At 41.6% G+C, this 57,671-nt stretch carries 50 protein-coding genes (1 of these 50 running past the window's edge); 28 read left to right on the forward strand and 22 right to left on the reverse strand.

The genetic code is table 11. The annotated features are described in order from the left end of the window. Positions 1-385 precede the first annotated feature (385 nt). Entirely contained in the window at positions 386-1,348 is a 963-nt protein-coding gene (locus DZ860_RS17535) for a transposase (RefSeq protein ID WP_207890654.1), read from the reverse strand. Positions 1,349-1,742: 394 nt separating this feature from the next. Further along, a complete protein-coding gene (locus DZ860_RS24470; protein ID WP_165862930.1) occupies positions 1,743-1,907 on the reverse strand; it encodes a hypothetical protein in 165 nt (54 codons plus the stop codon). 407 nt (positions 1,908-2,314) lie between these two features. Here DZ860_RS24470 and DZ860_RS17540 point away from each other — a divergent pair, with 407 nt between their 5' ends. Beyond that, positions 2,315-3,073 carry a RecX family transcriptional regulator gene (locus tag DZ860_RS17540; protein ID WP_120034029.1) on the forward strand — a complete coding sequence of 253 codons (759 nt, stop codon included), beginning with the start codon at positions 2,315-2,317 and terminating at the stop codon, positions 3,071-3,073. 97 nt (positions 3,074-3,170) lie between these two features. Here the strand turns inward: DZ860_RS17540 and DZ860_RS17545 are convergent, their stop codons facing one another. The 5 genes from DZ860_RS17545 to mglB all read right to left on the reverse strand — a co-directional run bounded on the left by DZ860_RS17545 (position 3,171) and on the right by mglB (position 10,738). Next, positions 3,171-4,787 carry a sensor domain-containing diguanylate cyclase gene (locus DZ860_RS17545; protein ID WP_120033897.1) on the reverse strand — a complete coding sequence of 539 codons (1,617 nt, stop codon included), beginning with the start codon at positions 4,785-4,787 and terminating at the stop codon, positions 3,171-3,173. Between the two features lie 249 nt (positions 4,788-5,036). Further along, entirely contained in the window at positions 5,037-6,797 is a 1,761-nt protein-coding gene (locus DZ860_RS17550) for a sensor domain-containing diguanylate cyclase (protein ID WP_120033899.1), read from the reverse strand. A 329-nt stretch (positions 6,798-7,126) separates the two neighbouring features. Further along, positions 7,127-8,134, reverse strand: coding sequence for a galactose/methyl galactoside ABC transporter permease MglC (gene mglC / locus DZ860_RS17555; RefSeq protein ID WP_120033901.1), 1,008 nt, complete (start codon positions 8,132-8,134; stop codon positions 7,127-7,129). A 10-nt stretch (positions 8,135-8,144) separates the two neighbouring features. Then, positions 8,145-9,653, reverse strand: coding sequence for a galactose/methyl galactoside ABC transporter ATP-binding protein MglA (gene mglA, locus DZ860_RS17560; protein ID WP_120033903.1), 1,509 nt, complete (start codon positions 9,651-9,653; stop codon positions 8,145-8,147). A gap of 101 nt (positions 9,654-9,754) precedes the next feature. Continuing rightward, a complete protein-coding gene (gene mglB / locus DZ860_RS17565; RefSeq protein ID WP_120033904.1) occupies positions 9,755-10,738 on the reverse strand; it encodes a galactose/glucose ABC transporter substrate-binding protein MglB in 984 nt (327 codons plus the stop codon). Positions 10,739-11,236: 498 nt separating this feature from the next. Between mglB and DZ860_RS17570 the strand changes: the two genes are divergently transcribed. Both DZ860_RS17570 and DZ860_RS17575 read left to right on the forward strand, forming a co-directional pair. Beyond that, positions 11,237-11,707 (forward strand): YehS family protein, encoded by a 471-nt coding sequence (locus tag DZ860_RS17570; protein WP_120033906.1) that lies wholly within the window; start codon positions 11,237-11,239, stop codon positions 11,705-11,707. 82 nt (positions 11,708-11,789) lie between these two features. Further along, complete coding sequence (locus DZ860_RS17575) at positions 11,790-12,140, forward strand: hypothetical protein (protein WP_120033908.1); 351 nt, start codon at positions 11,790-11,792, stop codon at positions 12,138-12,140. Positions 12,141-12,285: 145 nt separating this feature from the next. Here DZ860_RS17575 and DZ860_RS17580 read toward each other — a convergent pair whose 3' ends face one another. After that, on the reverse strand, positions 12,286-13,164 hold the full coding sequence (locus tag DZ860_RS17580; protein WP_120033910.1) for a LysR family transcriptional regulator: 879 nt from the start codon (positions 13,162-13,164) through the stop codon (positions 12,286-12,288). Positions 13,165-13,320: 156 nt separating this feature from the next. Between DZ860_RS17580 and DZ860_RS17585 the strand changes: the two genes are divergently transcribed. From DZ860_RS17585 to DZ860_RS17610, 6 genes are all read left to right on the forward strand, one after another. Next, a complete protein-coding gene (locus DZ860_RS17585) occupies positions 13,321-13,722 on the forward strand; it encodes a RidA family protein (RefSeq protein WP_120033912.1) in 402 nt (133 codons plus the stop codon). Positions 13,723-13,828: 106 nt separating this feature from the next. Next, positions 13,829-15,304, forward strand: coding sequence for an aldehyde dehydrogenase family protein (locus DZ860_RS17590; protein ID WP_120033914.1), 1,476 nt, complete (start codon positions 13,829-13,831; stop codon positions 15,302-15,304). Positions 15,305-15,440: 136 nt separating this feature from the next. Next, a complete protein-coding gene (locus DZ860_RS17595; RefSeq protein ID WP_120033916.1) occupies positions 15,441-16,430 on the forward strand; it encodes a membrane dipeptidase in 990 nt (329 codons plus the stop codon). A 128-nt stretch (positions 16,431-16,558) separates the two neighbouring features. Beyond that, positions 16,559-18,163 (forward strand): BCCT family transporter, encoded by a 1,605-nt coding sequence (locus DZ860_RS17600; RefSeq protein ID WP_120033918.1) that lies wholly within the window; start codon positions 16,559-16,561, stop codon positions 18,161-18,163. Positions 18,164-18,394: 231 nt separating this feature from the next. Further along, positions 18,395-20,140 (forward strand): hypothetical protein, encoded by a 1,746-nt coding sequence (locus DZ860_RS17605; RefSeq protein WP_120033920.1) that lies wholly within the window; start codon positions 18,395-18,397, stop codon positions 20,138-20,140. Continuing rightward, positions 20,137-20,868, forward strand: coding sequence for a DUF3726 domain-containing protein (locus DZ860_RS17610; protein ID WP_120033922.1), 732 nt, complete (start codon positions 20,137-20,139; stop codon positions 20,866-20,868). The genes DZ860_RS17605 and DZ860_RS17610 overlap by 4 nt, the downstream gene beginning before the upstream one ends. A gap of 880 nt (positions 20,869-21,748) precedes the next feature. On the opposite strand, the gene cspE is transcribed toward DZ860_RS17610, so the two are convergent. Beyond that, positions 21,749-21,961, reverse strand: a complete 213-nt coding sequence (gene cspE, locus DZ860_RS17615; protein ID WP_120033924.1) for a transcription antiterminator/RNA stability regulator CspE — start codon at positions 21,959-21,961, stop codon at positions 21,749-21,751. A 405-nt stretch (positions 21,962-22,366) separates the two neighbouring features. On the opposite strand from cspE, the gene DZ860_RS17620 reads away from it, so the two are divergent. Continuing rightward, positions 22,367-22,576 (forward strand): hypothetical protein, encoded by a 210-nt coding sequence (locus tag DZ860_RS17620; protein ID WP_120033926.1) that lies wholly within the window; start codon positions 22,367-22,369, stop codon positions 22,574-22,576. A 64-nt stretch (positions 22,577-22,640) separates the two neighbouring features. Here the strand turns inward: DZ860_RS17620 and DZ860_RS17625 are convergent, their stop codons facing one another. Then, the gene (locus DZ860_RS17625; RefSeq protein ID WP_120033928.1) at positions 22,641-23,543 is read right to left on the reverse strand and encodes a LysR family transcriptional regulator; all 903 of its coding nucleotides are present in this window, start codon (positions 23,541-23,543) and stop codon (positions 22,641-22,643) included. A gap of 249 nt (positions 23,544-23,792) precedes the next feature. Between DZ860_RS17625 and DZ860_RS17630 the strand changes: the two genes are divergently transcribed. After that, the gene (locus tag DZ860_RS17630) at positions 23,793-24,218 is read left to right on the forward strand and encodes a PACE efflux transporter (RefSeq protein ID WP_120033930.1); all 426 of its coding nucleotides are present in this window, start codon (positions 23,793-23,795) and stop codon (positions 24,216-24,218) included. A gap of 213 nt (positions 24,219-24,431) precedes the next feature. Then, a complete protein-coding gene (locus DZ860_RS17635; protein ID WP_120033932.1) occupies positions 24,432-25,526 on the forward strand; it encodes an NADH:flavin oxidoreductase in 1,095 nt (364 codons plus the stop codon). Between the two features lie 87 nt (positions 25,527-25,613). Here the strand turns inward: DZ860_RS17635 and DZ860_RS17640 are convergent, their stop codons facing one another. After that, entirely contained in the window at positions 25,614-26,804 is a 1,191-nt protein-coding gene (locus DZ860_RS17640; RefSeq protein WP_120033933.1) for an amino acid aminotransferase, read from the reverse strand. Positions 26,805-27,305: 501 nt separating this feature from the next. On the opposite strand from DZ860_RS17640, the gene DZ860_RS17645 reads away from it, so the two are divergent. Further along, the gene (locus DZ860_RS17645; RefSeq protein ID WP_120033935.1) at positions 27,306-28,766 is read left to right on the forward strand and encodes a vWA domain-containing protein; all 1,461 of its coding nucleotides are present in this window, start codon (positions 27,306-27,308) and stop codon (positions 28,764-28,766) included. A 130-nt stretch (positions 28,767-28,896) separates the two neighbouring features. Here the strand turns inward: DZ860_RS17645 and DZ860_RS17650 are convergent, their stop codons facing one another. Genes DZ860_RS17650 through malX form a run of 3 tightly spaced genes read right to left on the reverse strand, consistent with a single transcriptional unit; the run spans position 28,897 to position 32,736 of the window. Continuing rightward, entirely contained in the window at positions 28,897-30,036 is a 1,140-nt protein-coding gene (locus tag DZ860_RS17650) for a M20/M25/M40 family metallo-hydrolase (RefSeq protein WP_120033937.1), read from the reverse strand. Further along, a complete protein-coding gene (locus tag DZ860_RS17655) occupies positions 30,029-31,204 on the reverse strand; it encodes a MalY/PatB family protein (protein ID WP_120033939.1) in 1,176 nt (391 codons plus the stop codon). The genes DZ860_RS17650 and DZ860_RS17655 overlap by 8 nt, the downstream gene beginning before the upstream one ends. Continuing rightward, complete coding sequence (gene malX / locus DZ860_RS17660) at positions 31,201-32,736, reverse strand: maltose/glucose-specific PTS transporter subunit IIBC (RefSeq protein ID WP_120033941.1); 1,536 nt, start codon at positions 32,734-32,736, stop codon at positions 31,201-31,203. Before malX ends, DZ860_RS17655 begins: the two co-directional genes overlap by 4 nt. 270 nt (positions 32,737-33,006) lie before the next feature. Between malX and DZ860_RS17665 the strand changes: the two genes are divergently transcribed. Beyond that, positions 33,007-34,800: a helix-turn-helix domain-containing protein gene (locus tag DZ860_RS17665; protein WP_120033943.1), complete on the forward strand. Its 1,794-nt coding sequence runs from the start codon at positions 33,007-33,009 to the stop codon at positions 34,798-34,800. 131 nt (positions 34,801-34,931) lie between these two features. On the opposite strand, the gene DZ860_RS17670 is transcribed toward DZ860_RS17665, so the two are convergent. From DZ860_RS17670 to DZ860_RS17685, 4 genes are all read right to left on the reverse strand, one after another. Continuing rightward, positions 34,932-35,237, reverse strand: a complete 306-nt coding sequence (locus DZ860_RS17670; RefSeq protein WP_120033945.1) for an SMI1/KNR4 family protein — start codon at positions 35,235-35,237, stop codon at positions 34,932-34,934. Between the two features lie 235 nt (positions 35,238-35,472). Next, on the reverse strand, positions 35,473-35,703 hold the full coding sequence (locus DZ860_RS17675; RefSeq protein WP_120033947.1) for a hypothetical protein: 231 nt from the start codon (positions 35,701-35,703) through the stop codon (positions 35,473-35,475). Positions 35,704-35,965: 262 nt separating this feature from the next. After that, complete coding sequence (gene asnS / locus DZ860_RS17680; RefSeq protein WP_120033949.1) at positions 35,966-37,366, reverse strand: asparagine--tRNA ligase; 1,401 nt, start codon at positions 37,364-37,366, stop codon at positions 35,966-35,968. Between the two features lie 183 nt (positions 37,367-37,549). After that, complete coding sequence (locus DZ860_RS17685) at positions 37,550-39,163, reverse strand: methyl-accepting chemotaxis protein (RefSeq protein WP_120033951.1); 1,614 nt, start codon at positions 39,161-39,163, stop codon at positions 37,550-37,552. 308 nt (positions 39,164-39,471) lie between these two features. Here DZ860_RS17685 and queD point away from each other — a divergent pair, with 308 nt between their 5' ends. Together queD and DZ860_RS24895 are read left to right on the forward strand one after the other, a co-directional pair. Further along, entirely contained in the window at positions 39,472-39,831 is a 360-nt protein-coding gene (queD, locus tag DZ860_RS17690) for a 6-carboxytetrahydropterin synthase QueD (RefSeq protein ID WP_120033953.1), read from the forward strand. 166 nt (positions 39,832-39,997) lie between these two features. Continuing rightward, positions 39,998-41,299, forward strand: a complete 1,302-nt coding sequence (locus DZ860_RS24895; protein WP_341537396.1) for a methyl-accepting chemotaxis protein — start codon at positions 39,998-40,000, stop codon at positions 41,297-41,299. Positions 41,300-41,491: 192 nt separating this feature from the next. Here DZ860_RS24895 and DZ860_RS17700 read toward each other — a convergent pair whose 3' ends face one another. The 3 genes from DZ860_RS17700 to DZ860_RS17710 all read right to left on the reverse strand — a co-directional run bounded on the left by DZ860_RS17700 (position 41,492) and on the right by DZ860_RS17710 (position 45,102). Then, positions 41,492-42,853 (reverse strand): L-serine ammonia-lyase, encoded by a 1,362-nt coding sequence (locus DZ860_RS17700; RefSeq protein ID WP_120033955.1) that lies wholly within the window; start codon positions 42,851-42,853, stop codon positions 41,492-41,494. A 94-nt stretch (positions 42,854-42,947) separates the two neighbouring features. After that, positions 42,948-44,201, reverse strand: coding sequence for an aromatic amino acid transport family protein (locus DZ860_RS17705; protein WP_120033957.1), 1,254 nt, complete (start codon positions 44,199-44,201; stop codon positions 42,948-42,950). A gap of 295 nt (positions 44,202-44,496) precedes the next feature. Beyond that, positions 44,497-45,102: a CoA pyrophosphatase gene (locus tag DZ860_RS17710; protein ID WP_120033959.1), complete on the reverse strand. Its 606-nt coding sequence runs from the start codon at positions 45,100-45,102 to the stop codon at positions 44,497-44,499. 84 nt (positions 45,103-45,186) lie between these two features. Here DZ860_RS17710 and DZ860_RS17715 point away from each other — a divergent pair, with 84 nt between their 5' ends. Together DZ860_RS17715 and DZ860_RS17720 are read left to right on the forward strand one after the other, a co-directional pair. After that, the gene (locus DZ860_RS17715; RefSeq protein ID WP_120033961.1) at positions 45,187-45,735 is read left to right on the forward strand and encodes a heme NO-binding domain-containing protein; all 549 of its coding nucleotides are present in this window, start codon (positions 45,187-45,189) and stop codon (positions 45,733-45,735) included. Between the two features lie 2 nt (positions 45,736-45,737). After that, complete coding sequence (locus DZ860_RS17720; RefSeq protein ID WP_120033963.1) at positions 45,738-47,432, forward strand: ATP-binding protein; 1,695 nt, start codon at positions 45,738-45,740, stop codon at positions 47,430-47,432. Between the two features lie 23 nt (positions 47,433-47,455). On the opposite strand, the gene pabB is transcribed toward DZ860_RS17720, so the two are convergent. Further along, on the reverse strand, positions 47,456-48,850 hold the full coding sequence (gene pabB / locus DZ860_RS17725) for an aminodeoxychorismate synthase component I (protein WP_120033965.1): 1,395 nt from the start codon (positions 48,848-48,850) through the stop codon (positions 47,456-47,458). A gap of 199 nt (positions 48,851-49,049) precedes the next feature. Here pabB and DZ860_RS17730 point away from each other — a divergent pair, with 199 nt between their 5' ends. The 10 genes from DZ860_RS17730 to DZ860_RS17775 all read left to right on the forward strand — a co-directional run. Then, positions 49,050-50,573: a fumarate hydratase gene (locus tag DZ860_RS17730; RefSeq protein ID WP_120033967.1), complete on the forward strand. Its 1,524-nt coding sequence runs from the start codon at positions 49,050-49,052 to the stop codon at positions 50,571-50,573. A 140-nt stretch (positions 50,574-50,713) separates the two neighbouring features. Continuing rightward, entirely contained in the window at positions 50,714-50,899 is a 186-nt protein-coding gene (locus DZ860_RS17735; protein WP_120033969.1) for a hypothetical protein, read from the forward strand. A gap of 134 nt (positions 50,900-51,033) precedes the next feature. Beyond that, complete coding sequence (locus tag DZ860_RS17740; RefSeq protein WP_120033971.1) at positions 51,034-52,410, forward strand: YcjX family GTP-binding protein; 1,377 nt, start codon at positions 51,034-51,036, stop codon at positions 52,408-52,410. Continuing rightward, positions 52,407-53,438, forward strand: a complete 1,032-nt coding sequence (locus tag DZ860_RS17745; RefSeq protein WP_120033973.1) for a YcjF family protein — start codon at positions 52,407-52,409, stop codon at positions 53,436-53,438. The genes DZ860_RS17740 and DZ860_RS17745 overlap by 4 nt, the downstream gene beginning before the upstream one ends. Before the next feature lie 102 nt (positions 53,439-53,540). Further along, on the forward strand, positions 53,541-55,085 hold the full coding sequence (gene tyrR / locus DZ860_RS17750; protein WP_120033975.1) for a transcriptional regulator TyrR: 1,545 nt from the start codon (positions 53,541-53,543) through the stop codon (positions 55,083-55,085). Then, positions 55,086-55,664, forward strand: coding sequence for a ribosomal protein S5-alanine N-acetyltransferase (gene rimJ, locus DZ860_RS17755; RefSeq protein WP_120033977.1), 579 nt, complete (start codon positions 55,086-55,088; stop codon positions 55,662-55,664). After that, complete coding sequence (locus tag DZ860_RS17760; protein WP_120034033.1) at positions 55,664-56,266, forward strand: HD domain-containing protein; 603 nt, start codon at positions 55,664-55,666, stop codon at positions 56,264-56,266. Before rimJ ends, DZ860_RS17760 begins: the two co-directional genes overlap by 1 nt. Then, positions 56,266-56,739: a DUF2947 domain-containing protein gene (locus DZ860_RS17765; protein WP_120033979.1), complete on the forward strand. Its 474-nt coding sequence runs from the start codon at positions 56,266-56,268 to the stop codon at positions 56,737-56,739. Before DZ860_RS17760 ends, DZ860_RS17765 begins: the two co-directional genes overlap by 1 nt. Before the next feature lie 240 nt (positions 56,740-56,979). After that, a complete protein-coding gene (locus DZ860_RS17770) occupies positions 56,980-57,159 on the forward strand; it encodes a hypothetical protein (RefSeq protein WP_120033981.1) in 180 nt (59 codons plus the stop codon). A 193-nt stretch (positions 57,160-57,352) separates the two neighbouring features. Next, positions 57,353-57,671: the 5' portion of a GTP cyclohydrolase II gene (locus tag DZ860_RS17775; RefSeq protein WP_120033983.1), read on the forward strand. Its footprint extends 278 nt past the window's final position; the window shows 319 of its 597 coding nt (coding positions 1-319); its start codon is at positions 57,353-57,355; its stop codon lies beyond the right edge, outside the window.

Below are 57,671 nucleotides of genomic sequence, written 5' to 3' on the forward strand. Positions count from 1 at the left end.
TATTATTTGGTCTGCATTCATAGTGTTTACTCATTTTATTGTGGTGATAAAAGTGAGATCACTAAACATCATGAATGTTCTTATCTTTATGAATTATTTTACTATTTTTCTCATATTTGAGGGGATACCTCAGGGACAGGCACTTTAACTCTTAATAGTTTACAACGGACAGGCGTTTTAAAAACTAGGTATACGCTGATTGAGATTGAAGTAAGCACTTTCAAATTAGCTACGTTAATAGCGAATATTCAGTCACATAGAGAAAATTACGACTTTTTAATGTTATCTAGTTAGGAGTGAAGCGCAGATTCTAAAAAATAGTCGCGGAAGTTATTGATCGTATTTCTAAGGGATATGTTGAAGTGGAAAAATAGAGCAGGTTGTTTTATCCATCCAATCTTAATAGATGAATCCGTTTTTTACTTAAAGCATGCTTGGCGATTTCTGCGTTATAGATACAGCCTACAGCGGTACTTCGATGCTTCTCTAATTCAGTACAGCCTTTCAGCCAATTATATTGGTTTATATTGAGTCGTCGTAGTATTGGTGGGATAACGGAATTTAAAGATGCTTTGCCATCCCGATATTGACGTGCAGTCCAGTCAACCAATTCGATATAATCCATCAAGCGAAATGGGATCCCATCTAGCTTTTCGTTGGTTGGGTTACCAATGAATGGATGCAGGCAAGGAGCTGTTTGTTGCTGATTATTTAATGCTTCTAATCTAGCTTGAATAGAGGTGAACTCCGATGTTTCTGGCGTTGTAGCAACACCAGCCCTCAATGGATTTAAGTCGACATAAGCCATGGCAGCAGCTAGTGCCTGTTCATCAAGTAAAGCTTGGCTTTTAAAGCGGCTCTCCCAAAAATGCCCTCGGCACTTATCTTCCCGGTTTGCTTGATAAGCGATGTCAAAGTTGAGCTCCTTCATAAACCAACTTAGATTCCACAAGCGAGAACGCCATGAGTCAATTATCGCTATAGATGCTTCTAATTCTGCGGTACTGGTTAATTGTCCGGCTAACCAACGCATAATGAGAGCAGGAAGCTTATGATCTTGCTGCCAGCGTTCGACCACCTCACGATCAGACAATGCCTGTGCTTTATCTCGGTTAATATGTACAACCAAATGATAGTGATTGCTCATAATTGCATAGGCGCAGATATCAATACAGTAGACCTGAGAAAGCGCATATATTTTCTGCTTTATCCAGTCTCGGCGATGTTCGTAGTTCTGCTCTGTTAGCGGGTCGACTCCACATAAGAAACTGCGTCTTACACAGCGCGAGGCACAATGATAATACGGCGTTACATCGATAGAGATCTGCTGTTTTCTGGCTGTTGTCATCTTTAGCTTCATGTGATTGTTGGTTCAATTAGCATAAAAAGACTAAAAATAACGACAAGGTAGGATGTGTCAACATGCTACAAGGTTATCAACAATTCATACTTTGCTTACTTTATGGTGTGTGTCCTTTTAATATCATTCTTTTAATATTAATCCCTAATATCAACAATAGGATAATAGCGTGTGTCCCGGTAATAATACTTGTGTCCCGGTAATAACGGTAATAGGAAATTTGATGAGGTATTTGTGGCTAACCAAAAATTGCCATAGTGGGTGGCATGTGGTTATAACAAGAAGTAATAGAAGATATTGAGTTAGTGAAAATAATGATTTAGGCGATACTCCGTAAATTATTTACGTGGAGTACCGCGTTTTCAATTCCATGAAAGGCTGGTTACAAAACCCAAGAAAGGCTTAGTAACAAAGCTACTGCTGAAGTTGATAAAAACAACACTGCAAGCGTTGCAATTTCAGCTAGAGTAGAAGTTCCTGCCTGTGCAGTATTTTCTACGTTAGTAGTTTCTTCAGTGTCCAACATTGATAGAAGTGCTGAGTTCATATTCTCGACCTTATGTAGTAATGTTTCAGAAGATGGTGTGAATTTTACTCAATATGTGAGCTTCGTCAAATAAAATATGTAATTTAATTACAAAGAATTTTAATAAGGTGGGATTAGTATTTCTAATTTGTATTTAAATGATGAATATAAGGCAGTGTTATTTTTTATAAAATAGATTAATCGATAAGTGTATTTATATATTTAGGGGCTCGTATTACCTTGTCCTCCATATCCTATATACAATCCGTATATATCATTGCATTGCTTAGTACCTTTCGCTTAGCTAAAGGATCATCCAGAAAACAACGAGATTAGTGTAAACTCCTTAGTGTATTCCCCGACCAAGAGACAGTATTTTGCACCCTGAAGACAATCGAGTGAAAAAAGCAACGCGTATTGAAAGTGTCATGAACTCTGCACTGTGGCATTTAGGACAAAAAGATCTTACGGAAAGTGAGTTGCTCGCTAAGCTTAGAGTCAAAACTGACAATGAAGATTGGATAGCGGATACCTTAGAGAAACTTCGCGGCTTTGGCTACTTAAAGCCTGACAATGAATTTGCGCTAAAATTCGCAGAGCGTGCTTTTTCTAGTGAGTATGGCAGTGGGTACATCTTAGAAAAACTCAAAAAGAAAGGGCTTAGTGATGCGGTGATCAGGGATGCGATTACGAAAGTAAAAGATGAATTACGCATTGATGAGCAATCGATCTTGAATGAGCGTATTAATAGCTATTATCAAGAATTTAATATGAGCAAAGAAAAGCTCATAGCGATGTTGCAAAAGAGAGGCTTTAGTTATTCTCAAGTCAATGAAGCGATAAAACAACACGCCTGCTTTCATCAACTGCAAACTAATCTGGAGATCAAAGCGGAAAAAGCAGATTTAGAAAAAGAAGTCTTGAAATATGCCCGAAAAGGAAAGGGAATGACGGTTATTCGCCAAGAGTTACGTCAACGGAAAATAGACACGACCGATCTTGATGTCTTAGTCGAAAAGTTAATCAACGCTGAGCAAATTGACTTTTATGGGGCCTGCTTAGAACAACTTGAAAAAAAACCTTACGACTTAAGCACACATAAAGAGCGCAGCAAAGCGTATGCTATGCTCAGTCGTAAAGGATTTTCTTCTGAAGAAATTCAGTTTGCTATGAGTGAGTTAAGCTAGTAAAGAGTTGATTTTTGATATGCTTTATACCTAGGAAAATGAAGTAGCAACCGTATTACGGGTTGCCTATATTTAAGTTTCTTGGGTATATCCGGTATTACTCAATAAAAACGCAGCGATTCTTCCCGGCGCGTTTTGCTTGATACATGGCTAAATCAGCCTTATGCATCAGTGATTCTAGATTTGTTTGTTGGCAAGAACAAATACAAGCGCCTACGCTGGCACTGATCCTGAAATCATGTTCTGGCGTTACAGAAATAGGGTAACGTAATCGTTTGAGCAATGACTCGCTAAGTTGTTGTGGATTGCTCATCTGTTTGTCACTGTTGAGCAGTACCGCAAATTCATCCCCACCTAATCTCGCGAGTAAAGCTTCTGAACCGAACACCTTGTTCATGATCATCGCGACATGTTGTAACGCTTTATCACCTGCAGCGTGGCCATAATTATCATTGATGGCTTTAAAGTTATCGAGGTCAATGTAAATCAAACAAACATGACGTTTTGATTCTTGCGCCGCTTTAAGCGTTTCTTCTGCTTGCGATTGAAATGCGCGTCGGTTGACTAGGTTAGTTAAGTCGTCGTTATTCGCTAAGTAATTAATACGTTGAATATCGAGATGCAAGCGCAACTGATATCGCGCCATAAAAAATGACAATACTAGGCTTAGCAACACGCCAAGTCGCATCAGCGAGTGGTGTAGTGCTAGTGAATCTGTAAAATCTAATCGTTTATCAAACGCAGTATAAGAAACCAGTTTCCATGCTGTCGAATCGTTGTCAGTGACGTGGAATTGTTGAAAGCAGTACGGATTAATGCATCCGAGAGCGCCAACGGATTCGATGGTCATGAGCCCTTGGTCGGTTTCAATTTGTCCTGAATTTATGGATTGAATTTGTCCAGCTAATTCTGGAAACTGACTATAGATGGTGTGCGTTGGTTTATCTTTAAACATAAAAGAGAACTCAAGCTCCGGATAGAGGTCGTTAAAGAGAAAATATCCATCTTTGTTTAGTAACATATAGTTGGTGCCACTATTTAAATTGAATAGTTCTAGTCCATCCATGAGATAACTCGCTCGGTAATTTACAACCACAATACCCCGTTTCTTTCCAGCAGAGTCAAAGATAGGAGATGCTAAACGAATCACTGGTTTGAATGGTATTTCGATCCCATCATATTCAATGTTTAAATCGAGTGGTGATATATAAATTTGTTTGCTTGTTAGCGCTATTATTTCAGAAAAATAGTATCGGTCACTCTTATTCTGCAGTTCTGTTGTAGGTACGATTGTAGCGAGGTCCTGCTTGTAATTAATTCGAATAATTTCGTTGCCATTGGTATCAAGATATCGGATTTGATCGTAGATCATTTTTCGTTGGCTAACGATTTTTAAAGCGTGATTAAACTTATCAAGTAGGCGCGCTTTGGTTTGATTATTATCAGGCTCGTGTACCCGGTAAATTTGTTGTTGTGCGAGGATGTCACTTAATAGGACTGTTTCTTTTACAACTGAACCCATGACCCATTCAATGTACTCTTTTTTACCCTCTAACAGAGCAGCTTGTTGCACTTTGACATTACTTTTTTTTGTTTCAACTTCTGAGATTGAGTCGTAGTAAAAAATGACTAAAGAAACGGATACCAATAAGGTGAATGTCAGCATGAAACGAGTGCAGAAAAATTTAAATTCTGAAAGAGTTAACTTGTTCATTAAATAAGAGAAATAGCGTTAATGTGAGAAGGATGGGATTATAGTGACTGAAGTCACAAATTGATAGAGGTGTGCCTGGGTGATTTTTTATCGTAACGATAATTATGCGTGCTAATTTACGACAACTTAAGTTTTGTCATTATACGCTTTGATATCTGACCTAAATAGGCGACAAATGTGCCGCGCCTATTTAGGTCTTGCATGGTGGATTCAATCTCTCAGAGGCCTATGGCCTACGTGTTATGAGTCTTAGTTTGTTTTTGCATTGAAAGGCTCGACATTTTTGATTTCAGAGATTTGAGGTTGGTTACTTTTTTCAATATCAGTAGGCGTATCTTGTTCTTGCTCACTTTTACTTGAATCAAGTTTGGTATGAATGGCTTGGCTACGACCATTGTGTTTCGCTTGATAAAGAGCTGTGTCGGCGGCTTTGATGAGCTCTTGGGTGGTGGCGTTGAGATCAGGGTAAGTAGTTACACCAATCGATACACCAAGTTGTCCTAGAGATAAGCCTTTCATATCAAGGTGCAGTTCACGCACAGATTCGACAATGTGATTCGCCAGAATCATCGATTCTTCAACGTCACAGTTTGGACTCAGCACCGCTAATTCTTCTCCGCCCAAACGACAAGCAACGTGATCTTCACCAATTGATCGCTTGAGTAAGTTGGCCACTTCTTTTAATACATAATCGCCGGCATCGTGACCAAAATTATCGTTGAATCGTTTGAAGTGGTCTAAGTCGAGCATTAGCAGGGACATCGGTACTTGAGTTTGTCCTGACTTAACCCACTCATTTTCAATGACTTCTTCAAAGAAACGACGGTTAAATAGCCCGGTTAACGGGTCGCTTAATGCTTGCGAACGCAGTTTTTCTTGTAAGCTGAGGTTAGCCAACGCGAGCCCTAGATGCTCAGCAATGGTAAACGCAAGCTGTTTGGTTTCGAGGCTTATAGTCGAAGCACTTTGTTCAAAGTAGAGATGAAACATCCCGACTGTATTACCGTGTGCAGTCAAAGGCACACAAAGTGTAAGTCCGTCACCGTCGCATTTTTCCATATGACCACAAGGCAAATTATGATGTTCATCCTGGGATAAGTGATGTTTGCCTTTACGCAATGCCCAGCAATCAAGTGGAGCATAGGTTTTTGCTGCAGGCCATTGCCCGCCCCAGTCCAATTTAATTTCAAGTTGGTTGCGAGATTCTCGCATAATTGAAACACAACCATTGATGTTGCCCAGTAGGCGAGGAACGATATCCGCAACCACGGCTTGTGCTTCTTTAATATTGTTACATGCGGCAAGCATATTGGCTAAACGGTGCAGAAGTTCAATTTCTTGGGTACTTTTTCTTATCCGTTCCTCTTGTTTATCTCTTTCTTTATTGACCACTAGGAGGATTTGGCGGTTGCTAAACCAAGATGAGAAAACGAGTACGAGTAAGGAACTACCCAGTAAGACGACTACGATAAATTCAAGATCCCTCGCCATCGCGTAGAGGGTCGTCATTGGCATTGCTAGACGTAGAATATAAGTTGCATCATGGCCGTGTTCATCTTTTTCTAATTCTAATTTTTTCGCCACATAGAGCAGTTCTTGATTGAGAGTAGGGCTATAGCGTTTCGAAATACCATCGCCACCACCAAGAGCAATAATGACTTCTGGGCGTTGGCTATGATCATCGAGTAACGCAATTTCTCTGCCGCTAAGTTGTGAATCGCCAAGAACTTTGCCAGTACTGTGAATAATGGTAAATCTTCGGCCAAAATTGGCTTGAGGCATTGTGGTGAGGAATCGGTCTATTTCAGCTGCTTCCATATCATAAAGATCAAGTTGGCGTTCTTGCATTTGGTAGCTGACATCATCGATGAGTCCAATCATATATCCGCTGACAATTTTGGTTAACCATTCATCTAGGGTCCGATTGTAAAAATAGCCTCCAACAATCATGGATATGGCTAATGCCACGATGGGAAGATATTGAAATTGGCCAAATGACTTCTTCTTCATTGTTTCTCCATAAACAAATCTATAAAAAAAGTGTCGTAGCATAGTGGGTATTTGAAATGATTCTAAATACTCAAAACCTTATTAATTATAATGATTTAGTGTTCGTGTTTGATTATTGAGTTTAGTTGTATATTGAGAGTAATAGTTTTTAATGGTGTATTTCTGTGCACTAAGTTCATATAGTGGCAAAATTCAAGCAGGTGACAAAAATTAGTCAGTGATTTAGTTCGCAAACTAGCGTTGCATTCAATGTGTTAGAAGTTAGAGATAGAAAAATGCCCCACCAGTTTAGATGAGGCATGATTTAAACTTAATGAAGTTATTTTGCGTTATTTCTTATTCGCGTATTTCATTGAGTCTAGCGCTACAGCGAAGATAATGATGCCGCCTTTAATAATGTATTGCCAGTAAGGGCTAACACCAATGTAAGTCATACCATAGTTGATAACAGTGAAAATCAATACACCAGTAACAACGCCGGCGATACTACCCACGCCACCAGCAAAAGAAACGCCACCAACCACACACGCTGCGATGGCATCAAGTTCGTATAGGAAACCTAGGTTGTTGGTCGCACTACCGATACGTCCAGCTTCTAACATACCACCGAAAGCATAGAATACACCGGAAAGGGCATACACTTTAAGTAGTGTTAGAGGTACGTTTACGCCTGATACTTTTGCTGCTTCTGGGTTACCACCAACGGCGAAGATGTTCTTACCGAACACGGTTTTATTCCATAAAATCCACATGAAAGCGATGGCTATAATGGCGTAGAACGTGATGTAAGAGAACCTAAAATCACCCATCTGGATAAAGCCTTGGGTAAAGGTAGTAAAACGCTCATCAAAGCCCGCGATAGGAGATGCACCGACGGCATCATAGTAGAGAGAGTTAACCCCATATACGATAATCATCGTACCTAACGTCGCAATAAATGGGGTTACTTTTAGGTACGCAATGATAATACCATTTAAAAGACCGACGATTGCACCAACAAGACAGACACTGATAATTACAGCGACGATAGGCACTTCACCAATCGATGGGAATACCTTGTTGACGTTGTCTACAGATTGCAGCAATGTCGCAGATAATACCGCAGCCAAACCAACTTGGCGACCCGCAGAAAGGTCAGTGCCTTGTGTGACGATCAATCCAGCTACACCCAATGCGATGATGACGCGCACAGAAGACTGAGTCAGAATATTACTTAAGTTACGCAGGCTTAAAAAAGAGGGTTCTTGAATGACGATGATGGCCAATAAAATGAACAATACCGCGTAAATTGCACCTTCTTTTAGGTGCTTCAATGCAAATGTTTTAACAGCATCCATAATACATTCCTTAGAGATAGCGCGAGGCCAGTTCTAAAATTTCGTTTTGAGAAGTTTCTTTTGTGTTGACGATACCAGCAGCTCGACCGTTACTCATGACCAATATACGATCGGTAATTCCGAGTAGTTCGGGCATTTCAGAAGAGATAATGATGATCCCTTTGTCTTTTTTCGCCAGCTCGAGGATCAGTTGATAGATTTCAAATTTTGCACCTACATCAATGCCACGAGTTGGTTCATCCAACATCAAAATTTCAGGTTGTGTGAGTAGCCAGCGACCAATGATAACTTTCTGTTGGTTACCACCAGAAAGAGATCCAATGTGAGTCTGATGCGACGGGGTTTTGACTCGCATCGAATCGATTACCCATTGGGTATCGCTTTTCATTTTCTTATTACTCAATAATCCAAACTGAGTTTTGTATTCGTTAACATTGGCAACGAGAGAATTGAACGTAATATCAAGGTTGCCATAGATCCCAGTTGAACGGCGTTCTTCGGTGACTAGGGCAAATCCATTGTGAATCGCTTCGTTTGCATCACGGTTTTTCATCTCTTTATCGTGTAAGAGTATCTGTCCCCCTTGTCGTTCACGAACACCGAATAGAGTTTCAACAATATCGGTACGACGTGACCCAACCAAACCAGCAACGCCCAATATTTCTCCTGCGCGTAAGTCAAATGAAATATCTTGAATCGAGGGTTGATTCAATGCAGTCAGGTTTCTTACGTTGAGAATGATGTCCTTGGGTGTATTGGTTTTTTCTGGGAAACGGTGAGTGAGTTCACGGCCAACCATCATTGCAATGATCTTATCCATGGTCAGCCCTTCTAGAGGGCGGGTATCAACCCACTGACCATCACGTAGAATGGTGATTTCATCGCAGATAGCGAAAATCTCTTCCATTTTGTGTGAGATATAAACGACACCACAGCCTTTGTCTTTGAGTTTATTAATGATAGTAAAAAGGTGATTAACCTCTTTTTCTGTTAACGATGACGTCGGCTCATCCATGATGACAACTTTCGCGTCATAGGAAAATGCTTTAGCTATCTCAAGCATTTGCATTTGAGAAACGGAAAGTGTTGCGACTTTTACACGAGGATCGATATTGATATCAAGTTCTTCAAATATTTCTTTGGTATCACGATACATTTTATCGTGATCGACAAAGAAGCCTTTCTTCGGATAACGACCAAGCCAAATGTTGTCCATGACGGAACATTGTTTCACTTGGTTTAGTTCTTGGTGCACCATAGATACACCAGATTCTAACGCTTCTTTGGAAGATGAAAAATTGATGTGATTACCAAGAAAAACAATATCACCTTCATCTTTTTCATAGATACCGAATAGACATTTCAACAAGGTTGATTTGCCAGCGCCATTTTCCCCCATTAATGCATGAATTGAGTGAGGGCGAACTTTTAAATTCACGTTATCTAATGCCTTCACACCTGGAAATGATTTACTCACACCTGTCATTTCTAACAGGAATTCATGTGTTGTACTAACCATGGCATCTCTTATTGTTCTAGAGTGAATATTGGATTGCGAAAATCAAATGGAATAAAGCTAGGGCAGCTAAAAAGGAGAGGTTTCCCTCTCCTAATAATGTGTTATAGGAACTTTTCTAGAGTAGAGCGTTCAACACCAACATATGGTACACGAACGACTTTGTTGTCGATCTTCCATTGCGTACCTTCCGCAGCAGCTTTACCCTCTGCTAGGTTACGAGAAAGCTCAAACGTTGCTTTCGCTTGGTTGGTCGCGTCGTTTAGAACCGTACCAGCCATGTCACCTGATTTAACCAGTGCTAATGCCTCAGCTAACGCATCAACACCGTAGACAGGAAGTTTGGTGCCAGCGCCACGTAGTGCTTCGACTGCACCCATCGCCATGCCATCGTTATTTGCGATAACGATTTCAATCTTGGTGCCGTTAGGGCCAGAAAGCCATGCGTCGACTTTATCTTTTGCCATCGCGGTATCCCACATGCCGGTATCCATGTGTAGCTCTTCAGTTTTAATACCTTGATCATTAAGGGTTTTAACTGAATAGGTGGTACGTGCTTCAGCATCTGGGTGGCCAGGTTCACCTTTGAGCATCACATATTGTAATACGCCATCGCCGTTCTTATCCCAAGTCGGGTTCGCTTTCCATTGTTTAGCGATCAGTTCACCTTGAATGATGCCAGACTCTTTTGAATCCGTACCAACGTAATAAGCTTGGTCATAGCTTGCCATTGCGTCTTTTGATGGTTCTTTATTGAAAAAGACGATAGGCACGTTATCCATTTTTGCTTTTTGGATAATCGTTGGTGCCGCAGCTGGGTCAACAAGGTTGATAGCTAGCGCCTGCACGCCACGAGCGAGCATCACATCAACTTGGTCATTCTGCATTGATTGACTGTTTTGTGAGTCATTCATTAGTACGCGTGAATCTTTATCCGCATCCGCTTCTTTTTGGATAGCTTGGCGAACAACCGACATAAAGTTGTCATCGTATTTGTAGATGGTGAAGCCCAGAGTAGTATCAGCTAGCGCTTGAGTGCCGAAGCCCATGCCAGCAGTAAGCATCGCGAGTACAGTTAACTTTCTCATAGGATGAGTCCTAATTTTTGTTATAGAAGGTGTAGGGTATAAAGTTTCACGTTATTTGAGATATCTTTTTAGCGACGATATCGCTGTGGAAACGTTTACCCTGAGGAGTATATGCTTTGGAAAAGGAATTAATGTGAAGCACACAATATTTCGTTGTTTATACCCATGATTCAGGCAATATTTACTATAAATATGTGATTGTATTAGGAGTTCTTAAATTTCAATGTAAACGTTAATCAAAAAATGCGCACAAACACCAAGACTATTGCCTAGAAATTTGGTTACGCCACGTATGAGGCATATTTTTTTGATGGAAACCTAAAATTAGGCGCTTATTAAAATTAAAATAATCAATAGTAAATGGGTTTGTGCTTGCAGTACCCGTTGCGAGTCGAGCTGTAGAGTAAAAGATAGGGGAAAGAGGGGAACTCTGTTAATATCCGCGCTCACCAGTAATCGCGTTGATTGTGCTGGGTTTACCTAAGACTAGGATTTATTTTGACCAATAATGATATTTTGCGTCGCGTACGTTATGCCTTTGATTTTAATGACAGCACTATGGTTGCTATCTTCGCTGAAGCAGATTTCAAAGTAACCGAAGAACAAGTCATCGCTTGGTTGAAAAAAGAAGATGAAGCGTTGTTCGTTAAAATGACAGATACAGAGTTAGCATGCTTCTTAAATGGTCTAATTAATACGAAACGTGGTAAACGAGAGGGTGAGCAACCTCAGCCGGAAGATCGTCTGGACAATAATATGATTTTCCAAAAGTTACGTATTGCACTTAACTTAAAAGCGGAAGATATCCTAGAAATCTTACAACTTGCTGATTTCAATCTAAGTAAGCACGAACTGAGCGCTTTCTTCCGTAAACCGGGCAATAAACATTACCGTGAGTGTAACGATCAAGTTCTTAGAAACTTTTTGCAAGGTGTTCAACACCAATTGCGTCCTGGTGCGGCTAAATAACGACATCAGTTAAGAATTTGGAGGGGGCTAAAAATATAGATGATTAGCTCCTTTTTATCTTTTGCTTCAATGGATTACAATTATGGAAATGCTCATTGTTTCATCAGAGCAACAACAACGTCTTATTATGATTTTTAGCGATACAACGACAAAAGTATCGGATAAAGAAATAATTAGAAACCTAGATGCTTATCCTGTGAATTCATCTGCCTATCTTGCTTTTAAAACGGCACAAGATTTGCGCGTAGAGCGAATTTTCTTCCCGTCGGGCGATGACAAAACAGGTTCACTTGCTGGTGGTGATTTCTTATATCGCTATCTATCAAAAGGCTATATTTGCCTTGGTGATTTGGTGGGTAAACCAAAACCAGACTTATCACCTTGGGGTGTAAGATCGGTTCGTAAATTAGCGAGAGTAGGCTTTGGTCTATAAATAGGCCAGCTTAAAAACGCTTGTTGCAGACGGATAATATTTGCGGACGGATAAGGTTCGCGCTGTCTGCAACGTCTCTTCTCTTCTCTTCTCTTCTCTTCTCTTCTCTCCTTATAGGCCTGCTAGAACATCTGGCAATGGCTCATTATTGATAGCTCAAATAAGTTACACATAAATCGTGAAATGCTTGTGCCTGCGGTGAGGTTGTCCGTTCCGTTAAGCGAAATATTCCAATTTGACGTTCAAGGGGAGGATCGATCAGAGGGATCCAAACGAGTCTCGTTTCATTGGTTGGAAAGGCGAGTTTAGGTAAGGTTGTAATGCCGATCCCCAATTCAAGAACGGAAAAGAGTGAAGTAATGTTTTCAACAGAATAGAGCGCCTTTTCGCTTAAAACTCTTGCTGGTGTTGGATCTAGAAGAGTACAGGTGCCGTTACGAATAAAGGGCTGTGTCAGTAACGTTTTCCATTCGATGCCTGCCGGTTGTTTTGCGATTGGGTGGTCGTTTAAGCAGACGACACCAATGGGATCTGAAATCAGCGGGGTAAACTCAATCGCGCTATCATCAATATGTGTGTAATTCCCTAGAGCTAAGTCGACTTCCCCGGAAAGTAGCCGTGTTGCGACGCCGGCAGCGTTATCATCAATCAAACTCACTTCAACTTCTGGATATTGTTCACAGAAAGCTCCAAGTACACTCGGAATCAGTTTCGCCGCGACAGAAGGCACACTAGCAATCCTCACTCGGCCTTGTTGCCCGGCAGCAGCAGCTCGTAAGTCGTTATCTAATGCATTGTAAACATTTAAGAACTGAATAATTTTTGGTAAACATATTTCCCCAAACGGGGTTATCTTCGATTTGTTTCCTGATTCGAAAAGTGGTTGTCCAAGAGATCTTTCGAGCTCTTTTATCGACGTCGAGAGCGCTGCTTGAGAACGATTAGCTCGATTTGATGCGGCACGAAATCCACCTTCTTCTACCACCATCACAAAATACTTCAATTGTTGTAATTTAATACTCACCGTTGAGACTCCTGTCAGCCCTTTATTTACCTTACTTTTCCCATGGTGATAAATAAAACTTATCAAATGTAAAAAATTTACCGTTAGATTTATCGGCTGTCAATGTGCAATATTTAACCATCAAGAAACAATGTGATTACAAAGGTTGAAAGAAACGTGAATAAACAAAATAAAAAGCACCCAGTTAAAACCGCTCTCTTTGCCTCTAAAGCCCCTTTGGAATGGGCGATTGTCAACAATGGTACCTTGTATACTGCACAGATCCCAATTGATGAAACCGGTGCAGTTGTAGCAGGTGGCATTGAAGCTCAAACGCGTCAAACGTTTAACAACCTTGTTCATACTCTAGAGTGTGCTGGTGAATCTTTAGACTCAGTGCTTCAAGTACTGATTTACGTAACCGACCGTGAATATCTAAAGACAGTGAACAGTGTTTATGCTGAATATTTTGAAGCTCCGTATCCAAATCGTGCGGCAATGGTTGTTGCCGGCTTAGCACGAGAAGAAATGTTAGTCGAATTTGTGGTTTACGCTTCAGCTTCTCAACCTGAAGCGTGATGCGGTAGCCCTTTATTAAGCAAGTTTATAAGACAAGTTTACCCCTTAATTTATCGATGAATTACTGGCAGTAGAATTTAAAGCCAGAGTGAACAAGGAAAGCATCATGACCCAACCAAACTTCTCTGCTCTAGGAAATGTTCAAGCTGAAAAATCGCTCTATATTGCGGGTGAGTGGCAATCAGGCGAAAGCACGGTTGCTAACATTAACCCATCTGACATTAGTGAAAATTTAGGTAACTTTGCTCAAGCAAGTGAAGTACAAGTTCAGCAAGCCATCGCGGCGGCAAAACATGCTCAACCAGAATGGGAAAAGACGCCGATTGAACGTAAGCAAGCGGTGCTGCAAGCGATCGGTGATGAACTGATTGCTCGTTGTGATGAGCTTGGTACATTGCTATCTCGTGAAGAGGGTAAGCCATTTGCTGAAGGTCGCGGTGAAATTTACCGTGCAGGTCAGTTCTTTCAATATTTCGCAGCAGAAGTGCTGCGCCAAATTGGGGATAGTGCTGATTCAGTTCGTCCTGGTGTTTCCGTTGAAGTAACGCGAGAAGCTGTAGGGGTGATTGGTATTATTTCGCCTTGGAACTTCCCAACCGCAACGGCGGCTTGGAAGATCGCTCCGGCATTGGCATTTGGTAATAGTGTGATTTGGAAGCCAGCGAATCTGACGCCAGCGAGCGCGGTCGCATTAACCGAAATTATTCATCGTCAAGGTCTGCCCGCTGGAACATTTAACTTGGTGCTAGGTAGCGGTTCACAAGCGGGTAATGCGCTTATTAACTCCAAAGAAGTCAATGGTGTCAGCTTTACTGGTTCAGTTGATACAGGACGTAAAGTTGCAGCCGCGACTGCACCGAACTTTGTGCGCTGCCAGTTAGAAATGGGGAGTAAAAACGCCTTAGTCATTGCTGATGATGCGGATATTCAAATTGCCGTTGAAGCAACTATTGCGGGTTCTTTCTCTGGGGCTGGGCAGAAGTGTACTGCATCGTCTCGTTTAGTGGTTATGGATGGTATTCACGACGCTTATGTTGAAGCGCTAATCAAGCGGATGAGTGAGCTAAAAGTGGGGCACGCATTGCAAGATGGCATTTTCATGGGACCTGTTGTTGATGGGAAACAACTGGATGCGAACTTAACCTGGATTGATAAAGCGAAACAATCGGGTGCAGAACTGGCGTTTGGTGGTGATCGTTTGAACTTGGAACATGACGGTTTTTACATGTCACCAACCTTGTTTGTTAATACGCAAAACAGCTGGGAAGTAAACCAAGAAGAAGTTTTTGCTCCAATGGCGAGCGTGATTCGTGTTTCTGGTTTAGATGAAGCTATCGCAACGGTGAATGATACACGCTTTGGCTTAACGGGCGGCATTATTACTCAAAGCCTTCGCAATAGCGCGATTTTTAAGCAACAAGCACAAACCGGTTGTGTGATGGTTAACTTGCCAACCGCAGGTACGGATTATCACGTTCCATTCGGTGGACGCAAAGAATCGAGTTTTGGTCCTCGTGAACAAGGCCAATATGCAAAAGAGTTTTATACGGTTGTAAAAACTGCTTACCAACGTCCTTACTAGCATACGTTGGTTCTTAAATGGTGGTGAGAGGGGCGAAATGATTCGCCCTTTTTTATCAAAAAATTTATGTGTTGAGAGAGGTTGCCTGAGACGGTATTTATCAACATAAAAGAGATGGCAGAAGTAAGGAGTGGTTATGTATCAGCAAAGGATTGTGATTGATGGGTTGCAGTACTGCAATTGGGATCGCGAATATTTTCAAACCCTAAAAGCCAGTGGTATTACCGCGGTTCATGCGACGGTTGTTTATCACGAAAATGCTCGTGAAACATTGACACGCTTTGCTGAGTGGAACCTGCGCTTTGAACAAAATGCCGATCTTATTATGCCGATTCATTCAATGGCGGATGTCGAACAAGCAAAACAACTGGGCAAGGTCGGCGTCCTGTTAGGGGCGCAGAATTGCTCTCCTATTGATGATGAAATTGGTTTGATTGAAGTGATGCGTCGCCAAGGTTTGTTGATTATGCAATTAACCTATAACAATCAAAGTTTATTGGCGACGGGCTGCTATGAGCAGAACGATACTGGGGTAACTCGTTTCGGCAAGCAAGCTATCGAAGAAATGAATCGAGTAGGAATGATCATTGATATGTCTCACAGTGCTGAGCGTTCAACACTAGAAGCAATCGATCTTTCGTCTCGCCCAATTTGCATCAGCCACGCCAATCCGACTTTTGCACATGATGCTCTACGTAATAAATCGAACCAAGTAATTAAAGCCTTGACCAAACGTGGCGGTTTAATTGGCTTTAGTTTGTACCCATTCCATTTACCTAATGGTAGCCAATGTACCTTAGACGATTTTTGTAAAATGGTTGCAAAAACCGCGGATATGGTTGGTGTAGAGCATTTAGGAATCGGTAGTGACTTATGTCTTAACCAACCACAACAGGTTTTGGAGTGGATGCGTAATGGTCGCTGGTCAAAAGCGATGGATTACGGTGAGGGGTCAGCAAATAACTCAGGTTGGCCAGATGCATTGCCATGGTTTAGTGGCAGCAAAGGAATGGAGAACATTTATAACGGGTTAATACATCACGGATTCAGTGAATCTGAAGCTGGATTAATCGTCGGGGAGAATTGGTTTAACTTCTTACAACAAGGATTAGAGCCTATTTCATAACCGTCCTCTTAACATGGAACCGCCTGCCAACAATACAATAATAGCGCGGGTGTTAAATACACTTCTTGCTGCCAACTAATGCACACCATGTGCATTGAATGCTGCAAAGTAACCTCTGGAGTCAGAGCATGTCCGATATTAGTGAAAGCATGAAAACTTCGACGATGAATAGTTCATCTAAAAAGCACGCAACACAACATAACTCAACGAGTGAAACAAAAAGTTCAATCGACAAACTAGGGTTAAGTAACCCAGCATTCTGGTACAGCGGCGGTTTCATCGCGCTGTTTGTCTCAATAGCACTGTACGATGGTGAGCTTCTCTCTTCATTAGTCAATACAGGGTTTGGCTGGGCGGTAAATGTGTTTGGCCCATACTGGCAATTACTACTTCTTCTCACTTTTCTTATTGGTCTTGGATTGGCCGCAGGGCGAACAGGCAAAGTGATCTTAGGTGGTATTGATAAACCGGAAATGGATGGCTTTCGTTGGATGGCAATCATCTTTTGTACATTGCTCGCTGGTGGAGGGGTATTTTGGGCTGCCGCTGAACCGATCGCTCACTATGTAAATCCGCCACCTTTGTACGGCGCACAAGAGAACCCACAGCAAGCAGCAGTGAATGCTCTATCGCAATCATTTATGCACTGGGGCTTCCTAGCTTGGGCAATCGTGGGCAGCTTGACGTCAATCGTCGTTATGCACCTTCATTACGATAAAGGCCTTCCACTTAAGCCGCGTATTTTACTTTATCCTGTATTGGGCGAAAGAGCGTTAAAAGGACAGACAGGTGCGATTATTGACGCGTGTTGTATCGTCGCGGTTGCTGCAGGAACGATAGGTCCGATTGGCTTTTTAGGCTTGCAAGTTAGCTACGCATTGAATGCACTGTTCGATATTCCTGATGGCTTTACCACTCAACTTATTATCATCCTTTTTGCCATCGTGCTTTATACCGTTTCTGCATTAAGTGGTTTAAACCGTGGAATGCAAATGCTAAGTCGTTACAACGTGATTTTAGCTGTTGCATTAATGGCTTACATACTGCTCTTTGGCCCAACCAACTTCATCTTTAATGGTTATATTCAAGGTGTAGGTAGCATGCTAGACAACTTCATTCCGATGGCAACTTATCGTGGTGATGAGGGGTGGTTAAGCTGGTGGACTGTGTTCTTCTGGGGTTGGTTCCTAGGTTATGGCCCAATGATGGCTATCTTTATTGCTCGTATCTCTCGTGGCCGTAGTATTCGTCAACTCATTACCACGATCAGCATTATTGCTCCGCTTGCGACTTGTTTTTGGTTCACGATTGTTGGTGGTTCTGGTTTAGCGTTTGAAATTATGGAACCAGGCAGTGTGAGTAAGGCATTTGAAGGCTTCAATTTACCGGGAGCACTACTTGCAGTAACGCAACAACTGCCAATGCCAATGGTCGTCTCTATTCTATTTTTGATTCTTACTACGATCTTTATTGTCACAACTGGTGACTCGATGACATATACCATCAGTGTCGTGATCAGTGGCGAAACAGAACCCAATGCCATTATCCGTACTTTCTGGGGTGTCATGATGGGTGTCACGGCCTTGATATTAATATCACTAGGTTCTGGCGGTATATCGGCTCTGCAATCGTTCATTGTGATAACGGCAGTTCCAGTATCCCTGATTTTGTTGCCATCGTTGTGGAATGCTCCACAAATCGCCATCAAGATGGCGAAAGCGCAAGGTCTATAAAAATAAGGTCTATAAATCACAGGGGCCATCAAAGACAAGTCCTAGTAGTGACTGTCTATGAAAGAAAGCCTGTCACTGAAAGGTGGCAGGTGTAGATAAAGAGTTAGCTTGAGTGACCTCAGTAATCACTCAAGTTGATAAACACAAAGACTAGCAATATGTGAAACGTGTGGGTGATTGTCACCCACATCAACCTAACAATACTTATAATGACAATAGGTGGTGAGCAAAATGGATGCACATCGTTCTACTAATACTGAGACAGCAATGCGCAATGCAGAAATTGTGATGGCACCTGAACGTTTAGGCGCTATGCACCAAAACAGAATCAGCTTCGTACGCAGTTTGATTCGGAAAATGGCAAAGCAAGAGTGGCATGTAACTCAACATGAGTGGCAATTGTGTCCCCAAGGATACGGGCATGTCATCTATCGGCTTGAAACCCCGGCGCATGTTTATCATCTCGTGGTTTTTTGTGATGAAATTGCTGATGAAGAACGTAATGACCGTGTTATTGCAGAGAAGTGGGACGTGACGTTTGCTTTAGTTTATGGGGATGTCGATTCTGCACTCCTTGAACAGTTGCGAGCCAATGTTCCACTGCAAGAAGCGGGTCGTAACCCCAATAAAGTCTTAGTATTAGCTCGTGCCAATAAGAGTGTTCGGGTGTTCGAACATATTGTTAGCCACCTGTCTCAAGGTATTCAACCTGATCCTAAAGAGTTGGCCGATGTCGGCTATATTCTCAGAACCACTGCAGTTTATGGTAATGGCAAGTTTGGTATTGCTGACTTTAAACTATTAGAAAATAATCAAGATTTCAGTCAGTCATTCAGTGCTCAAATGTGCGCGGTTTACCTACTAAGAGAATTTAGTTTAGATTGGGTGCACTATTTAGCTAAGCAGTATGGTGGTGATAAAGCGATTTCATTGCATCGTGGCTTACAACGTTATTTAGGCGTAGGTAACGCGACAGGGTTGGGGATGGCACCCTATTTGATCAATCACCCATGTATTGTAGACCAGTGGATGACAACGCGCGAGCGTGCTATTAGTGAAGTGCTTGCTATGCCATGTGAACAAAGCGAATACCTAGCTTTGGATGCGTTACTCAATAAAGGTATTCGCCATTTACAGCAAGTGATCACTATCAATAAACATCAAGCAAATCTCAATATCGTTGCCTTAGAGCACCTGGTGAATTTGAGAAAGCAGTTGAACATGTTGATGTTGCAATCGCCAAACTGGAAAGCCGTTGTTGAACAGTCTCAGGCGATGAGTCTAGAGGCGCAAGAAATACTCATTTCTTGTTTAATGGAGCTTTATCCGGAAGTCGTTGACCCTTTCGAAGAGCAGATGAACTGTGATGAGGCGCTATCTTTGGCCAGTGGTAAAAAAGTCTCGGATCTCATTGCGTTGTTAGAGGCAAAATATCGCTGGGCCATTGATATGGACTTCACTCTACCAGAAAATAACTACTGGTTCTGGTATCGCTCACAAGATAAAGAAGAGCCACGTTTAGGTATTCGAGGTGAAGAGGTCGGTGAAGAACGTGAGCTCCCACTTGATATTGGTCGCCAAGTTTATCGTTTTTACCACGCTTTAAGGACATACACTGAAAGCCGCTCAGATCTAGCTGATGCTTCAATGGCTGAATTTCTGTTACATGAACCTAAACATCGTGCGATTGCACGTCGCGTATGGACGCTCGGTAACAAAGCGATGGGTGATATCCAGATGAACGTGTTACGCCAAGATGCGCTACCAATGCATTTATTGCGTTGCAAGTTGGCCATTTTTGGTGCGACGAAATTCGATCCTCGTTCTGATCGTTGGGTTCGTGTCACTTTTTTCCAAGGTTCCCCTTTACTTGATGAAATTCACGACCAAAATTATCAAGATAATTGGATATTTCCGTTACTACCTAGTGATGAATCGTTAATTCAACAATCAACCTTTGGAGGCGCTACCCAATGATCGTTTCTCACAATGAACTTGTTACCGCAGTGAACAAAGCATTTTTAGGGATGCGTAGAACGTGTGGTGAAGCTGATGTGGTCGCGAATATGGTTGCTGACCTACAAATGGTAGGCTTGCACGGTGTCCATCACTTTAATAATGCGAGCAACTTTTTAAGTAAAGAAGATGATTGTCCGGTGGATATAAAAAATGTCGACAGTGGTCATTTGAATATTGATTTGCATCGATGTAGCTTAGCGTGTCATTTACCTGTGATCATGGATTACGCTATAGAGAAAATGATTGGCCAAAAGCAGATCATGATCACTTTAGAAAACTGTCACAATCGATGGCTTGCTTACAGTGAGTTGGTGAAGTTGGCCGCAAAAGGGATTGCTTGTCGTGCCAAGTGGGAAAATGGGACTGATCCAAAAAGAACATTATATGTGCTCAATCGAGGTTGTGTCGCACCAGAACTCTATTTTTCACAAAGTCTTGAGCTAGATGACGCTGATTTACACAGAATGACGATTGAATTATCCGTGGATGATTTCTGTTTAAAAGAAAGCTCACAAGGGTATACGACTCATATTGATGCAGCAGAGTTACAACAAGCACTCACACTTGCATGGCAAGAGGGGATCTTTGTTGACGATCACCAATGGGCGATACTCAAGCAAACAGCGACAGTGTTTCTTGTTGAAAACAGTGAACGTTCTTTAGAGGGGGCAGGAGGATTAGCTTAGGTCGCTTCTGTAATGACTTGTTGTCGTATTTAAAGGTTGGCTAAGTTAAACGTCAGATCTGCTATTGTCAGGCGAGATGTGTTATTCGTGTTATTGATAGTGTTCGTACTTGCGATGTTATCAAGCATAAATAATGCAGCTCGCTTTTTCGTTATACAGAGCAATATAGCGGATAAACGGTGTTTATTAATATGATGGATGTTTGAATTAAATCGGCTGAATTTGATATAGGTGAATTCAGTGAATTGGAATCGCAGCTATATACAAGTAAATATTGAATTATTAGTAAATATTGAGAAGCACGATTTAACGATGATTTAGATAACTGGGAAATGAAGAGTTGAGTGATATTGCAAAGAGATAACACCGAAAAGTAGGCGGCTTTTCGCGGTGTTGTAACTGCAACGTGTCGATTTGGAATATCACAAACTAGTTGGGTGTCTATTCAATCAGTCGATAGCTGTTCTTGATGCATTAAAGTATGAAGAGGAAAGTATCGTGATTGCTTTATAATTAACACACTGTTAATAAAGAATTTATTGAATTGAATATCTTGCGTTATTTTACAGTGCGGATGTTTTTTTGTCGTGTCGTCTTTTGAAACCAAAAGCGCTTACGACCAACAGAACGAGCCATAAATATCCTTAATTGAGTTTAGAAATCAGTACAGACGAAATTAAATTAAGTCAGATGGATTACTGATAGAAGTATGTAGTAAATTATTTATTTAGGTATAGCGAAGTAAATAGGGAACGTAGCGACATATACAAAAGCAGATGTTGGAAGTGTTAGATATTTTCTAGGATACGGAATAAATGTTTTTACATGGTGTTTAAAGTGGCGTAAATGGTATAAATACCACTTACGCCAACTTCATAAATTATAGCGCGATAACGTTCGCAGCTTGAAGACCTTTTTGGCCTTGCTCTACTTCGAAAGACACTTTTTGGCCTTCGTTAAGAGTTTTGAAACCTTCAGAAGCGATAGCACGGAAGTGAACGAATACGTCAGCACCGCCGTTGTCTTGAGTTAGAAAACCAAAACCTTTCTCTTCGTTAAACCATTTTACGATACCAGTTGTTTTACCAGACATGTGAGTCCCCTTTGATTAAATTTTATAATAAATATTCGCAATAAAATGCGTTGCGCTGAGAGCTTGGAATTATTTAATGTGATTATGAAGCTAAGGGAAACACTGAGGATTACAACAATAACGAAGATATTCTGAGGGTTTTACTATTACTTTATTTTTCATCAATAACTCTGAACAACAGAGCGGCGACATTATTGTTTAGATACACAGTTAAGTAAAGTCTTTTTTCAAATTATTTTAATTGATTGAAATTTATACACTTAATAATGAGGTTTGGTCAGTGTACTAGTGAGATACTACCATTAGTTAAGGATAAGATAGGATTTAACTGTGTTTGTGCCTATCATTGTTGGGTCGAGCCCGAGACTTTCTGAGGGCGACGTATCATTAAATGGATAATGTGAAATGAATTTGATTGGTTTGCAACTGGACGATGAAGCCCAAGTTTTGGTTTCTGAACTACTTGATGGTCTAGAAGAGCAGGATGGTTGGTTTAAAATGGCAGTGCGAATGGCTGCTCAAATCGATACCAAACTGCGTGAATGTCAGTATGCTGGTTGTGTTAAATGGTTTAGCGAATCTGATTTTATCGAAAAAGAGATCGTCTATATTTAAGTCTATGTAAGCCGCGATGATGAAATTGAATGGGTGATCATCACTCATTCAATTCCGAACAAATTTACTTCTGTTGCCAATGATCATTCACAAACCGCAGTCCTTGTAACCGTTCGGTGACTCGAGTGAGCACGGGCCCCCCAACATGACTACGTGACACTAAACATCCTACCGGATTTACCCACCCACCACTTTCATGAGTAACGGGTAACGCGTTGATTCTACCTTGCTTGATTTTTTCCTTTACCAACAACTCAGGCACATTTGCCCAGCCGACATTTTGTTCAACAAGATCAACAAGTGTTTGATGGGTGTTGGCATACCAAATCATGGCGCTGATCCCGTAGGTAAACCATAACTCTTTTTTCTTTGAGCTACGATGAACACATTGACGATAGCGTTTTAAATCTGAGTCTTGAACTTGCGGGAGTTGAGACAAGTCGTGCTCCATCGCAGCAACCGTTAAAAAACGCGCTTGGCCAAGTAAGAAAAAATCCATATCAACTTTGAGTTCGCCATTTGCGTAGATGATTCCAAGGTGGGCTTTACCCGTACGCACTAACTCTTCTATGTCGAAAGTTGGAACGGATAGGATATCAAAATGGGTGATAGGGAACTCATCGGCTAGGGGAACGAGTAGGCTTAGCAACTTACTATCGATAAGGCTTTCATCAACTGCGATGATGAGTTCATGCTCATCTTCTTTGGTTAACGATGTAACTTTTTGGTCAAAATATTTTTGCTGGTGAAGAATGGATTTAGCGATAGGCAGTAATGCTTTACCGTTATCCGTCAACATTGGGATATTTTTGTCTCGACTGAATAGCTCTTGATTAATGCTTATCTCTAAATTCGCGATTGCTTGGCTTACTCCTGATTGAGCGCGTTTTAGCTTACGAGCAGCGGCGGAAAAAGAACCGCTTTCACAGACGGTGACAAAAATTTTTAGTTGTTCAAAGCTATACATTTGAGTTCTTGATATTGAATTTTTGCATTAGATTATCACTGTTCGTGATGGCTGTTAACTTTTCTTATTGTAATTGACTGTCATAATCGCCGCTTCTTGATGTTTTTATAAATATTTAATACCCCAACTAATTGAGGTGACTGGATGCTGACAAACGAAAGTCCTCACGAACCACCACCTCACTACCGGAGCTTGCTGTAGCAGCACTAAGAGGAATGGGTATTGTTTATATGATTGTAGGGGAAGTTGATGGGTGTTATTGAAAGAGTTTTTCACTCGGTTCTATTTGAAGTGTTAGCCATTTCATTATCCATTATTGGATTGGCTACATTTACCGATCATGATATTGGCGCATTATCAGAAACAATGATAGTTATAGCGACAATCGCGATGATTTGGAATTATTGCTTTAATTACGTGTTTGACAAAATTGTGACTGGCGAGAAAACGCAGCGTTCGATATCACTTAGAATTGTCCATGTTATTTTGTTTGAAGCTGGCTTACTTTGCGTCACCGTGCCAGTGATGGCTTACATTCTAGGGGTTTCGATTTGGCAAGCATTTGTTATGGATCTTGGCGTGACAATTTTTATTACGATTTACGCGTTTATCTTTAATCTTGTTTATGATCATGCTCGTGTGTTTTTCCTGAAAAGCCAGAAAGTTGCCATTTAGCCTCAGTATTTCTATGATTTTTAGCGTTGAATCGATGTGAACTTAATCCAGATTAAATCTTTTCGATAGGTTTATCAGTAATATTCATTATTGCTCATCGCTTTGCTCATTCATTGAACAATTAAAAGAACAGTCACACTTTGTGTGGCTGTTCTTTTTTGGTTCTTTACTTATGCGAACGAACAAATGAAATAAATTTTAAGAGGATTGGACTTGAGTATTTTGTTTTCAGAAACCCACATTGGCAGTATGACATTAAAAAACCGCTTCGTTCGAAGTGCAACGTGGGAAAATATGGCAACGGAAGATGGCCATATGACGGATAAGCTTTACGCTATCTATGAAGAACTCGCTCAAGGAGAGGTAGGCCTAATTGTTACTGGCTACGCGAACATTGTAGAAGAAGAAAAACCAAACGCTGGCATGATGGGCATGTACGATGATTCTTTCATTGATGAGTACAAAAAGCTTACCGAATTAGTTCATATTAACGATTCTAAGATCGTGATGCAGCTTGCTTATGGCGGTACCAAAACGACTCATAATGTGGGTGAGCGTATCATCTTTGCCCCTAGCGATGTGTGTGAAAGAGGCACACAGACGCAAGGTAAAGCCATGACTAAAGAAGAGATTGATTATATTGTTCAAGCCTTTGCTCAAGCAAGTCGCCGAGCGCAAGAGTCAGGTTTTGATGGGGTCGAAATCCATGCTGCTCATACCTATTTGATTAACCAGTTTTTAAGTCCTTACTATAACCAGCGTGAGGATGAATATGGCGGCAGTCTTGAAAATCGCATGAGATTCTTATTGGAAATCTATGCGGAAATTCGCAAGTTGGTTGGCCAGCATTATCCTATCTTAGTTAAACTGACCGCTTCTGAATTCTTTGAGGGTGGTTTAACGTTTGATGACACCCGCATCATTTGTAAAAAATTGGAAGCGATAGGTGTCGACGCCATCATTATTTCCGGCAATATTCATGGCAATGCAAGTACCATGGTAGGGCAATCATTTGACGGCTACACACTTGAGGAAGAAGGATATTTTCATCAATATGGCGCAGTGATTAGCCAAGATGTTAATGTCCCGGTGATCACGGTTGGTGGATTGAGCGATATTGGTGCAATTGAGCACATTGCTAATACCACGAACATCCAATATTTTGCTCTTTCACGCCCATTACTGGCTGAACCACATTTGGTTAAACGCTGGAAAGATGGGGATAAAGCTGCAGTTGATTGTGAAAGATGCTCGAAATGTCGAACTAAGCGCGGTAATTTTTGTGTTGTTTACAATAAGAGAAAATAGAATTAAAGAGGCCAGCGGATGCTGGCCTCTTTGTTATTGATATGGGTGACTCATGGCTTCTATGACCATAAGCATTCGTCGCTTCGGTTATAAAACAGCAGCGATCCCTTTGCATAGTGGGCCCATATTAGATTTAGTCATACCCGCAACGCTGATACGACCAGAACCTACGATGTAAATTGCAAATTCATCTTTTAAACGAGTTACTTGCTCTTTGCTTAACCCAGAGAATGAGAACATACCATTTTGACGTTCGATAAAGCTAAAGTCTGCATCCACGCCTTCTGATTTTAGCGTCTCAACAAATAGCTCTCTCATTTCTTGAATGCGATCGCGCATTTCTTTTACTTCAGCTTCCCATTCAGCACGTAGCCCGTCGTCATTTAGAATGTAAGTTACAACAGCACTACCGTGCGCAGGTGGGTTAGAGTAAATCGAGCGAATAATCGCTTTTACTTGAGAGAATGCAGTAGCAGCAACGTCAGCTGATTCTGCTACGAGAGTGAAAGCGCCGACACGCTCGTTGTATAAGCCGAAGTTTTTCGAGAATGAACTCGCAACAAGAATTTCTTTATTGTATTTAGCGAAAATACGTAGGCCAATAGCATCATCTTCGACACCTTTTGCAAAGCCTTGGTATGCAAAATCAAAGAGTGGTAGCAGTTTCTTTTCAGCAATCAGCTGAGCCAATGCTTCCCATTCTTCTGCAGTTGGATCGATACCTGTTGGGTTATGGCAGCAGCCATGCAGTAATACAACATCGCCTTGAGAGGCTTGTTGAAGATCCACAAGCATAGCGTTGAAATCTTTATCTTTGGTTTCAGCGTTGTAGTAGCTGTATTGTGCGGTTTCTAGACCTGCCGCAGCAAATACACCGTTGTGATTTGCCCATGTTGGATTGCTTATCCAAATTTTAGGATTGCTTAATTGGCGCTTAATAAATTCGCCAGCCACACGTAGAGCGCCAGTACCACCTGGTGCTTGTGCGGTTTTTGCTCGAGCTGATGAAATAATTTCAGAGTCGTTGCCAAATAGAAGTTTTTGAACAGCCAGTCCGTATTCAGCGGTTCCTTCGATGGTTAGGTATGACTTAGTTTTCTCGGTTTCAACTAACGCGGCTTCCGCTTTCTTGACGGTAGCAAGAACAGGGGTTTCACCTTGCTCATTTTTGTATATACCAACACCTAAGTTAATTTTTTCAGCGCGTGGATCTTGTTTAAACTCTTCAGTGAGTCCAAGAATCGGGTCTGCGGGCGCTGCAACTACTTTTTCAAACATATTCGTCATCCATGTAAATCGAAGTGGGAAGAAATTATTCGATTATTTATACCTTTCTGACCTAGACGACACAATAGCAATCGTGCAGTAAACCTAAAAAAAATATGATTATTCATTTTTGTTGCATCAAATCGCTATTTTTAGCATTAAACGTAAGCAAAGCTATTGAAGATTAGAGCAAGACGCTTAGTGTTTTAGCGAGACCATATCACGCGGTTTTAGCTCTGGTATCTGCAACAGGCATACTAGGACTTTCATGACTAAAGTACTTCTCCTCTTATTTAGACGATACATCCGCAGTGCACCATTTTAACATTTTGGCTATGTATTGAGTTAAAAGGTATATGCGATAAATGCGACAAAATTACCTGCAATTTAAGAAACAGTAGCACGATTGCTACTGATGAATTGTTTGGCGAATCAAGGATAGTGTTCGCCTCTTTGACGTGGTTACTATGTGAGCAATATGTAAACAATAATGTAACCAAGGAGTTGGCTTCAATGAAAATGTTCAGAGTGCTGCCTATCGTAGCTTCGGTTTCGCTGCTCATCGCGTGTGGTGGAGATGATAGTTCTCAAGACCCCAAAGTAACCTACAGCGGGACTTTGATTGTTCCTCAAGGGCTACAACAAAACTCATTACGAATCTTAGCGGGTGACTTTCTCTCATCGCGCAGTGATGAATGCCCTAACGTTCCTGATGGGTATCTACCTATGGCAAATGCCGCTGTAGTGTTAGAAGACGAAAATGGCTCGGCTTTATCAACTGAGACCTCGACGGATAATTGTGGCGTGTTTACCGTTGAAGTGGCAGGCGAAACTGATGGGTTTAGTAACAGTGTGATTAGTGCAACTCTCGACGGTTATAAACCTTTAAAAGCGAATGCTGAGAACTTTATTTCAAGTGGTGATGGTGCCGCTGTTCCAGTTGCTTCAACAGTTTCGTCGGATGCTAAATATATCATTAGTGCGATACAAAGCCTTGGTGGTGACAAAATCAGCTTTTCTGTTACCGATTCAGCGAGTAATAATGCGGTTATCCAGTTGACGAAAAATGCGTTTGAGGTGTCAGTAAATGATCAGCCTCTGGTTATTTCAGCTCTTAACTCTACTGATCAATTGGGGCTGGCTAGTAGTAACGTGGTGGCATTGGATGCGAGTGGTTCAATGACGTCGTTGGTAACGGGTGAAGATGAACTTGGTCCACAGTCTAACAATGAGGTTTACACACGCCATAGACTGACTGCAAAAGCGGCACATCAATTTGTTTCTGAAAAGGGGGCGGCTGATGAGTTTTCGGTGATCTCGTTCGATAATCAGATTAATACGATAAATAATGCATTTATTGCTAATTATAATCTGCTGGATGAAACCGGAAATAGCGTTAATTTTGATTATCCTGAAACAGGCTTCGTTCAGGATAAAGCTAAACTTCATTTTGCGATAGATATGTACAACCCCAAGTCATCATTATGGCAAGGTGGAAGTGCTGATGATGAAAAGCATCCAGACCGCACTGATACTGTCGCTACTGTGAATGGCTTCTATCCGTGGAGTGGTGGTACCGAGCTCGAGGGAGCGATTAACACCTCGCTAGAACAAGTCAAAGAGCGTACCAATACACTGAAGCGAGTGTTCGTCTTAACTGATGGTCAGAGTTATTTCAACGATCGTGATGGCGTCATCGCGCTAGCCAATGAGAATAGCATTCCAGTCCATGCAATTGCGATTAGTCAAAGTGCGGATGAAGAAAACCTCCAAGAGATTGCGACTCAAACGGGGGGAACATACTACAAGGTGATTGACGAGCAGACGATTACAGGTATCTATTCTTCTTTGCAAACGACCATTAAATATGCGTATGTCGCAGAGTTAAATGCGCCACTTCAGTCGAGTGACACATTGAAATTGACGCTAACGATTAATGGTGAAGAGGTTGAGCGTACGCTAACAATTCAATAATCGTTTGGCTAAGGGCAACAGCGCCTAGTCTTTAATCAATAAAAATGCCCCTAATTTGGGGCGTTTCTATTTTGAGCCTTGAGCTCTGTTACTAACTTAAGTCACTACGGTAAGCCGCAGACACGACGAATTAGTTTGATAGGACGTGGGGATGTAAATTTGTGCCGGATGACGTTAGTAGCGTAAGCACTAAGTCACGGCAGCGAATAATATCTGACTTTCTAATGCACTCATTCACACTGTGTATTTGTGACATGCCAACGCTAATATCCATACAAGGGATGCCATTTTTGTTGAATATATTGGCATCAGATCCGCCCATTCCGTCGTTAAACTGTACTTCGATACCTTGTTGAGCGCAGCAAGAGGCAAATGTGCTTAGCAAGCTTGACTCAGGATCTAAACGGAACCCAGGAGTACCTTGAGCAATGCGGTTTTGATAGGTGATAGGGTAGCTTGCTTGCAGGGTATTGAGCTGTTTAGTCACCTCATCAATAAATGTTTGCACCTTATGCTGCTGACGAGAGCGAACCTCAAAGGTAATATCGACACTTTCCATTATGATGTTGGTGGCATTGCCCCCTTTGATTAAACCAAGATTGCTGGTGGTTTCTTCATCCACACGGCCGATGGGAAGTTGAGCAATCAATTGTGCACCTACTACCATGGCATTGCAGCCAGTTTCAGGTTCACTTGCATGACCGGCGATACCAGTTATTGTTACAATCCCTTTGGCAGAATAGGGCGCTGAAACATACGCGGTACCAATGTCGCCACCTGCATCGATGACATAGGCTAAATCTATCGATGGTAGATCTGCGAAATCGAGGACTTTTGCCCCTTTTAATCCAACTTCTTCACCGATAGTGAAAATAGCGATGACGGTAGGGTGGGGACGGGGATTAGTTGTCAGTTCAATTAATGCGTCTAATATGACCGCAATACCTGCTTTATCATCGCCACCTAAGACACTTTTACCATCAGTCTTAATCCAATCGCCATCTTCAATAATAGTAATGGTGTCGCATGGTGTAACCGTATCCATGTGAGCTGACAGAGCTATGGTGCCGGATAGATCTCCAGGGAGCAGCGCAATGAGGTTTCCACATTGTGCTCCTTCATCTTGATAATGTAGATGCGCGTTATCTTGATAAAAATCGATACCATATTTTGATAGCTGCGCTTGAATATATTCACTCACCAGTGTTTCTTTATAGGATGGAGAGCTTAATGCCGCCATTGCTAGGAAATGCTCAATGACCTTATCCATTTTCACTCCTTAGTGCCTCAATAGCTGTCTGTAAACGGTTTAATCCATCCTCGATCTTTTCTCTAGGACAGGCGACATTGAGTCGTAAATAGTATTTTCCTGCTCCGCCATAAACGTCACCAGTCATAATAGCGACGCCTGCTTTGACCATTTGCTCTTTTAGTTGTTCAGCACTGATTTTTAACGCAGAGAAATCAATCCAAGCAAAGTACAGCCCCTCAGGAAACTGCATTTTTAATTGGGGTAGCTCTTGTCTTAAATAGAGTTGAACAAAGTGTAAGTTGTCTTGTAAATACGTATTGAGTTCATCAATCCAATAGCCACATTGTTGGTAGGCGGTAATGGTTGCCAGTACCCCGAATATTGGCGGCGAAGACAAACCTTGTTGAAACTTCAATACTTGCAAAAAGCGTTGGTATAAATCCTTTTCGGGAATTAATACATAGGAACCGCCAAGTGCCGGGGTATTAAACGATTTCGATGCTGAAGTGCAAATCGCGACCCTGTGCGTGCTCAATGAGGTGATAGGGCAATAAGATAACCCAAAACATATATCCATATGTATATCGTCTGAGATGACAAACACATCATGGCGACGGCAGACATCAAGCAAATAAGCTAGCTCATTTTTTTGCCACACTCTGCCCACAGGGTTATGTGGATTACATAATAACAATACCCGGCAGCGTGCGACTTTAGCTTCAAAATCGGCTTTGTTGATTTCAAAGTAGCCGTCATCATCGAGCAATTCACTTGTCACCATTTCGCGACCGGAATGTTCGAGACAACCAAAGAAACCATCGTAAGCAGGCGTGAAAAGCAATACGCCATCACCCGGCTCACTGGTTAGACTTATCAGCGTCGCAATTGAATAAATAACACTTGGGCTATAGGCTATCCATTTATCTGAAATTTGCGTTGAGAAGCGACTTTCATACCAATGACAAATCGCTTGTTTGTAATCATTATGATTCCAACGGCTGTAACCGTAAACCGGGTGGGCTATACGAGCCTTTAACGTCTCCTGTATCTCAATGGGTGATGCAAAGTCCATATCTGAAATGGTAAAAGGCAAGAGTCCAGGTTGCCCAAAACGGTCTTCTACATAGTCCCACTGGGTACAATAAGTATTGGTTCGGTCGATTACGCCGTTGAAATCTACTCTCATGCCATTGCCAACTCTATCTTCTTGCGCATGGTGTGCACTTGCGGGCCAATAACAACTTGTAAGTTTGTCGCGTCAAGACGTACCACTCCAATGGCACCAGCACTCTTTAGCTGTTTCTCATTGATGATGTCGGTTGAATGCAAAACAAGACGTAGGCGAGTTGCACAGTTGTCGATACTAACAATGTTATCTTTACCACCTAGAGCCTCAAGCATGTGTGCAGCAAGGCCATCTGCACCTAATTTGCTGACAACAGAATCAGTATCATCTTCACGCCCTGGGGTTTTAAGATCTTTCTTAACAATGACGTAGGTGAACACAAAGTAGTATGCAGCAAACCAAACGACACCAAGTACAGGTACAAAGAACCAGTTGGTCTTAAAGCCTTGTAATACGCCGAAGACAAAGAAACCAATCACATCACCGGCAGGGCCAATATTGACGTTAAAGATAGACAAGGTTAGGTAACCTAGACCAGTCATGAACGCATGGAATAGGTATAGCATTGGTGAAATAAACAGGAAGATAAACTCAATCGGTTCCGTGATACCACTGACGATTGCGGTTACCGCACCTGAAATCAACAAACCACGGATCAGTGGGCGGCTTTTCAGTTTTGCAGTGCGATACATTGCAAATGCTGCCGCTGGTAGTCCGAAGAAGAAGCTTAGCATACGGCCTTGAGATAGCAGCGCAGTGGTTTCCATCGGAGTTTCATAGCCAGCTGCAAGGTTGGTGTAAAAAATATTTAATGCACCAATCACTTGTTGACCATCAATGATTGCTTCGCCACCGACAGGAGTGAAACGGATCATCGCGGTTAAAATATGGTGTAAGCCAAGGGGAATAAGCAGACGCTCACTGGCACCAAAAATCATTGGACCAAACACATCGGACTGTTGAATGATGTAACCCAAACCTTTAATTAGTGCATCAAACACTGGCCAGATGTAAGGGATCAACATGCCGAAAACAGACAGAACGACGAGTGATACGATCGGCACTGCGTGCGGGCCACCAAAAAACGCAAATGCGTCAGGTAGTTTGGTATCTTTGTAACGTTCGTGTAGACGAGAGACGATCACACCAGAGAAGATACCACCTAATACACCAGTACCAATGGTTTGCACACCTAAGATCATGGTTTGACCCGCATCACGCATTTCATCTGGGCCAACTAGCATACCCGTATGTTTTAGCGCAAAGTTGGTGCCCATCGTCATGATAAGGTAACCGACGAAACCAGAGAATGCGGCGACACCTTTCTCTTCTTTTGCCAAGCCTAGAGGAATTGCGATAGCAAAAAGAACCGGCATGTTTTTAAAAGTAAATACACCAATCATAGTGATGTATTGGAAGAAAATGTTGACTGGTTCGTAAGAAAGGAAAGGCCATAACTTTTGTAGTTGTGCGCCAGATAGAGAGCTACCTAGTCCGAGAAGAATACCGGATATTCCGAGAAGTGCGATAGGCAGTACAAATGTTTTGCCCAACCCTTGGATAAAGCCCCAAAGCTTTGTTCTATGACTCATATTAGCCACTCCATTAAGATTCACATTATTATATTTGTAGGGAAACAGATTTTGTTTTCAGCGGTACAGTACGAAAGAATCTGTTGAAACAAAATCGAAATGTGTTTCGGTAAAAGTGGAAGGAAATTTTCATGTTATTGAATGGTTTATATAGAAATTAGGCTTATAATCACATCCATCAATAGGCTGGTATAACAAATTAGTATAATCGCACTGTTTTGTGTGATTTAGGCCATATTTTCTATTTAAAACAGGGTTGTTGGGTCAAGCGTGAGTATTAATTCTAATGAAGTAAAGTTGATTGGGATCTTGCTACAAGCTCCAAATGCGCTTTCTAAGCTTGCTGAAGAAATGGAAGTAAGCCGTCGTCACATCAGCAACTACATTGCTAATATCAACTATTACATTGACCAAGCGATCAGTGTCAAAAAAGGTATTGCCACACTTGAAATCACTCGTGAGCAATGGGCGGATAGAATTAAGCTGGTGCCACTGAGTCACTATCGGCCGATGTCATCGGAGCGACAAGACTATTTACTGGATAATTACTTATTCCTTGAACAGGGCAAGTTTTTAGATATTGAGAAACAGTTAGGAATTTCTCGACCAACATTGAAAAAAGATTTAAGTGAGCTTGCGCTGCGGTTACAGTTGTGTGATTTATCGATACAGTACATTGATGGCGGATTCACGATTGGAGGAACTGAGAAAAAAATACGACATTTGATGATGGAGCGTGCGAATAAGCAAGTTAGTCATATTCATCCTGTCATTGAATATTGTACCCCGACGACGCCGCTTCAATGCCATACACAGATTGCCATTTCCCAGCTACTTTCGAGACTGCCGATTAAAGAAACTCAAGTCATTATTAGTAATATTTCAAATGCGATTGGAGGGGACTTTCCAGCTCATTTTACTCAGATGATGTTCCTTTATTTGAGTGTCTCGTTATCTCGAATTAGTAAAAAATTCATCATTTTACAAAAAGATAATGCTGACTATATAAGGCGAACTACTAAGTTCAGCTTGGTATACGATCAATTAAGCTTGCTCATCAATGAGAGCCTTGAATATGAGCACTTGCATTTAACGGAGTACTTCTTTAGTGGCTGTGCGTTAGATAATTTCCATGAAAACCAGCTGCGTGTAGAGATGTGCTCGATGCTATTTCTACGGCAGTTAGGGCAATCAATGTCCTTGTCCCAAGGGCAAATGGCGTTATTGCATACTCAACTGTGCCAATATTTACCATCAGCTATTTATCGAATAAAAAATCATGTTCGATTGCAATCAACGCTCAATAAAGAATTAGAAAGCCTCGATGATTATCAAATGACGATTCAAGCGATGTCGACGTGTCAGAATTGGCTTCCTGAGCCATTAAGAGATGAAGAGTTGCATCAGATTTACTTGTTTATTGAACAAGTAAAGCAAAGTGAGCAAAAAGAGCAGATCTCATTGAGAGATTTACTTGGCACGATACATAAATATGCCAAAGAGATCGATTATGAACCTTTAAAACGTGAGTTAGTGAATCTGTATCCAACCTCATTCTTAGATGATACGGAGCCAGATTACTTGTGTGAAAACTGGTTTAGCAGAACCGATATTCATTGGATAAAGCCACACACTAGTTTAACTCACATTGCTGATTTTGGTGCATTACATTTGGCAGAAAGCCTGGGGGTGCAATATAGTGAAATTCAACAACCTTTATCTAAAGTCTTGACGTCGTTTTTTGATTACCTGCATATGGGGTCGAATGTTTATTTTTACTCAGCACAAGCCGCATCACAGGTTAAGCGATCCTCTCTTCAACTTGTTATACAAGCCGGAGACATGCTTACACAAACCCCGCCAGCGTACTATTTTTTCTTAATACGTAACGACAGTTCGACAGCTCATAATATTCTTTATGCCCTAAACCAGTTTGAACAAGACAAATGGCTATACGAACGAGATAACGAACAAGATGTTTTTTCTGAGTTGAGTCTTACTACTATGGTTAGTCGTTTTGCAAAGCATCTAGTCGCGAGTGAGGTAATCGGGTATAGGAGGTGAGAGGAGACATCGTTTAGTCGAATATGAAAGTGATGACATTAGAAGCAACCAAGACGAGAAATGATAACGTCTTGGTTGAACGTGATACCCAAACGACTTAAAAATGCAGTTAGGTAATGCGAGTCAAATGGTTATTTTTTTAAATTAACTTCAGATTCAACGGCATTGCTTTCAATGTCTGGATTATTCGCCAATTTTTTGGTTGCCCAATCGTTCACATGTTTCAAAATGGCTTTTAGCGCATGCTTTTCACTTGGTTTTTCACCTTGTTCGTGTTCAACCTTAATTTCTTCATGTGGATGAGTACCGGTAGCATCTTCTGCAATATGCAGCCAATCAGGGTGCCAATAGTACGGTTGGCCTGATGGTGATGTCCAAGAATGGACGCCATTAGTTTCACCTTTATATTTGATATCGTTTTCGTTGAATTTGGTCATTTTTTATCTTCTCTCATCGTTCATGAGTTGAGGTATGTCACCTTAACGTTATAAATGTAACAGATACTGATAAAAATAATGTGATGCCAATCGTTTAGCGACAGAATCAAAAAAATTACCAGTGTCTCGATACCTGCTATTCATTTGAAATGACAGCGATGTGAGCGACATTTCTCGTTTCCCTGAGTTTCTATAGCGTGTAATATACTTCGTTAACCCTTAATAATACGCTTGTTTATCGATCGTTTAAGTGGTCAATGATGGCTTGTTTAGCATGTTCTTCATTGGCTGTTTGACCATCTGGCACTTCAAGTGCGCGTTTTGGATGAAGACCCATCGCGTCTTCAGCAATATGTAGCCATTCGGGGTGCCAGTAATAAGGATCATCTCCTTGTGGGGGATTCCAACTATGAACGCCTTGGTGGGCACCATTATAAGAAAGATCATCGAGTGTAAATAGTTTCATGTTGTTCACCTGAATGGTTGTTATCTTGCTGCAAGTATGAATCATAAAATGACACTTTGCTGGTGGACAATCGATAGCGAATAATGGTCTTTTATTTCTCGTTTCTTATTCTGATGAGCCTAAGATGCTGACTAAGGAGGTGGTGAGCAAATTATGGAGCGGGGGAGTTTATTTTCTCAAGAAGCAAAGAGTAAGTAAGTTAGAACTAAAAATGCCTCCGAGACGGAGGCATTTGAAATCACAGTTACGTTAACAACTATGCTTAGAAGTTAGCTGAACGTGGAGTACGTGGGAATGGGATCACGTCACGAACATTGCCCATACCAGTTACGTAAGAGACTAGACGCTCAAAGCCTAGACCGAAGCCAGCATGAGGAACAGTGCCGTAACGACGTAGGTCGCGGTACCAGTTCATATGCTCAGGGTCGATACCCATTTCGCGCATACGTGCATCTAGAACATCAAGACGCTCTTCACGTTGAGAACCGCCGATGATTTCACCAATGCCTGGTGCAAGTACGTCCATTGCTGCTACTGTTTTGCCGTCTTCGTTTTGACGCATGTAGAAAGCTTTGATGTCTTTCGGGTAGTTCTTCACGATTACAGGAGCTTTGAAGTGTTCTTCAGCAAGGTAACGTTCATGCTCAGAAGACATGTCGATGCCCCACTCAACGTCAAACTCAAATTTCTTGCCAGAATCCAATAGGATTTGGATTGCATCAGTGTAATCTACTTGTGCAAAGTCAGAAGAAACAAATTGCTCTAGACGAGAAATGGCTTCTTTGTCGATACGCTGTGCAAAGAACTCTAGGTCATCACGACGCTCAGTTAGTACTGCGTTGAACACATATTTCAGCATGTCTTCAGCCAGTTTTGCAACATCGTTTAGATCAGCAAAGGCAACTTCAGGCTCAACCATCCAGAATTCAGCTAGATGGCGGCTAGTGTTTGAGTTTTCAGCACGGAAAGTTGGGCCGAACGTGTAAACTTTGCTTAGAGCACAAGCATAAGCTTCTGCGTTAAGCTGACCAGATACCGTTAGGAACGTTTCTTTACCGAAGAAATCTTCGTTGTAATCAACTTTGCCTGAGTCTGTACGTGGTAGGTTTTCCATGTCTAGCGTTGATACGCGGAACATTTCACCAGCACCTTCAGCATCAGATGCAGTAATTAGCGGAGCAGAAACCCAGAAGTAACCTTGCTCGTGGTAAAAACGGTGAATCGCTTGAGATAGACAGTTACGAACACGTGCTACTGCACCGATTACGTTTGTACGTGGGCGTAGGTGTGCTACTTCACGTAGGTATTCGATAGAGTGACGAGTTTTTGCCATTGGGTAAGTATCAGCATCTTCAACCCAACCAACAACTTTCACGTCAGTTGCAGCAAGCTCAAATGCTTGACCTGCAGCAGGAGAGTCAACAATCTTACCTGTTACTTCAACAGAGCAGCCAGTAGTTAGCTTTAATACTTCGTCGTTGTAATTATTAAGATTATTTGGGACCACGGCCTGAATCGGGTCGAAACAAGAGCCGTCGTAAATGGCGAGGAAAGAGATTCCAGCTTTGGAATCACGACGTGAGCGGATCCAACCGCGGACAGTCACTTCACTGTCTACCGCTAGTTTGCCGCTTAGTACGTCTGTTACAGGCGCGTAAGTCATGTTTGAATTAATCTCCATTGAGGTCTAAATCAACCCAACATTTGCTTTCGATAAATAATGATTATTTAGCGTCAGTGTTGGGTTGGATAAAATTCTTCTTAGTCAACGGAACATATTACCTTTCAAATCGTCAGCAGCAACCTTTTATTGATGTTTTCACGTGTAAAAAATCAGCATATCCACCTATTTTGAGCGAGAAAGGTTAAAGTGATTCAATAACGTCTCTAATCGTTCAGAAAGTTGTTCGAGATTTATACTGATATCTTTCGCTCGCGCCGCTGATTCCGACGTAGTATTTGCGTGTTCAGTGATGATTTCCACTTTTTGTTGTACCGATTCACTTACGTAAGTCGTTTCTCTGGTCTGTTTACGAATATCTTTCGCATGTTCGAGAGCTTGCTGCATCTCCGCGACCACTTCCGACATAATTGAAGAAAGCGCTTCAACTTCAACGGAACGTTGTTGAGCAGTATCACAAACGACATCTACAGAATTTAGTGACGTTTCACTGTCTTTTTGGAATTGGCAAATAATCGTCGCTATACTCGCAGTCGCTTCAGATGTGCGATTCGCTAACTGACGTACCTCATCGGCAACCACAGCAAAGCCACGTCCTTGTTCACCGGCGCGAGCGGCTTCAATCGCAGCATTGAGCGCGAGCAGGTTGGTTTGGTCGGCGATGCCTTTAATGACTTCAAGGATCGTCGATACTTCACCTGTTTGGGTGTTGAGTTCGACAATATTGTGTTTAACGTGCTCGATATCTGTTACTAGGTTTTTGATGTCGGTGCTTGCGCTGTGAGCTTTATTGGCACTGTCTTCGGCAAGATTCGTGGTATGTTCAATAATAGAAGAAGTATCATTGGTTGCATGTTCAACGTTAAGTTGCTGGGACTGCATTTGGACAATATTAGATTGCACCTCTGAAGTTTCCTGTTGCTGAGTATCCGCCGTAACATCGGTGATTTGGGCAACATTCGTTAGCTCAGTTGCTGAGTTAGCGAGATGATGAGAAGTTTGCTGTACTTTTTGCAAACTATCTCCGACCGTGTCCATGAACGAGTTAATTGCCACAGAAAGTTGACCCACTTCATCTTGTTTATGCGCTTCTAAGCGTTGGGAAAGATCTTTGGTCTCGCTGACACTTTGCATAAAGTTGGATGTGGTTTGAATCGGACGAACAATGAATTTTCGAATCAAAGCAATAGTAATTAAAAATCCGATCAGACCAATGGAAGCCATGATTGCGACAGCAATAATTGTTCGTTGACTGATCATCTGGTTAATATGGGAAAGATTATATTCTAATCTAACGGCGCCAAGTACTTCACCCTCTGGAGCCATATGGCAAGATACACAGTTGGTGCCTCGGTAGTTCTCGCTCGATTTCATTGGTAAAGCAATGACCAGTCCATTCCCCCACTCAGCACTAATAGGCTCAATGACGGTTTCGCCATTTAAGGCTCGTTTATCAATATCATCGATAGGGGCTTGGTTACTTTGCCCTGGACCGTATAACTTACTTACTGCGTCTGCACGTAAAACACGAACTTGTTCAATACCCTCTTGGGCGAGGGCCTTTTGGCGTAGAGTCTCTTTTTGTGCCATGGTGCCAGTTAGCATCATCATATTTAAGCTATCGAAGTAATTACTGGCTTTGTCGTGTAACTGTTCACTAAGTACGGAGTTGATTAAATCTCGTTGTTGAAAATACTGATAGCTAGTCGATGCGGTGAGGACAAGTCCAGACACGCTGACTAAAGTGACTAATAGTTTTGTAGTAATTGTTGAGCTCATAATCAGTCGCAAAAACTTTGTTATTTATTGTAATTGTTACAATTATGCGACAAGTGTGAACTTACCTAAAGTACTTGTAGGTCAGTTTGTGACCATAAACAAAGTGGGGTTAATGTAAATGTGATGTAAGCAATATGTAGGGAATTTTTTTGGTGTTCAATTGCTATCTGACGAGAATAATCACCAATGTTATTGGTTTTTCTTTAGCACTTTTGGAGGGGAAGAAAATAAGAAGGGGTGGCGGCGGTTGTCAGCATGCTTTGAATTCCTTAGTATTGCCGTTCTTTGAAAGAAAGCAGGGTATTAAAATGCGCACAGAGTTGTATAAAGAGTTCATGTTTGAAGCAGCGCACCGTTTGCCTCATGTTCCGGAAGGGCATAAATGTGGTCGTCTACACGGTCATTCATTTTTAGTTCGTCTTTATGTGGAAGGTGACGTCGACCCACATACAGGATGGGTGATTGATTTTTCTGAAATCAAGAGTGCCTTTAAACCCATTTATAATCGCCTCGATCATTACTACCTTAATGATATCGAAGGGTTAGAAAACCCAACTAGTGAAGTATTGGCTCGTTGGATTTGGCAGCAGCTAAAACCAAGTTTACCGCTTTTAAGTAAAGTCGAAATTAAAGAGACCTGCACAGCAGGCTGCATTTATACCGAATAAAAGAAAGAATACAGATTGGGAATATTTATATAAATGGTAGCGATACTATTTTTAATTTCTAATTACCTTTCAATGTCACGGTACGAAATACCATATATTGACCTATTTGTTACAATATGTAACTATTGCTTTTGTTTTGCTCAATAAAAATAGTAAGAGGCTAAGGGTGATTTTTAGTCGGAATCAAAAAAAAGTCGTAGAGCTAACTGAAAAGCTTGAAGCGGCATTAAGTCAGTTAAATGCGATTAACAATTCAGTTCCTACAATTGAATTTACGCCAGATGGCAAGGTCATTACAGCCAATTCGCTCTTTTTAGATGTGATTGGTTATTCACTAGACGAAGTTAGAGATAGACATCATTCTAGTGTCTGCTTTGCTGAATATACACGAACTGCAGAGTACGCTAAATTTTGGCAAGATCTCGCTAAAGGCGTTATGCAATCGGGTCGATTTAAGCGAAAACATAAAACGGGCCGAGAAATTTGGCTTGAAGCTACGTATTTCCCAGTTTTAGTCGATGGTAAAGTGGTTAAGGTGATGAAAATCGCCAGCGATGTGACAGACAAACATGAAGAAAGCGCAGCGCGTTCAGGTGTTTTAGAGGCGTTAGATCGTTCGTTAGCGACGATAGAATTTACACCGACAGGACAAATCATCACCGCCAATGACAACTTCCTTGCAACGGTGGGATATCGCCCAAATGACATTATTGGTAAACATCATCGCATTTTCTGCGAAGATAAATTTTATAGTGAAAACCCGACGTTTTGGGAAAGTTTAGCGAGTGGTCAATTCAAAGCCGGGCAGTTCTTACGTCGAGGAAATGGTGGGCGTGAAGTTTGGTTAGAAGCGACTTATAACCCGATTTTTGACAGCAATGGCGCTGTTATCAAAGTGATTAAATTCGCGACAGATATTACTGCTCAAATGCGTCGAAATGATGCGGTTGCTCATGCTTCTGATGTTGCTCATAGTACCTCAGTTGAAACGGCACAGATTGCAAAACAGGGTTCAGAACTTCTTGCTGATTGCGTGAATGTTTCGCTTTCTATTGACTCTAAAATAGAAGAGGCGGTTGAGCATACTAAAGAGCTGAATAATCGGTCACGTGATATCGGAGAAATCGTTAGTACGATTAAAGGTATTGCTGAACAAACGAACCTGTTGGCACTGAATGCTGCGATTGAAGCTGCTCGTGCGGGAGAAACGGGTAGAGGCTTTGCTGTTGTTGCAGATGAAGTTAGACAACTTGCGGCAAGAACAGCGCAATCGACAAATGAAATTGAAGTCGTGGTGTCTAAAAACCAAACGTTAACGGCTGGAGTTGTACAGTCGATGACACAAGTTTCAGATATTTCGAATCAAGGTACTCAGAAAATCATTGAAGTTTCATCGGTTATGAATGAAATATATGATGGGGCAGAGAACGTTACTCAGATTGTCAGCCAGTTAAATATGGATTTATAAAGACAATAATAAAATAAAAAAGGGCTTAGATAGCCCTTTTTTATTAAGTGTTTTATTCAAAGAGAAAAAGCCCCGCCTAATTATATAATGATTAAGTTATTGAGTTTTCTAATTTCATTTATCTAAATTGAAGACAAAAAAATGACAACCTTAGGTTGCCATTTTTATTTGAAACTTAATAAGAGAACTTTATTAGCAAAGTACTTTAATGGCTAGGCCACCTTGAGAAGTTTCACGGTATTTCGCGTTCATGTCTTTACCGGTTTCTAGCATAGTTTCGATAACTTTATCTAGAGAAACAGTAGGCGCAGATGAACGACGTAGTGCCATGCGAGTTGAGTTGATTGCTTTTACAGCAGCAATACCATTACGCTCGATACATGGTACTTGTACTTGGCCAGCAACTGGGTCACAAGTAAGACCTAGGTTATGTTCCATACCGATTTCTGCAGCCATACATACTTGCTCAGGGCTACCGCCCATAAGCTCAGCAAGACCTGCAGCTGCCATAGAACACGCAACACCAACTTCACCTTGACAACCTACTTCTGCACCAGAAATAGAAGCATTACGTTTGTATAGACCACCGATTGCGCCAGAAGCTGCAAAGTAACGGATGTAGTCTTTTTCAGTAACGGTTTGGATGAATTTGTCGTAGTAAGCAAGAACAGCAGGGATGATGCCACATGCGCCATTAGTTGGTGCTGTAACAACACGGCCACCGGCAGCGTTCTCTTCGTTTACTGCAAAAGCAAACATGTTTACCCAGTCAACCACTGCCATTGGATCGTTAGAGGTTTTCTCTGACGTCAATAGTTGTTGGCGTAGAGCGGCAGCACGACGTGGAACACGTAGTGGTCCAGGTAGAATACCTTCAGTATTCATACCACGCTCCATACCCTCACGCATGGTTTTCCAGATGTTAGCAAAGTAAGTACGAGACTCTTCATCTGAATGCAAAGCAGCTTGGTTTTTCATAACCAAAGCACTGATAGAAAGCCCATGTTCCTTACATTGATCCACTAACTCTTCAGCCGTCGTGAATGGGAAAGGTACTTTGATTGGGTTTTCTTCTTCTTTACCGAAGTTTTCTTCATCGACGATGAAACCACCACCGATTGAGTAATATGTTTTAGAGTATGCGACTTCGTCATCGATCCACGCGTGGATCTGCATACCATTTTCATGTAGAGATAAGTTGGAAGTATGGAAATTCATACCGCCGTCTTTAGGGAACGATACTGTATGACAGTGCATGCCAACAGGAAGGCGTTCAGTTTCTTCTACGCGAGCAATAAAGCCAGCAATAGAGTCGATATCAACTTTCTCAGGGGTGTTGCCTGCAAGACCCATGATGATAGCGATGTCTGTGTGGTGACCTTTCCCTGTCAGTGATAGTGATCCATAAACGTCAACGGTGATTTTGGTGATGTCGCGCAATTTTCCCATTGAACGAAGATCATCAATAAATTCTTTACCCGCTTTCATTGGGCCTACAGTATGTGAGCTTGAAGGACCAACGCCGATTTTATAGATGTCAAAAACACTAATCATATCGATTACCTCAAAAGTAAACCTCCCCGAGACAGGGGAGGCTTATTATTATCATTATATTCTTTGCTTAATCACGCCGAATGAAAGGCAGAGATTAAAGAGCGCCGTAGATTACAGAAGTAATCGCTGCAAGACCACAGATAACTGTGAAAATCTGCACAGGAGCTGAAGTTTTGTACTTAGCCATAGCTGGTACTTTGTTCATTGCGAATACAGGCAGTAGGAACAGGATTGCAGCAATCATAGGCGCGCCCATGGTCTCAATCATGCCTAGGATGCTTGGGTTAACAATCGCAACAATCCAAGTAGTAACAACGATGAAGATTAGAGAACCTTTTTCAATCTTGCTTACTGGAGTTTCAGAGCGAGATTTGATTAGACCAACTAGACCTTCATGAGCACCTAGGAAGTGACCAAAGTAGCTAGAAGTAATAGCAGCAAATGCAACTAGAGGACCCATGTAAGAGATGATTGGGTTGTCATGTACGTTTGCTAGGTAAGATAGAACAGAGATGTTTTGCTCTTGTGCCATTGCTAGTTGCTCTGGAGATAGAGATAGAACAACTGAGAATACGAAGAACATAACAAAGCCCATCAGCATCATTGCAGCGCCGCCAGTGATAGCGTCAGTTTTCTTAACTGCGTTTTCACCGTATTTTAGGCGTTGTTCTTTAGAGAACTGAGAGATGATTGGGCTGTGGTTGAAAGAGAACACGATGATTGGAATTGCTAGCCAAACAACAACAGGCATAGAAGACCAGTCAGGTGCAACTTCAACCATAGAAGTGTTCCAATCAGGGATTAGGAATACAGATAGAGCTAAAAGAATCGCAACAAGAGGGTAAACCATTGCAGACGTAGCTTTAAGCATTAGTTCTTTACCGAACACAACACCCATTGTCATTGCTGCAATCAGAGCGCCTGAAAGCAACCAACGAGGAACAGATTCCATACCCATTTGGTTAACTAGGAATGAGTCTACTGTGTTTGTGATACCTACACCGTAGATAAGAACAATCGGGTAGATAGCGAAGAAATAGGCGAAAGTAATAAGGTTTGCGCCAGTCTTACCGAAGTGTTCTTCTACAGTATCTGTAATATCAGAATCTGCATTTTTTGAAGATAGAACGAAACGAGCTAAAGATTTGTGTGCGAACCAAGTCATTGGTGCCGCGATTAGGGCTAACATTACTAATGGCCAGAAACCACCAGCACCCGCTTTAATCGGTAAAAATAGTACGCCTGCGCCTACCGCAGTACCGAATAGAGAAAGACACCATGTGAAATCTTGGTAAGTAAACTTACTAGACGATTGCGCGGCAGTTGCCGACGAAGTGTTTGTGTTCATATTGAATTACTCATTTTTTGGGAACAGGAAATAAGTCGGGTGCAATTCTGCATGTTTTCATTGCACAAAAAGTAGATCTAAATCATGTATTTGTAGAACGCGCGCTATCATATTTCAAAAAGGCGTTTCTTGTCACGAAAAACACGTGCCACATGTGATTTATCTTAATGGCTAACATTAGTTAAACTAATGGTTCGATTGAATTGATTGCTTTTTGTGTATGCCAACCGTTTGCTATTTTTGTTGCAAAAAAAGTAAATTCGGTGCTGTTATCAATCGAATGAATGATTTTTCATCAATGTGAAAGGATTTGGCGTTGCAGGGCTTGGATAATTTGTGCCGTCATTCCCCAAATGAAGTATCTCTGGTAGCTCAAAGCAAATACACGGTGTGAATGATTGCGAATGAGAAACGTTTGGCTCTTCATGTTATCAGGGTTAATAACAACCTCAAGAGGGACTTCAAAGATCTCTTCCACTTCGTTTCTATCTATATGGCTAGTGTATTGAGGTTCGATAAAGCCGAGAAAAGGAGTCACTGAAAATTGGCTTATAGTTGGTAATTCCAACATTTTCCCAATAAGTTGAACTCGAGTCGCTTCGATACCTATTTCCTCATAGGTCTCACGTAATGCTGTGCGTGCTAAGTTGAGGTCATGTATTTCAAACTTACCTCCTGGGAAACTAATTTGCCCTGGATGGTGTTTTAAATGGCGTGCCCGTTTAGTAAAGATGACATTCAAGCCTCCGTTGCGTTCAACCAAGCCAATGAGGACAGACGCTTTTCGAAGTGATGAAGGGTCAAGATGTGACAGCCTTTTCAAACTCTCGGTGTGGTAGGGCACTGGTGATCTCAGTTGGAATTTTTGAATTAATTCACTTTTAGTGAGGTTAAAGCTCACGTCGCCTCCTACAGCAATTTGAAAAACCACAAATTATGGATCATGCTTTAAATTACAATCATATAGCAAGGATAGCTCACTCCTATGAAAGGAATCATCTTTACTGAGTTCATGGACTTAGTCGAGGAAAAATTTGGCTTGGAGATTTTAGATAAAGTACTCCAAGACGCTGAAGATAACGGTGTATATACCTCAGTGGGCAGTTACGACCATCGAGATTTAGTTAAACTTATTGTCCAGTTAAGTCAGGAGACGGGTGTCTCAGTAGAAGATTTGCAGAAAGTATTTGGTCAAAGTGTCTTTCAGAAGCTCTATGCGAGGCTTCCTGAAAATGCTAGCTTGTTAGAGTGCAAAAACTGTTTCCAATTCATTCGTTTAGTTGAAGATTACATCCACATAGAAGTGAGAAAACTCTACGCTGAAGCGAATCCACCTAAGTTTGTTTTTATTTCAGAATCGCAATCTGAATTGGTGTTTGATTACCACAGTGCACGATGTATGTCTCATGTCTGCCTTGGGCTCGTTGAGGGGTGTGCTGCTCACTTTAACCAAAGCGTCTCTGTTGAAATGGTTCCCCAGTCAGAAGATCAAAAACACGTACGCTTTCAAGTTGCACTGATGGAAACCCAATAAATATGGACAAATCCGAGCTGTTACAACGAAAGCTGCAGCGTGAAAAATCTGCTAGACATCAAGCCGAGATGCTTTTGGAGCAAAAAAGCCTTGAATTGTATGAGGCAAACGAACAGTTAAAATTGGTATTAGGTCAACTAGAGAGACAAAACGTTGAAGGCTTGAGAAAACTTGAGTTTGAAGCACACATCAACAAAGCTCTAATTTATTTTGGACGAGCATTTTTGACTCGAACTTTGGATGATGGGCTATTGTCGAGCCTTTTGCGCCGTCTTTCCTCAAATAACGTTATCAACACAGTATTTTTAAGGTTAGATACCGAACTGTTTAGCACGATTATTGGTGAACGTTTTGGTGACGGTATCATTTTACATGGTGACTTCACTCAGCATGTCTCGTGGCAAGACAATGATTTATTCATGCCATTAAGTGTTGAAAATCAAGTTATAGGTGAATTGGTCGTTAACGTCGGCGAATCCTTAATAGAGCGAGATTTTATTGCGTCACAAATTGCTCCTGTTGTGGATTTACTTTGTAGCGCCTTGAGTCGTCAAATTATGATGACTAATATGCAAGAAGCACGAAATAGAGCAGAAGAGTCAGAACGTTCAACAAAAGAGTTTGTTGCTATGATCAATCATGAGCTTCGAACGCCCTTAAATGCGTTGCTAGGTAGTGCCGAGCTATTGCATGGAACGGATATGAACGAAGAGCAGCAAGAAATGTTGAAAACGCTCTCTCATTCTGGGGATTTGCTGCGTCACATCATCAATGATTTACTCGATTTTAGCAAAATGAACGCAGGTATGATGGATCTCATTCCGACGCATTTTTCATGGCCTGACTTGCGTAACACAATGATCGGGATCTTTGAGCCGATCACTCAAGAAAAGGGTATTGAGTTCTTTGTTGAGGTCGACTCTGAAATGCCAACCATGTTCTTTGGTGATTTTGAGAGAATTTGCCAAATACTGGTTAACTTGATAGGTAATGCGATTAAATTTACTGCACAGGGAGAAATCAAAGTCAGAGCAAAGTGGCATGATGGTCAACTTAGGGTGTCAGTGAGCGACACAGGGGTTGGCATTACTCAAGATGCTCAAACTCAATTGTTTGATCCATTTGTGCAGGCTGATAGAACAGCGAAACGGAATTACGAAGGGACTGGTCTAGGATTGGCTATTTGCCAGAACTTAGTGTCGTTGATGGATGGAAACATTAAGTTGACAAGTGAACTTGGTAAAGGCAGTGAATTTGTTTTTATCATTTCTCTGAGTGAATCAGATCAAATCGTAAGCAGTGTTGCACAAGAAAATGGTAATTGTACGACCAAACTTTTAGAGAATTTGGTCATCCTAGTTGTTGATGATATTCGAATGAATCAAATCATAATTACTCAAATGCTAGGTAAAATGTCAGTTCAATTTGATATTGCGAACAACGGTGTGGAAGCACTACAAGCTATTGAGAAAGGTGATTACGATATTGTATTTATGGATTGTAGAATGCCTGAAATGGATGGCTTTGAAGCAACAACACATTTAAGATCGCAGTTATACCAAAAACCAATCATCGCTTTAACTGCCGGTACAACACTCGAAGAGCGTGAAAAATGTATGTTGAGCGGTATGGACGATATTTTAACTAAGCCGTATACCGCTAGGGAATTAAAAGCAATCATTGAAAAATGGATGTGAACATCGCAATAAACAGTATTAATTTATTGCGAGAGTACTGGCAGGATACGACTTAATTTGTCAAAAGTTTCTTGATATTCTGCCTCACATTGACTATCAGCGACTAGGCCGCCACCGGCCCAAACGTGCAATTTGCTTTGCTCGGCAACCAGAGTTCGTATTGTAATGCTTGTATCCATTCTACCGTGACAACTAATATAGCCAATACTTCCACAGTAGGCGTTGCGTCTGTGAGGTTCTAACTCTTCAATGATCTCCATAGCTCGAATTTTTGGAGCCCCAGTAATAGAACCACCGGGAAAACTGGCACGCAGTAGATCCGTGGCCGAATATTTTGGATCCAGTTCCGCTCGAATCGTACTAACTAAGTGGTGTACTGCAGGAAAGCTCTCTATTTCAAATAATTTCGGGACATGAACACTACCAGGTTTCGCTACCCGGCCAATGTCATTGCGCAGCAGATCAACAATCATCAAGTTTTCAGCTTGATCTTTTTCCGCTTGAGATAATTCCAGCGCGGCTGCTTCATCTAATTCAAGCTCAGCATGGCGTGGTCGTGTCCCTTTAATCGGCTTGGTTTCAATTTCTTGTTGATTTACAAGTAGAAAACGTTCTGGCGACACACTCAAAATTGCGCTGTTGTCGATACGAATAAATGCAGAGAAAGGGGCTTGGTTAACCGCTTCCAACTGAGTGTACGCTTGCCATTCACTACCTTGGTATTGAGTGGTAAAACGTTGAGCTAAGTTAATCTGATAGCAATCGCCAGCTAGAATGTATTCCTGAACAGCGGCAAATTTCTCAGCATACTGAACTTGAGACATGTTGGATTGCCAATTACCGACTAAGGTGAAAGGTTGTTTTGAGTTAGGACCTTGCTGATCGACAAGCCATTGCCAACGGCTTTCCGTTTCTTTACCCACAACAAAGGCTTCTTTTCGGTGGTGATCAACCACAACCGCCCAGGTGTATACGCCAACCGCCATATCGGGGGTATCTAAATCTTTTAATGCACAATCAGGAATCGATTCAAATCGTCGCCCTAAGTCGTAGGCGAAATAACCTAACGCGCCGCCGACAAAAGGTAACTCACCTTGGTATTGGCATTTACCGAGTACTCCATCGAGTTGACTTTGCAGAATTTCAAATGGATCAGCGCAGTGTGAGGTACTTTCTTGTTCAAAATCTGTGTCACTTTGCTGATAGCGTTGAACAATGGTTTCCATCCCATAAGTGGTTAGAGTGACTTCAGGATTCGCGACCAAAATATCAAAGCGCGCATCAATATGAGTTTGAGACGCTGAGCGAAGTAACATTGCCCAAGAGAGGTGTTCAATAGGCGAAAAGAGAGATAAAGCGAGATTGTGTGCATATTCAATCTGCTTGATTTCAATACAATTTGATGCGTTGTTATTCATTTGTGTAAATTGTGACAAAGAGATCGTTCACTGCGTGGCGTGTTAGGACAAGCAAGAGTATCATATCCAAAACCAAAGCCGCTACTCAGACATCTATTATTATATCAGTGTAAGTTTCGTGTGACGCTCATTTAACGAAACAGCGAGATGTTTGAATAGTAAAAAGACCACGGAAGCATCAAAATTAAAGAGGCAAGCAATGACGGTAATCCGCAAGCAGGATGTAATTAGTAGTGTCGCGGACGCACTACAGTATATTTCTTACTATCACCCTCTAGACTTTGTTCAAGCTCTTGAGAAAGCCTATTTACGTGAAGAAAGCCAAGCTGCGAAAGATGCTATGGCGCAAATTCTGATTAACTCACGTATGTCTGCTGAGGGACATCGTCCAATTTGTCAGGACACGGGTATTGTCACTTGTTTCGTTAATATTGGTATGGCTGTCCAATGGGATTCTGTTGACATGACGGTGCAGCAAATGGTGGATGAGGGGGTTCGTCAAGCCTATACCAACCCAGACAATCCATTGAGAGCTTCTGTACTTATGGATCCTGCAGGTAAACGTATTAACACCAAAGACAATACACCTGCGGTTGTTCACATTAATATGGTGCCTGGCGACAAAGTTGAAATTCAGATTGCTGCCAAAGGTGGTGGCAGTGAAAACAAGACCAAAATGGTGATGTTAAACCCATCTGACGATATTGCAGAATGGGTTGAGAAAACACTACCAACAATGGGCGCGGGTTGGTGTCCACCGGGTATGCTCGGCATTGGTATTGGCGGCACCGCTGAAAAAGCGGCAGTACTAGCCAAAGAATCGTTAATGGAGCATATCGATATCCAAGAGCTTATTGATCGTGGGCCACAAAATGCGGAGGAAGAGCTTCGCTTAGATATTTTCAATCGCGTTAATAAATTGGGTATTGGTGCTCAAGGTCTCGGTGGTTTGACGACGGTTGTTGATGTGAAGATCAAAACAGCGCCAACTCATGCAGCTTCAAAACCTGTTTGCTTGATTCCAAACTGTGCAGCAACTCGTCACGTTCATTTTACATTAGATGGCAGTGGCCCTGCGGAACTAACTCCACCGAAATTAGAAGATTGGCCTGATATCACTTGGGAAGCCGGCGCAAATACACGCCGTGTAAACTTAGATGAAGTAACACAGGCCGATGTTGAAGAGTGGAAAACTGGTGAAACGGTATTATTGTCTGGCAAAATCTTGACAGGTCGAGATGCCGCGCATAAACGCATTCAAGGTATGTTGGCTAATGGAGAGGGGCTTCCAGAGGGCGTTGATTTTAAAGGTAAGTTCATTTACTACGTTGGCCCAGTTGATGCTATTGGTGATGAAGCGGTAGGACCTGCTGGTCCAACGACCTCTACACGCATGGATAAATTTACCGACATGATGCTCGAAGAAACTGGCATTATGGGCATGATAGGTAAGGCTGAACGTGGGCCTGCGACGGTTGAATCCATCCGCAAACATAAATCGGTTTATTTGATGGCCGTTGGCGGCGCAGCATATCTAGTGGCGAAAGCCATCAAAAAAGCACGCGTTGTCGCGTTTGAAGATCTAGGGATGGAAGCTATCTACGAATTTGAAGTCGAAGATATGCCAGTGACTGTAGCCGTGGACTCATCCGGTGCGAATGCTCACCAAATTGGCCCAGATACTTGGAAAGTGAAAATTCAAGAGATGGATGCCTTATCTTAATCTCGCTGAGCAGGACTTTTACCCACTATAATGTGACAAAGTGCTGATTTAACTAGCATACAATTGACAAAAGTGCAGCGATGGCTGCACTTTTTATCTATATAATTACAAGAGTAAAGTGCAATACCATAGGAGAAAGCATGCCTCGATTTATTCAAATACTACAACTAATCATCGCCGCCGTTGTTGGTGCTTTCGTTGGTTATGATCTGATCCTACATGGCATCAGTATCTTTGATGAGAAGTATGTAACAATTACCTGTGTGCTCGCAGTATTGTTAGAAATTTCTTTGTTTGTTATCTACAAATTGATTGAAGACGATTAATCGCGCACACCAGTTTATTTGATTAGCTTAAACTCTCATTGAACCTCTGATTTTTATCAGAGGTTTTTTTGTTCATATGGGATTAAGATAAGTCGTTGTATCTTACTCGTAACACGTTAATTCAGAGATCATCAATGAAGAACATTAGCCAAGAAATGAATGACTTTTTGCATAGAAGCGTAGACTCACACGTTCGCGTTGCGGTGACCGGGTTGTCCCGAGCGGGCAAGACGGCGTTTATCACTTCTTTGGTGAATCAATTGCTTCATACTTCGACACATGACAATTTGCCTTTGTTGTCTGCTGCTCGTGATAAACGAATTGTAGGCGCTAAGCGTGAACCTCAAACTAATATGATGGTGCCACGATTTGCTTATGACGAAGCGATTGATTCTGTCTCTTTACTCGAGCCTCAATGGCCAGAGCCGACTCGTGACGTCAGCGAAATTCGCTTAGCGATCAAATTCAAATCGAATAAAAAAACCAAGAAACTGTTCAGTAGCACCTCGACGATTCATCTCGATATTATTGACTACCCGGGCGAATGGTTATTAGATTTACCTCTGCTCGATATGGATTTCCATCAGTGGTCAGAAAGTCAGTTCAATGCCTTAAACGGAACAAGAAAAGTACTTGCGCAACAATGGTTAGAACAATTAGCTCAACTCGATTTAGATGCTGAGGCCGATGAGAAACAATTAGAACATTTGTCTAAGAGCTACACAGAGTTTCTACATAGCTGTAAAAACGAGGGGTTGCACTGGGTTCAGCCTGGACGCTTTGTTTTGCCAGGAGAGCTTGTGGGGGCGCCAGTCCTGCAGTTTTTTCCATGTCAATTTACATCAGATAAAAAGATCATTAAGCACAGCTATTTGGATTTATTGAAAGCTCGATACCATGAATATCAACAGAAAGTGGTAAAAGCATTTTATAAACATCACTTTGCATCGTTTGATCGCCAAATCGTCTTAGTAGACTGTTTGCAGCCTTTAAATGCAGGTTACGACTCATTTAATGATATGCGCACGGCACTTGAACAAATTATGCATAGTTTTCGCTATGGACGAAACAATCTGCTCAAGCGCTTGTTTTCGCCACGAATTGATAAGGTGTTGTTTGCTGCGACCAAAGCTGATCACGTCACTCCAGAGCAGCACGCGAATTTGGTGTCGTTGCTACAACAGATGGTTCATCCGGCTTGGCAAAGCGCCGCTTATGAGAATATAGAGATGAATTGTATGAGCATTGCCTCTATACAAGCGACGACGCCGGGATTTATTTCAAGTCCTCAAGGTTCCGTCCCTGCAATACAAGGTGATAACACCAATGGCGAAAGTATGACACTCTTTCCTGGGGAAGTTCCTAAGAAACTACCGGGACAATCTTATTGGCAAGATCAGGGATTTGAGTTTGTTTCATTTCGCCCGAAACATCATGAAAGAGATGAACCCCTTGAACATATACGAATCGACAAAGCTCTAGAATTCTTGATTGGAGACAAATTAAAATGAGTGAGTTCAAGAAAAAACAAATATTTGATCAACCCTTATATCAAGAGAAAGAAGATTCAGTCGAGCTTAATACGCAAATGCATTTTGACGTTAAAGAGAGCTTTATTCCTAGTCTTACAGACAGCTCAGAACAAGAGAGTAATGCAGAACAACAACTGGAGCAGGTGATTCGACCGAAAAGTGGCTCAAAGTGGCTGGCTTCTGGGTTGCTGGCGGTACTTTCTGCTCTGATTGGATGGCAAGCAATTGATAGCGTTATTACTGCTGTACAAAGTGCAGACTGGTTATCGCTCGGTTGGGCTGGCTTTATTTCGACTATCGCGGTACTAGGGCTTGGAGCGATAGGTAAGGAACTTTGGAAGCTACGTTCATTACGTCATCATTTTAGTATACAAGAGCAAAGTGAAGCTCTGATTGCCAACAATGGCGTAGGTAAGGGGCGAAGCTTTTGTGAGTCTTTAGCTAAACAAAGTGGAGTACCGTTAGAATCCCCTTATTACGATCGCTGGACTAACAGTGTCACTGCATCTCACAGTGATGCAGAAATCTTAGATATGTACGATGCGATGGTCGTTGTTGAGCAAGATAAACTGGCAACGAAATTGGTTTCAAAATATGCGACAGAATCGGCGGTATTAGTTGCTGTAAGCCCATTAGCATTAGCGGATATGTTGCTGGTTGCGTGGCGTAATTTTAAAATGATTGATCAATTAGCCACGGTATATGGTATAGAACTGGGCTATTGGTCTCGCTTGCAGCTATTTAAGAGTACCTTGGTTAATATGGCCGCTGCGGGGGCAAGTGAACTTGCGATTGATGCGAGTATGGATTTAATGTCAATGGATCTTGCTAGTAAGGTCTCTGCAAGGGCAGGGCAAGGCATTGGTGTTGGTGTTCTGACAGCGAGATTGGGTTTGAAATCAATGTCCTTGCTTCGCCCGATCCCTTGGCATCAAGAACGCAAAGTTAAATTGAGTACAATTCGCAAACAAATAGTGGCTAAAATCGCAGCGATCAGCGTGAAATAGCACGAATGTGATGCTTAAAATAGCGAGATGCTTGACGAAGATCTAGGGTTAGGAGAAACTACTGTCAACTTTTCCTGACACCTAAATCCTAGGAATATTCCAGTGCGTTTAGAAGTAATTTGTGAAGATAGACTTGGGTTAACTCGCGAGCTGCTTGATATTCTGGCCTCAAAAAACATCGACTTACGTGGTATCGAAATTGATGTATCTGGCATTATTTATTTAAATTGCCCAGACATCGATTTCGAGACCTTTAGTGAGTTGATGGCAGAAATTCGTCGTATTCCTGATGTAAAAGATGTGCGTAAAATTCAGTTTATGCCTATCGAACGTCACAACACGGAATTAATCTCCTTACTGAATAATCTTCCCGACCCAGTTCTAGCTATTGATCTAAAAGGCAATGTTGATATGGCTAACCATTCTGCATTGAGTCTGTTTGGTCGTGAAGAATCCGATGTATTTGGTCACCAGATTAGTGCGTTACTGCCTAGTTTCAACTTTTCTAAATGGGTTGAGGGGACGATTACCCGTCAACGTGAAGAGATTGTCATCGGTGGTCTTGATTACGTTATGGAAATCATGCCTGTCTATATTTCTGGTGAATCGAAAGAATCAATATTAACCAGTACTATGATGATCATCCGTGCTCTTCATGATGCACCTGCCGTTAAAGATGTAGTTTCAATCCACAGTAATCTGGGTTTTGAACATTTTGTCGGGGTCTCTAATCGTCATAAAACCTTGATGAGTCAAGCGAAGAAACTGTCTGTTTTGGATCAGCCACTTCTCATTCAAGGAGAAACGGGAACGGGCAAAGAGATGCTTGCACGAGCTTGTCACAATCGTTCTCAACGAGCTTCATCTCCATTTTTGATATTAAGTTGTGCATCAATGCCTGATGATGTGGCTGAAACTGAATTGTTTGGTCATGCACCCGGTTCATTTAATCTTGAACAAGGGCATAAAGGTATTTTTGAGCAAGCGAGTGGTGGTACGGTTTTCTTAGATGAAATCGGCGAAATGAGTCCACATTTGCAAATCAAATTACTACGATTTTTACAAGACGGCAGGTTTAGACGTGTTGGCGAAGAGCATGAAATTCATGTTGATGTGCGAGTCATTGCTTCGACTCGACTCAATTTGGCGGATCTTTCTCAGGGTGGGCAGTTCCGAGAAGATTTGTTCTATAGACTAAATGTTCTTACTTTGACGATACCAGCTCTACGTGAACGCTCAACGGATATTGCGCCGCTCCTTGATCTATTTGTTTCGAAGTATGTAAAACAACTCGGTTTGAATAAGCCGACATTAGCTGATGATCTTATTGATCAATTAGCCAGCTACCAATGGCCAGGTAACATGCGCCAATTGGAAAATATGGTGCTTCGCGCACTCACTGAACTAGATTCTAATACACTCACTGCCGATCTTTTCCATCTACCTCAGTTGGAATCAACAGCGGCAGGTTGGCCAGCACTTAACCTTGATGGCTCCTTAGATGAAATGATGAAACAGTATGAATCTCAAATCCTAGAGCGCTTATATCAGTCATTTCCATCCAGCCGTAAGTTGGCTAAGCGCTTAGATGTTTCTCATACATCAGTGGCGAACAAATTACGTGAATATGGAATTAGAAAGAATTAAATGGAAAGAGTCAGTACCCCTTGCCAGGTTTACGAAGTCGATGGCGATATTGTCTTACGTACCGCTGAGCCAACAGATGGTTATATGCTTGCGAATTACTTCCAAACCAACCGAGAGCATTTAAGGCCATGGGAGCCAAAACGTGAAGAGGCATTCTTTACGTTGGCAGGTTGGACTCAACGTCTGATTAAGCTCAATGAACTGCATAAAATGGGCTTGGGCTATTATCTGCTAATCATAGATAAAGAGAGCGGGGCAATGCTGGGGACGATTTCATTTAGTAACATTGCTCGTTTTCCTTGTCATTCTTGTAATGTAGGGTACTCGTTAGCTTTAAGTGCACAAGGTCGGGGTGTAATGGGTAGAGCTTTGAAGTTAGCGATAGACTATATGTTCAAGATACAGAACATTCATCGCATTATGGCAAGTTATATGCCTCGAAACAGTAAAAGTGCCAATGTATTGAAGCGAGCTGGTTTTGAACTGGAAGGGTTTGCAAAAAATTATCTGCTGATCAATGGCAAGTGGGAGGATCATAATCTAACCGCATTGGTGAACCATCACTGGAACGAAGCATGATGAAGTTAGATCGCATGGAGCAACAACTGGCTTTAGTTATAGAGTTGGATCAATTAAAGTCCGTTCTTCGTCGTACTCGCGTAAAAAGCGCAGAAAGTCGATTAGAAAATAGTGCTGAACACAGTTGGCATGTTGCATTGATGGCAATATTGATGGAAGAACATGCGAATGAAACGGTTGATATAAGCAAAGTCGTAAAAATGTTGCTGTTGCATGATATTGTAGAGATTGATGCTGGTGATACATTTGTTTATGACTTGGCTGCTACTGAATTACAAGCAGAAAAAGAGCTTGATGCGGCCAAACGTCTATTTGGTTTATTACCCAATGACCAAGGCGATGCACTTTTTTCAGTGTGGTTAGAGTTTGAACAAGCAGAAAGTGCAGAAGCTAAATTTGCAAAAGCATTGGATCGGATTATTCCGATGCTGCTTAACTTTCATAATCAAGGACAAAGCTGGAAAGAGCATAATGTCTCGATGCAGCAAGCCCTTACGATAAATAAAAAAATTGAAAATGGTTCAAATGCCTTATGGGTTAAAGCCCAGCAGGTAATTGAAGAAGCCACCCATCAAGGTTGGCTAAGAAACGAGGAAAATTGATGTCTTATTTACCTTTGGAAGAATACCAAAGAAAATGGATTTTTACTCATCAGTCGATGCCTGTTCCAGAGCAAGACTGGATCGCGATCAAACCAATGGATCAATTGCGTTCAGCGCAGTTGTGGAAAGAGAACATAAGTGCGCAAAGTCCAGATGCGGATCGCTTAAGTTCAAGCGACTGGCCAATGAAAGAGAGTAATTGGTCGGATAGTGTGGATTGGATGACTGCATGGGAATCAGACGACGAGTCTCTACCAGAGTCAGTATTGGAACATATCGATTGGCAAGATGACGTAACTGTATATTTTTGTTATGAAAAATATAATGTTATCGAAACTAAATGGGTGACTTTCAAGAAGCACTGGAAAAACTTTTTGTTTTACGATGATGGTCCAATTTTAATTGCTCGTCGCCGTAATGAAGCTCTTTGGTTTGATAGCAAAGGCAAAGTAAAGTTAGGTCACCGCGACTAACATTACAGCATGTAGTTATTTATTGTGACTGACTATAAAAAGATCATAAAGTGGCAAGTTGACAGGAAAGGATCCTTTTTAGATCTTAAATATCCATATAAATCAACAGGTTTTTTTGTGATGCCAATTCCATAAATTGTGTGAATAGGTGAATAATTCATTCAGTTTGTTATCATTTTGATTATTAGTTGTGCATATAATAATTTTCAAGTTAGCGGTAACAAGCAAAGGATTGGGTGAATGGTAGAGTCATTAGTATTGCAACTACAAAGGGATTTTTATGCGCACATTAATTCGTTGCAAGCATATACACTTCCCCAAACGCGACCAACGCTAACGGTCTTAACAGAAGAAGAACTTAAAGAACTCGAAAACGTTTGGGTTGAGCTTTCTGTATGGCAACGTAAACAAACTCATTAATTGGTTGTGATGTGGAAAACCTCAATAGCTTTCAAGGCATTGAGGTTTTTTTATGTCTTAACTTTGAAATGTTATGTTATAACAATTGTATTCTAAGTATTGAAATTCTAAGCGAGAGTCCCCATAGTTAATCACATGAAGGTCTAATTTGATCACATAATTCGATAATATTAAGTTTCAAGTGAGTATGTATATGGCGGAAGTACGAGCCAGAGTAGACTTTAAAGTCGGCGCGAAAAGTAACATTAACGCAGAAATTCTATCCTTTCATGGTCTTATGACAGATAAGGAACATGTTGCTGTGATTTTCAAGCAGGCGGATAAAACGCAAGATGCGCCTCTTGTCCGTATGCATTCAGAATGTTTAACCGGTGATGTTTTCCATTCTTCACGATGTGATTGTGGAGAGCAACTTGAGGAAACTATCAACCGAATGGGTGAGTCAGGCGGTGTCATTTTATATTTACGGCAAGAAGGCCGTGGCATCGGTTTATATAATAAAATCGACGCGT

This window comes from Vibrio sinensis (assembly GCF_003605645.1).
GTDB classification, from domain to species: domain Bacteria; phylum Pseudomonadota; class Gammaproteobacteria; order Enterobacterales; family Vibrionaceae; genus Vibrio; species Vibrio sinensis.

Bases quoted from the DNA above. Each gene is read 5' to 3' on its own strand.
- DZ860_RS17535 (WP_207890654.1), bottom strand. From the start codon at position 1,348: ATGACAACAGCCAGAAAACAGCAGATCTCTATCGATGTAACGCCGTAT.
- DZ860_RS24470 (WP_165862930.1), bottom strand. From the start codon at position 1,907: ATGAACTCAGCACTTCTATCAATGTTGGACACTGAAGAAACTACTAAC.
- DZ860_RS17540 (WP_120034029.1), top strand. From the start codon at position 2,315: ATGAACTCTGCACTGTGGCATTTAGGACAAAAAGATCTTACGGAAAGT.
- DZ860_RS17545 (WP_120033897.1), bottom strand. From the start codon at position 4,787: ATGAACAAGTTAACTCTTTCAGAATTTAAATTTTTCTGCACTCGTTTC.
- DZ860_RS17550 (WP_120033899.1), bottom strand. From the start codon at position 6,797: ATGAAGAAGAAGTCATTTGGCCAATTTCAATATCTTCCCATCGTGGCA.
- mglC (WP_120033901.1), bottom strand. From the start codon at position 8,134: ATGGATGCTGTTAAAACATTTGCATTGAAGCACCTAAAAGAAGGTGCA.
- mglA (WP_120033903.1), bottom strand. From the start codon at position 9,653: ATGGTTAGTACAACACATGAATTCCTGTTAGAAATGACAGGTGTGAGT.
- mglB (WP_120033904.1), bottom strand. From the start codon at position 10,738: ATGAGAAAGTTAACTGTACTCGCGATGCTTACTGCTGGCATGGGCTTC.
- DZ860_RS17575 (WP_120033908.1), top strand. From the start codon at position 11,790: ATGGAAATGCTCATTGTTTCATCAGAGCAACAACAACGTCTTATTATG.
- DZ860_RS17590 (WP_120033914.1), top strand. From the start codon at position 13,829: ATGACCCAACCAAACTTCTCTGCTCTAGGAAATGTTCAAGCTGAAAAA.
- DZ860_RS17595 (WP_120033916.1), top strand. From the start codon at position 15,441: ATGTATCAGCAAAGGATTGTGATTGATGGGTTGCAGTACTGCAATTGG.
- DZ860_RS17600 (WP_120033918.1), top strand. From the start codon at position 16,559: ATGTCCGATATTAGTGAAAGCATGAAAACTTCGACGATGAATAGTTCA.
- DZ860_RS17605 (WP_120033920.1), top strand. From the start codon at position 18,395: ATGGATGCACATCGTTCTACTAATACTGAGACAGCAATGCGCAATGCA.
- DZ860_RS17610 (WP_120033922.1), top strand. From the start codon at position 20,137: ATGATCGTTTCTCACAATGAACTTGTTACCGCAGTGAACAAAGCATTT.
- cspE (WP_120033924.1), bottom strand. From the start codon at position 21,961: ATGTCTGGTAAAACAACTGGTATCGTAAAATGGTTTAACGAAGAGAAA.
- DZ860_RS17620 (WP_120033926.1), top strand. From the start codon at position 22,367: ATGAATTTGATTGGTTTGCAACTGGACGATGAAGCCCAAGTTTTGGTT.
- DZ860_RS17625 (WP_120033928.1), bottom strand. From the start codon at position 23,543: ATGTATAGCTTTGAACAACTAAAAATTTTTGTCACCGTCTGTGAAAGC.
- DZ860_RS17630 (WP_120033930.1), top strand. From the start codon at position 23,793: ATGGGTGTTATTGAAAGAGTTTTTCACTCGGTTCTATTTGAAGTGTTA.
- DZ860_RS17640 (WP_120033933.1), bottom strand. From the start codon at position 26,804: ATGTTTGAAAAAGTAGTTGCAGCGCCCGCAGACCCGATTCTTGGACTC.
- DZ860_RS17645 (WP_120033935.1), top strand. From the start codon at position 27,306: ATGAAAATGTTCAGAGTGCTGCCTATCGTAGCTTCGGTTTCGCTGCTC.
- DZ860_RS17650 (WP_120033937.1), bottom strand. From the start codon at position 30,036: ATGGATAAGGTCATTGAGCATTTCCTAGCAATGGCGGCATTAAGCTCT.
- DZ860_RS17655 (WP_120033939.1), bottom strand. From the start codon at position 31,204: ATGAGAGTAGATTTCAACGGCGTAATCGACCGAACCAATACTTATTGT.
- malX (WP_120033941.1), bottom strand. From the start codon at position 32,736: ATGAGTCATAGAACAAAGCTTTGGGGCTTTATCCAAGGGTTGGGCAAA.
- DZ860_RS17670 (WP_120033945.1), bottom strand. From the start codon at position 35,237: ATGACCAAATTCAACGAAAACGATATCAAATATAAAGGTGAAACTAAT.
- DZ860_RS17675 (WP_120033947.1), bottom strand. From the start codon at position 35,703: ATGAAACTATTTACACTCGATGATCTTTCTTATAATGGTGCCCACCAA.
- asnS (WP_120033949.1), bottom strand. From the start codon at position 37,366: ATGACTTACGCGCCTGTAACAGACGTACTAAGCGGCAAACTAGCGGTA.
- DZ860_RS17685 (WP_120033951.1), bottom strand. From the start codon at position 39,163: ATGAGCTCAACAATTACTACAAAACTATTAGTCACTTTAGTCAGCGTG.
- queD (WP_120033953.1), top strand. From the start codon at position 39,472: ATGCGCACAGAGTTGTATAAAGAGTTCATGTTTGAAGCAGCGCACCGT.
- DZ860_RS17700 (WP_120033955.1), bottom strand. From the start codon at position 42,853: ATGATTAGTGTTTTTGACATCTATAAAATCGGCGTTGGTCCTTCAAGC.
- DZ860_RS17705 (WP_120033957.1), bottom strand. From the start codon at position 44,201: ATGAACACAAACACTTCGTCGGCAACTGCCGCGCAATCGTCTAGTAAG.
- DZ860_RS17715 (WP_120033961.1), top strand. From the start codon at position 45,187: ATGAAAGGAATCATCTTTACTGAGTTCATGGACTTAGTCGAGGAAAAA.
- DZ860_RS17720 (WP_120033963.1), top strand. From the start codon at position 45,738: ATGGACAAATCCGAGCTGTTACAACGAAAGCTGCAGCGTGAAAAATCT.
- pabB (WP_120033965.1), bottom strand. From the start codon at position 48,850: ATGAATAACAACGCATCAAATTGTATTGAAATCAAGCAGATTGAATAT.
- DZ860_RS17730 (WP_120033967.1), top strand. From the start codon at position 49,050: ATGACGGTAATCCGCAAGCAGGATGTAATTAGTAGTGTCGCGGACGCA.
- DZ860_RS17735 (WP_120033969.1), top strand. From the start codon at position 50,714: ATGCCTCGATTTATTCAAATACTACAACTAATCATCGCCGCCGTTGTT.
- DZ860_RS17740 (WP_120033971.1), top strand. From the start codon at position 51,034: ATGAAGAACATTAGCCAAGAAATGAATGACTTTTTGCATAGAAGCGTA.
- DZ860_RS17745 (WP_120033973.1), top strand. From the start codon at position 52,407: ATGAGTGAGTTCAAGAAAAAACAAATATTTGATCAACCCTTATATCAA.
- rimJ (WP_120033977.1), top strand. From the start codon at position 55,086: ATGGAAAGAGTCAGTACCCCTTGCCAGGTTTACGAAGTCGATGGCGAT.
- DZ860_RS17760 (WP_120034033.1), top strand. From the start codon at position 55,664: ATGAAGTTAGATCGCATGGAGCAACAACTGGCTTTAGTTATAGAGTTG.
- DZ860_RS17765 (WP_120033979.1), top strand. From the start codon at position 56,266: ATGTCTTATTTACCTTTGGAAGAATACCAAAGAAAATGGATTTTTACT.
- DZ860_RS17770 (WP_120033981.1), top strand. From the start codon at position 56,980: ATGGTAGAGTCATTAGTATTGCAACTACAAAGGGATTTTTATGCGCAC.